The sequence below is a fragment of the Neorhizobium sp. P1_A6 genome, from assembly GCF_056406795.1.
The window spans coordinates 57,672-114,297 of the sequence record NZ_JBFTZM010000008.1 but is presented as its reverse complement, the minus strand read 5'-3'; the positions used below and the strand labels follow the sequence as shown (position 1 = coordinate 114,297).

The window sequence follows — 56,626 nt, the reverse complement described above, 5'->3', positions numbered from 1 at the left end:
CCAGAGACAGGCGCTGAGAAGCCGGGAACTCAAGCTCGCGCAAAAGCAGGAGCGCCTCCAGAGGCGCGCGTCGCAATTGCAGCCGGCCTGACACGGATTGTTCCGACGAAGTTATTCGTTCGGATCATCCCCTCGCACATCTCCTCGACCACAAGGACACCAGCATGGCCGCCTTCAACTACAATGCCGGCGCGGGCCTCTACCCGTGCAAGAACTGGAAGAGAACGAGCAGGCTTGGCTACAAGAGGTTCGAAACCGTGGCCGAGGCCTTGCGTTTTGCAATCGAGGTCATGCCTGCATCCCTGTTGCGCGGGTCGATCCTCGAGGTCGAAGAAGCCCGGTTCGACAGCACGCAGATACAGAAACTCTACGACGCCGGTGAATATCCGCTGCAGCGTCGGGACCAGTGAGGTTACCCTCTCGGGGTTCCTATGCGGTGTTCGGGATTATCGTAATTTACCGGGTGCGGCTGGTTTTTCCTATCGCCTTGACATGGCGGCTGTTATAGCGGTGATCAAGCAGGGTTCGATGAAAGCCCCCGCGCCAGCGCGTGCCGACCTTACTGCTCTTGGGGTGAATTGGATGACGATATTTTCCGTCCGGCATGTCACCTCCTATCGGTATACGAGGCCGGTGGAGTTCGGCGAACACAGGCTGATGTTCAGGCCGCGGGATAGTTTCGACCAGACTTTACTGAGTTCCCAGCTCAACGTTTATCCAAAACCGGACTATGTCCGGTGGATCCATGATGTCTTCGGCAATTGCGTCGCGCTGGTCGGAATATCGAAGGCGTCTTCCGAACTACGGTTCGAAACCAATATCCGCCTCGACCACACGCCGCAGGTGGCGATGGATTTCCAGATCGACGAAGAGGCACTCACCTATCCGTTCGTCTACGATCCGGAAGAAGCCTTCGATCTGGAGAGGACGATCCAGCGCCACTATCCCGATCCAGAGGACCGGGTTGGCAAATGGGCACGGCAATTCGTCAGGGTCGGCCATGCCACCGAAACGGGGCATCTGCTGATGACCATGTGCTTCGCGCTCCACGAGGGCTTCATCTACGCCAGGCGCTCCGAACACGGGACGCAACCGCCGCTCGAAACCCTGCAACTGCGCCGCGGCACCTGCCGCGATTTCGCACTGCTGATGATGGAAGCGGCGCGGTCGCTCGGCTTGGCGGCGCGTTTCGTGACCGGCTATATCTACGTGCCCGACCGCGACGGCTCGATAACGCTCGGCGGCGGATCGACCCACGCCTGGTGCCAAGTCTATCTTCCCGGCGCCGGGTGGGTGGAATTCGATCCCACCAACGGTATCGTCGGCAATCGCGACCTGATACGCGTGGGTGTCGCTCGCGATCCGCGACAGGCGATCCCGCTATCGGGAAGTTACGATGGCGACGATACCGATTTCGACAGCATGTCCGTGCAGGTTAACGTGACGACCGATGACCAAAGCGTGAAACTCCACGGGTAACCGGAACACCCGGATTATTCGAGCGTTGCCGCTGAACTGCCATTTCGGCCAGAGTTTCTCCATAGGGATACGATCATGAAGATACGCGCAGGGTTTCGCATAGGGTATGAATGCCAGCACGATACGGCGATGCTACTGGTTCTGAATATCCATCCCTCGCGTCGCGCGGACCTTTTGAGCGACCAAGTGCTGAGCTTCGATCGCCCGATCGAGGCCTGGAGCTATCTCGACAGTTTCGGAAACGCCTGCAGCCGGATCGTGGCACCGCCGGGGCTGACGACGATCTCGACCGAATTCGAGATCTACGACGACGGCATGCCTGACCCGGTGCCGCAAAATGCCTTCCAGCACGACATCAAGGATCTGCCGGACGACGTGCTGGTCTTCCTGCTCGGCAGCCGCTACTGCGACACCGACCGCCTGGCGGATTTCGCCTGGAAGACATTTTCCGCGACGCCTCTCGGCTGGCCGCGGGTGCAGGCGATCCTCGACTTTGCCCACAACCACATCACCTTCAACTACCAGAACGCGGATCCGCTGCGGACAGCTTTTGGAGGCTTTACCGATCGCACGGGCGTCTGCCGCGATTTCGCGCATCTCGCCATCACGCTTTGCCGCTGCATGAACATTCCGGCGCGTTACTGCACCGGCTATCTCGGCGATATCGGTGTGCCGGTGGATATCAACCCGATGGATTTCAGCGCCTGGTTCCAAGTCTATCTCGGCGGGCGCTGGAATACCGTCGATGCCCGCCATAACAAACCCCGCATCGGGCGCATCCTGATGGCGACCGGGCGGGATGCGACGGACGTGGCGCTTTCGACCGCCTTCGGCCCGGCGATCCTGGCTTCTTTCCAGGTGACGACCGAAGAAATACCGGCCTCCGCCTGAATCTTCAAACTGCCGGCCCTTTGGCGCTCAAGCCCGAAAGGGGGTACCGTTGATATTCTCCCGCCATCAACAGAAACCACTCACGGTTGCGCGTCTCATGATTTTCAAAACAAAAAGTTGACACTTCGGTCATGATGCATTAGGTAGGGGTCATCGATACTTTGTTTGCCGATATTTGTTTTTGCTGCGCATCGCGCTTCTTGACGAACTTTCCCTCTCAAAAGTCGAAACACCCGCCGTGCGTCGCCCGGCGGATTATCAATGTTGCTATGAAAGGGTTCGTTATGGCCACTGGCACAGTTAAATGGTTCAATGCCACCAAGGGCTTCGGCTTCATTCAGCCTGACGACGGCAGCGCCGACGTCTTCGTTCACATCTCGGCCGTCGAACGCGCTGGCATGAGCTCGATCGTTGAAGGTCAGAAGCTCGGCTTTGAACTTGAGCGTGACCGCAAGTCGGGCAAGATGTCCGCAGGCCAGCTTCAGGCTGCCTAAAACTTTAGCCTCCCATGACCACGGATGTACCGGCATGGCGGCAAAAGATATGTGAAGGCCAGGCATATGTCTGGCCTTTTTCCGTTGAGGCATTTGGCTGACGCGAACATCCGCATAACTTCCCGTTAAGCGCGATATTCGTTTTCAACCGCCACATTCAAGATCTGACAAGGAAGATACATTGAGACACCCGAGCGACAACAGCTTTGCCGAGCGCCGCAAGACAGCGGCGGATGCCAAGCGAGAGCTTTTGGCGAAGTTTGCGTCCGCCCCCAAACCGACCGATCCCGCTGTGCAGGAACGACGCGCCGAACGCGAGGCCCTTGCCGCCGCGAGAGAAGCCCGCCGTGCCGAGCGCGAAGCGCTGAAGGCGGCGGAGAACGAACGCCAGCTGCAGGAAGCTGCCGCATTGGCCGCAGCCGCGGAAGCCCATGAAAAGGCCGCAGCCGAGGCCCAGCAAGCGGAAACCAACGCCCGGGTTGCTCGGGTCGTTGCCGATGAAGCCGCCCGCAAGGCGGAGCGCGATCGTCGTTACGCCGCACGCAAGGCCCGTCAGGGCTGATATTCGAGGCATGTGCCTGAAACCATGCAGGCACATCCCGCTTCGGGCCCGCCGCATGCCGAGGCAAAAAAGGTGGATCGATTTCCATGAACGCCAGAGCCTATGCGCCAGCGCCCGATACCGAAGACGATATCGGCGCGTGGCTGAAGATTCTTTCTAAATATCGGCAGCCGCGTTTCGGACGCAGCAGCTTCGAACTGCTTGTCACGGTGCTGCCGTTCGCCGTCCTCTGGGCCGGCGCCTATATTTCCGTATTCCTAGGTTTCCCGATCGGGCTGATCCTCGTCCTTCCCGCCGCCGCTTTTCTGCTGCGGCTGTTCATGATCCAGCACGATTGCGGGCACGGCTCGTTCTTCGCACGTCGGCGCCTGGACAATTGGACCGGACGCGTGCTGGGAGTCCTGACCCTGACGCCTTATGACTACTGGCGCCGGGCACATGCCGCCCACCACGCCTCGGCCGGCAACCTCGACGAACGCGGCGTCGGCGATATCACCACGCTGACGATCGCCGAATATCAGGCTCTTCCCTGGTCGCGCCGGCTCGCTTATCGCCTTTACCGCCATCCGCTGGTAATGTTCGGCATCGGACCCGCCTGGCTTTTCCTCTTCAAGCAGCGCCTGCCCTTTGGAATGATGGGGTCCGGCGCCCTGCCATGGATTTCCACGATGGCGACCAATTTCGCGATCGCCGTTCTTGCGGCCTTGATGATATGGGCGATCGGGCTGGTACCCTTTCTGCTGGTCCACCTGCCGATCGTGCTGATCGCGGGGGCCGCCGGCGTCTGGCTTTTCTACGTTCAGCACCAGTTCGAGGAGACCCATTGGTCGAAGACCGAGGACTGGCAGTTTCCGGAGGCCGCCCTTCACGGCGCCTCCCATTACGACCTGCCGCTGGTGCTTCGCTGGCTGACCGGCAATATCGGCATTCACCACGTCCATCACCTGTCGAGCAGGATACCCTACTACCGGCTGCCCGAGGTGTTGCGCGATCACCCCGAACTGGCCGGCATCGGCCGCATAACGCTTTGGCAGAGCATCCAATGCGTCAAACTCGTGCTCTGGGACGAAAAGAGCCGAAAGCTCCTGTCGTTTCGCGATGCCGCCAAGGCGGCGAAGACTTCTTAACCGCTGCAATCGGCGAGGCTGAAACCACTGCCTGAGCACCGATGCACAAAGACTACCTCCCTACCGATCAAGGACTGTACATTGAACACGACCGAGAACACCAAAACGACCACCGCCCCGACGCCGGCGGCGCATGCGCTGACTGTCGAGCTGACGCCGACCCAGGTCAGGGGCCTCAAGCTGGCGAAGGATGGTGACCTGTTCCCGCAGGAAGCCAAGAAGTGGACGCATCTGAACGCGGTCGTGACTTACGCGCGGAACGACCGGTTCAAGGAACGGCCGCAGAAGATCAAGTTCCTGACGACGACGACGCTGAACGAACTGCGGGAACACGGCCTTCTGCGTGTCCTCAACGAGGACGTCTCGGTGGAAGAATCGGCGCATGGAATCACCATGGCCGGCAAGATATGGCTTCTGAAGAACAAATAACCGATATGCGGTTATACCGTGCGATATGCAGCAGCCGGATCATGTGAAATACGGCTGCAGGAGATCTCTCTTCTCTTGAGGAGCAGAGAGAAATACCCTTGTATTTGTCCGTTTTCGACCCATATTAGCCGCAGGTAGCAGATTCAGAACGGGCGCTGCGATCAAGGGCGCGAGCCCTGGCCCCAAGGAGGAGGACGGCATGTCTTCCATCAGGCGAATCCAACCTTCTTCCCAGACAGGCCCGCAATTACACCGGGCGGGCTATGCACACCTGTTCCGCATCGCGGTGCCGGCTGTTTGCATGGCATTCATTCTCTTCATCCTGCTTCGCGACCTATTCTGACCTGGCAATGCGCATCATCAGAAACCCGGAACGCCGCCCCCAGAGAACGCGTTCCATCTCGAATTGAAACCGTCATGACCCTGATATTTCCGAACAGAAGCCGCAGTTTCGACGAAGCGCGCAAGGTCGTTCGCTTTCTGGGCTATGACGGCATGTTCGAGGTCAGGTTTTTCGTGGAAGCCGAAGCACTCGCCAGCAGAACGGCGACAGGCATGTCGGAGAACGATTACCTCCAGGCCTTTGATGCGGCCAGATCCAGCATCCAGGATGCTGCAATGAGGGCATATCGCCCCAATCGCGGCACGACCTATACGCTGACGGCGGCCGATCTCGGCTAATTCGGATGGAAATCTGATCGCCTACCGAGAGGCGGCCCGCTGCCTTCGAGGCTCCGGGCGCTCAACGCGGTCAATGAACGGTGGCCCGGTCAGTGCCCATATCATAGACCAATCCATCGTCCCAAGGTCCCGCGTCCCTGAGTGTATCGAGGCTGCCCCAGTCTCTCGATGCGGAGGACCAGAAATGGACCTTCTCACACCCGTCCAGTTTTGCCCTTAGCTTGGCGAACTCGAAAAGATGTCTTGCAACGCGCTGGTCATCGAGAAGGCTGACGGATGCAAAGAGAGGGATCTCGAGCTGGCGCCCGTAGACCGGGTGCTCGCGGGCGAAGACGTGGCAAAGGCCGCGAACATACCCTTGCGCATCCGTCACCGCCAGCCAATCACGGCGCAATGAGGCCGAAGCGGTCAGCCGCTTCCATCGCTGCAGATCCAGCCCTGACATGACCAGTTGGACGACCGCGTAAGCGCGATAGACATCCGCAGCGTTGAGGACACCCACGTCGTAATCCATCTCCATATCCTCGCTCCAGGAAGGCCCATGCAGATCCGGGCCGGCTCTCCAAACTCTATTTCTGAGTGCTATCGGCGCCATGAACATTGACGCGCATCAACGGGCGCAGGGCTGAACCGTCGGCCCCGCGCTTGCGCTGGGTCAATGAAGCGGCCCGCGTCAGAGATAATCGTTGCGGCATTCATGCTTCCCACAACAAGGAGACGAACATGACGCGAACGATGAAAGCCGCTGTCGTGCACCAATTCGGCAAGCCACTTGCGATCGAATGCGTCCCGGTGCCCCTGCCGGGTCCAGGCGAAATCCTCGTCAAGGTCATGGCCTGCGGCGTCTGCCATACCGACCTTCACGCCGCCGATGGCGACTGGCCCGTCAAGCCCAGCCCGCCGTTCATTCCCGGACATGAGGCGGCCGGCATCGTCGTCGAGCTCGGCCCGGGTGTCACAGGATTGAAAGAAGGCGACGCCGTCGGCGTTGCCTGGCTGCACGACGCATGCCTTGCCTGTGAATATTGCGAGACCGGCTGGGAGACGCTTTGCGAGCACCAGCACAATACCGGCTATAGCTGCAATGGCGGATTTGCCGAATATGTCATCGCATCCGCCGCCTTCGCCGCAAGACTGCCGCAGAATGTTGACTTTGCGGCAATTTCGCCGATCCTCTGTGCCGGCGTGACCACCTACAAAGGCCTCAAGGAAACCGAAGCGAGGCCCGGCGAATGGGTGGCGATTTCCGGCATCGGCGGGCTCGGCCACGTCGCAATTCAATATGCCAAGGCGATGGGCTTCCATGTGGTGGCACTCGATGTCAGCCCGGAAAAGCTGGAGCTTGCCCGCAACCTCGGCGCCGATCTCGCCGTCGACGCTCGCTCGCTAACCGCCGTCGAGGACACGCTGAAGGCGACCGGCGGCGGCGCGCATGGCGTTCTGGTCACCGCCGTCTCGCCGCCGGCTTTCTCCCAGGCGATCCGGATGGTGAGACGCAAGGGAACTGTCAGCCTGGTCGGCCTACCGCCCGGCGAGTTCCCGACGCCGATCTTCGATGTCGTGCTGAAACGCATCACCGTTCGCGGCTCGATCGTCGGGACACGACGCGATCTCGACGAGGCGATCGCCTTTGCCACGGAAGGCAAGGTCAAGGCGGAGATCCACAAGGCGCCGCTCGAAGAGATCAACGACATCTTCGCGCGCCTGAAGGACGGCAAGATTGACGGGCGTATGGTGCTGGATTTTTCGTGAACACCCTTGTGATCATTCAGCGTCGGGCGACATACGCCCGGCGCTGAAATCATTCGTGCAGGATCGCGGCGGCAATGGCATCGGGCTCTTTCGACGCATCGAGATTCCGCCAGGTTATATCCGCGGGCTTGCGGGCCAATTGCCCGGACAGCACGTCCGCGGTGGCATCCGAGGGGCCTCCTGCCCGTTCTCGGACCCGCTGCCAGAGAAGTTCCGGATTTGCCTCGAGCCAGATACCCTGGAAGCTGGCATCGGTCTTTGCAGCCGCAGCCTCCATGAGGTGCCGATTGTCCGGATCGTCGAAGACTGCGTCGGCGACGACCGATCCTCCCTGAGCCAGGATCAGTTCCGCATGCCTCGCCATCTCGTGATAGACCTTCCTCGATACGTCGGGTTGATAGGCGGAGATGGGAAGTCTTGTCTCGGCCGAGACGCCATGCAGGGCTTTCCGGATACGATCGCTTTCGACGATCCTCGCTCCCGGCGGCGCGCCGACCTTGGCGGCCAAGCAATCCGCGACCGTCGTCTTGCCGGAACCGCTGAGGCCGCCGATCGCGATCAGGCGCGGCGACGTTTCCCTCAGAAGACCATGGGCGAGATCGAAATAGGACTTCGCTTCCTGTCCCAGTCTGGCGGCATCCTGGCCTGGCTCTTCGGCCTGGGTCGCCGTCACATGCGCGCGGACCGCGGCCCTGATCGCCATCAGGAACGGCAGGAGGCAGAACCCGTCCTCGTCGTCCGTTTCATCGAGATAGCGGTTCATCACCAGATTGGCGAGATCGGGGAAACCGCGGTGCCAGAGATCCATCAGCAGAAAGGCAAGGTCATAGAGGACATCGACGGTGGCGATCCCGAGATTGAATTCGATGCAGTCGAACAGGCAAGGCTTGCCGCCCAGCAGGCAGATGTTGCGCAAGTGAAGATCACCATGGCAACGGCGGACCTTGCCTGCCAGCGCCCGCTGGTCGAGAAGTTCGTTGTGTTGCACGAGCCGGGACCTGAAGATCTCGCTGAGTTTCGCCACCTCTCCCGCACCGAAGACATGGCTGGTCGCAAACCCGGCATCGTTGATGTCGAGGACAGCTTCGATATTGGCCGCCCCGCCTCCTTTCGAAACAGCCGGTGCACGGCGATGATAGAACGCTATCATCCGGGCGGTCTGCGTCATCAGCTCCTGCGTCAGATGGCCAGCGATCGCCATCCGGTCGAAGAGCTGGCCCTGTTCGAACCGGGTCATTTCGACGACGGCATCGACGAGCGGCCCGTCGCCGTCGAACTCCAAAGTGCCGGCGTCCGAGCGGGTGATCCGCCGCGCGCCGATATAGAGGCCGGGAGCAGTCTCGCTGTTCAGCGCGACTTCCTTGCGGCAGGCATCCTCACGGATCGCGGCAGTCGAGAAATCGAGATAGGGAAGTTTGAGCGCCTTCTTCAGCTTGTAGACCCGGTCGCCGACGAGGAAAATCAACGAGATATGCGTCTCCATCCGCTCGATGGGACCGGCGAACCCATAGGATGCCGGGTTGGCCAGAAAGGCTGCCGTCTTGCTCTGATCTTCTGTCATCATAGCTGCACCTTATGCTGAACGGCACCGGCTCGACAGTCCACGGATCGCGGCGTCGGCACATTGAGCTGTGTCAAGGAAATCGGCTCCGTTCCGGGCGACACAGGTCACTGTGGGCGCCCCTCATGCGCTCTCAGCGAGAGGAACAGGTCGATTCCCGTGGACATCATGCTCAGACATCACGGCCGTTACGAGGCCATCATCCGCCAAGCGATTTCGCTGCCGGCGATGCGGACGGCGGTTGTCCATCCATGTTCGACCGAGACCCTGCGCTCTGCCGTGGAACTCAAGGAACAGGGCCTTCTCGATCCGATCCTGGTCGGCCCGGAGCACAAGATCAGGGCGATAGCGGACGCCGCCGAACTTTCGCTTGCCGGCATCGACATCGAGCCTGTCGAGCATAGCCATGCGGCGGCCGACCGCAGCGTAGAACTTGCCTCGACGGCCAAGGTCGCTGCCCTGATGAAAGGCAGCCTCCACAGCGACGAACTGCTTTCGGCAGCGGTCGCTCCGGCCTCGAAACTAAAGACCGGGCGGCGCATGAGCCATGTCTACGTCATGGACATTCCGGCCTATGACAAGCTGCTGATCGTCACCGACGCGGCAATCAACATCCAGCCGGACCTCGATCAGAAGCGCGACATCTGCCAGAATGCTGTCGATCTCATGCACCTTCTCGGCGTCGCAAAGCCGCTTGTGGCGGTGCTGGCCGCCGTCGAGACCGTTAACAGCAAGATGCCCTCGACGCTTGATGCGGCGGCTTTGACCGTCATGGCGGCGCGCGGGCAGATCGAAGGGGCGGTCGTCGACGGCCCGCTCGCCTTCGACAATGCGATCAGCGTCGAGGCCGCTCAGGCGAAATGCATCGCCTCTCCGGTCGCCGGCCAGGCGGATATCCTGCTGGTTCCCGATCTCGAAGCCGGCAATATGCTCGCCAAACAGCTCATTTATTTCGCCGGTGCAGACGCCGCAGGACTGGTCCTCGGCGCCCGGGTTCCTATCATACTGACAAGCCGCGCAGACCCGGCCAAGGTTCGAACCGCGTCGGCCGCTCTTGCCAGGCTCACCGCTGCGAAACGACTTGAAGCGAGGATGCCTCTATGACGGACAACCTTCTCCTGACGTTCAACGCCGGCTCTTCGACGGCGAAGATCGGCATCTTCAAGGTGGACGGCGACAGGCCGGAACGGATCGGCAAGGCGGTCGTCGATTTCGGAACCTACCCGCTGACGCTGCATCTGAAGGAAGGCCCGGAGCAGTTCGATCTGCCGCTGGAGGGCGAAGCCGCCGACGATCTGGCCGAGTTGATGGACGAGGTGTTCCGGGAACTCGACAAGCATTTCGACCTCGACGCCGTCACGTCCGCCGGCCACCGGATCGTCCATGGCGGCGACGTCTTCGACGGCCCGGTGGAACTGACAGCCGAGACGATTGCCAGGGTCCAGTCGTTGACGGAACTGGCGCCGCTTCACCAGCCGCAGGCGCTACGGATGATCAGGGCCATCAGGCACCTGCGGCCCGCGCTTTTCCAGACCGGCTCCTTCGACACCACCTTCCATGCGACGCAGGCAGACCTCGTGCGGCGTCTCGCCATCCCCCGCGCCTATCACGACCAAGGCATCAAACGGTACGGCTTCCACGGACTTTCCTACCGGTATGTGGCTGGTGCACTCGTCCGGGAGGCCCCGGACATCGCGAACGGCAAAGTCGTCATCGCCCATCTCGGCAGCGGCGCCAGCCTCTGCGCCATCGAGAACGGAGAGAGCCGCGATTCCAGCATGGGATTTTCGACGCTCGACGGCATTCCGATGGCGACGAGGCCGGGCTGGCTCGATCCCGGCGTGGTGCTGCATTTCCTGGGTCCGCTCGGGAAATCGGTCGAGGAGGTGGAGGACATGCTCTACCACAAGTCCGGCCTCCTCGGCGTTTCTGGTCTCAGCGGCGATACCCGCGAACTGATCGCGGACGGCGGCAGCCAGGCCCGGGAGGCAATCGATCTCTTCGCGCTCAGGATCGCCGGCGAGGTCGGAAGGCTTACCTCGACGCTCGGCGGTCTCGATGCGCTGGTCTTTACCGCCGGCATCGGGGAGAACCAGCCGGAGGTCCGGAAGCGCATCGCCGAACGCCTGCTCTGGCTCGGCGTCGAACTGGATACGGCGGCAAACCGCAGCAACGCCCGGAAGATCAGCACGCTCGCGGCCCGCGTCGCGGTTTATGTCATCCCGACCGACGAGGAACGGATGATCGCCGAGGAATGCCTCGCCATCCTCAATTCGCAGCCTTGATCCATGTCATGAGCCCGGGTGGAAACCCGCGGTAGATGTCGTCGACCTATCGAAGGAGAATGAGATGCAACTCAAGACCATCGAGCCGGAAAATCATGAGACGACGGCGGAGGAACTGGCGCTCATCGACCGCTACTGGCGGGCGGCGAACTATCTCTCCGTCGGGCAGATCTATCTGCTTGACAACCCGCTCTTGAAGGAGCCGCTGAAGCCGGAGCATATCAAGCCGCGGTTGCTCGGCCACTGGGGCACCACGCCCGGCCTCAACTTCATCTATGCGCATCTCAACCGGATCATCCGCAACCGAAATCTCAGCATGATCTATGTCTGCGGTCCCGGCCATGGCGGGCCGGGCATGGTCGCCAGCACCTATCTCGAAGGCACCTATAGCGAGATCTATCCCGAGATCGGCGAGGATGCGGCCGGTATGCGAAAGCTGTTCCGGCAGTTCTCCTTCCCCGGCGGCATTCCGAGCCACGCGGCACCGGAAACGCCAGGCTCCATCCATGAAGGCGGCGAACTCGGCTACGCGCTGGTGCACGCCTTCGGCGCGGCCTTCGACAATCCGGACCTGGTGGTCGCCTGCGTCGTCGGCGACGGCGAGGCGGAGACAGGGCCGCTTGCCGCGAGCTGGCATTCGAACAAGTTCCTGAACCCTGCCCGCGACGGTGCCGTGCTGCCGATCCTGCATCTCAACGGCTACAAGATCGCCAACCCGACGCTGCTCGGCCGCATGGCTGACGAGGATATCGACCATCTTTTCCGCGGCTACGGCTACGAACCGTTCTTCGTGGAGGGCCACGAGCCGGAGAAGATGCACCGGCAGATGGCCGCCACCCTGGACAAGGTCTTCGACCGTATACGCGCAATCCAGAGCCAAGCCCGCGCCGGCAAGGCATCCGAAGCCTGCCCACGCTGGCCGATGATCGTGCTGCGCAGCCCGAAAGGCTGGACCGGCCCGAAGGAAGTCGACGGCAAGATGGTCGAAGGTTTCTGGCGCGCCCATCAGGTGCCGGTCTCGGGCTGCCGCGAGGATGACGGTCACCGCAAGATCCTCGAGGACTGGATGCGGAGCTACGACCCGGAAGACCTTTTCGACGGCAATGGGCGCCTGAAGGAGGAATTGCGCGCTCTCTCGCCCCGGGGAGAACGCCGCATGGGGGCTAACCCGCGTGCCAATGGCGGCCTCATTCGCAAGGAACTCGTCGTGCCCGACATCCGCGCCTATGCGGTACCTGTGAAGACGCGAGGTGCCGAGATGGTCCAGACGACGGAAATCCTCGGCAAATATCTGCGCGACGTGATGAAGCTCAACGACATTAATTCCAACTTCCGGATCTTCGGCCCTGACGAAACGGAATCGAACCGGCTCGGCAATGTCTTCGAGGCCACCTCCCGCGTCTGGATGGAACGGATCGAACCCTACGACGTGCACCTGTCGCGCGACGGCCGGGTGATGGAGGTGCTTTCCGAGCATCTCTGCCAGGGCTGGCTGGAAGGTTATCTGCTGACCGGCCGGCACGGTTTCTTCTCATGCTACGAGGCCTTCATCCACATCGTCGACTCGATGTTCAACCAGCATGCCAAGTGGCTGAAAGTGTCGCGCGAACTGCCGTGGCGGAAGCCCGTTTCCTCCCTCAACTATCTGCTGACCTCGCATGTCTGGCGGCAGGACCATAATGGCTTTTCCCACCAGGACCCCGGCTTCGTCGACCTCGTCGCCAACAAGAAGGCGGATATCGTGCGTATCTACCTGCCGCCGGATGCCAATACGCTTCTATGGATCGGCGACCACTGCCTGAAGACCTGGGACCGCGTCAACGTCATCGTCGCCGGCAAGCAGCCCGAGCCGCAATGGCTGACGATGGACGAGGCGATCCGGCATTGCGAAGCCGGCATCGGCATCTGGGACTGGGCAGGCAACGAGAGCGGCGCGGTCGAGCCCGACGTGGTGATGGCCTGCGCCGGCGACGTGCCGACGCTCGAGACGCTTGCGGCAGTCTCCCTGTTGCGCGAAGCGATCCCCGACTTGAGGATCCGCGTCGTCAACGTCGTCGACCTGCTCGCCCTGCAGTCTCAGGACCAGCATCCGCACGGACTGCCGGACGAGGAATTCGACCGGCTGTTCACCACCGACCGGCCGGTGATCTTCGCCTATCACGGCTATCCCTACCTCATCCACCGGCTGACCTACAAACGCACCAACCACCAGAACATCCATGTGCGCGGCTTCATCGAGGAAGGCACGACGACGACGCCCTTCGACATGACGGTGCTGAACGAACTCGACCGATTCCACCTCGCTATCGAGGCAATCGCGCGCGTTCCCGGACTGAAGGAAAAGGCGGCTGATGTGGTCGACATGCTGAAGAGCAAGCTTGGCGAGCACACGCGTTATGTCCGCGAACATGGTGAAGACATGCCGGAAATCCAGAACTGGAAATGGTCGGCGCGCTGATGCCGTATCCACGAAGGTCCTGGCTTTCGGTCGGGGCCTTCGCCCGGATCGGGAAACTCGACGTGAGATCACGTTTCGGTGTTTCCCGGCGATGTGTGTAACCAACCGAACGCCTCTTCCGTAATCATGCAGGAAAGCAGATTATGGACCGGGAGGTTCCGCCATGATGAACAGACGCATATTCCTGGCCGGCAGCGCGCTGACGCTGGCCGCAGTTCCTCTCGCCGCGAGCATCCGCTCGACGTTTGCGGCGGCCGGAAACAGTTTCCCCGTGACCCATACGGCGGACGAGTGGCGCAAGCTTTTGACGCCGGAGCAGTACAATATCCTGCGCGAGGAAGGCACCGAATATCCCGGCAGCAGCGCGCTCCTCAATGAGCATCGCAAGGGCACGTTCGCCTGCGTCGGCTGCGACCAGGCGCTTTTCTCGTCGGAGACGAAATTCGAAAGCGGCACCGGCTGGCCGAGCTTCTGGGCGCCTCTCAAGGACGCCGTCGGCACGGTGAGCGACACGACGCTCGGCATGGTCCGCGTCGCCGTTCATTGCGCCCGTTGCGGCGGCCATCTCGGCCACGTCTTCGACGACGGACCGAAGCCGACCGGCCTGCGCTACTGCATGAATGGCGCAGTCATGAAATTCCGTGCCGTATCGGCCTGATCCGCCGCCCTATCCTTCATTCACTTCGGTTGAGGAGACCGCCATGAAAAACAGAACGAAAACACCCTATACCCTCACCGCCTTTGCCGGCACTGCGCTGGTTTTGGCAGGCCTGACGTTTGGCGCGACCAGCAGCGCTACGGCCGAGGAAGGAATTGCCATCCCCGCTCCCGCGATCGACCAGGCGGCGAGCACGGCTGCGACCGAAACCGCCATCTTCGCCGGCGGCTGTTTCTGGGGTGTCCAGGGCGTGTTCCAGCATGTCGAAGGCGTCAAGAACGCCGTCTCCGGATATGCCGGCGGCGCCAAGGATACCGCCGCCTACGAGACGGTCGGTTACGGCAAGACGGGCCATGCGGAATCGGTCCGGGTCACCTTCGACCCGAAAAAGGTCACCTACGGGCACCTGCTGCAGATCTATTTCTCGGTCGCGCATGATCCGACCCAGCTCAACCGCCAGGGGCCGGATACCGGTACGCAGTATCGCTCGACGGTCTTCCCGACCAGCGAGGATCAGGCCCGCGTCGCCAAGGCCTATATCGACCAGCTCAACAAGGCGAAAATCTTCCATGCGGCGATTGCCACGACCATCGAACCGGGCAAGGCCTTCTATCCGGCGGAAGCCTACCATCAGGACTTCCTGACCCAGAACCCGACCTACCCCTATATCGTCTATAACGACCTGCCGAAGATCGAGAACCTGAAGAAGCTGTTCCCAAGCGACTACCGCGACAAACCGGTCCTGGTCGCGCAGGCCGGCATAGGGAACTGAGCCCGTAACATACGGCTCCCGTACTGCTTTTGGCCAAACGATATCGCCGCCCGTCCGGCGATATCGGCCGTCTCGAAGGCCTCAGCCTTCCTGCACCGCCTCGGTGCGCCGTGCAACACCCGGAACGCAGAGGCAGGCGACGATGATGAGCGCAGTGATCAGGAACATCGCGATGAAGGTCATGTGCAGCGCGTGCTGGAGCGCAGACCTGATGGGCGAACCGGCCGCAAGTCCGCCGCCGACGCCCTGCAGCAGATCGCGCAACTGATCGGACGTGATCGGCCCCGTAATGGAATTGGCAAGCCCGTAGGTCAGGACGGCGCCGAGAAGCGCTGCGCCGAGCGTGCTGCCGAGATTGCGGGAAAAGACGTTGGAGGCGGTCGCGCTGCCGCGTTCGGACCAGCCGACATTGTCCTGGATGATCACCAGGCCGGAGATATTGAGCAGGCCCATGCCGAAGCCCATCAGCAGCGAGCCGGCGCCTGCCTGGACGGGTGAACTTTCCGGCGTCAGCAACACCAGGAGAAACGCCCCGACCGGAACGAAGAGGCTGCCGGCGATCATCAGCGGCCGCAGTCCGAAGCGCGGGAACATCCGCGAGGCGAAGGTCCCGCCGCTCGGCCAGCCGACCAGCAGCATGGTCAGCGTGAACCCGGCCACCAGCGGCGAGCGGTTGAGCACCGTCTGCACGTACATTGGCAGGAAGGTCGTCAGCCCCATGATCGCCATGCTGGAGAGAAAGACCGCCGTATTGGCAAAAGCGATCGGCCGCTTCAGCCAGAGTTCCAACGAAACCATCGGAGCCGAGGCGCGCCGCTCCTGCCAGATGAACAGCAGGAAGCTGACGAGGAAGATCGCCAGCGAAACGAACAGATAGCCGGTGGCACCTTCGGTTTCGGTGAGCGCGATCATCAGCGCGGAGATGGCCACGGCGAAGAGGCCTGCCCCCAGAAAGTCAATTGATGCCGTCCGGGTCTGCTTTTCTTCGTGCAGGTACACGATGAAGCCAATCGCCGACATGATACCGATCGGCACGTTGATCCAGAACACCCAGGCCCAAGGCAGGCTGTGGACGATGATGCTGCCGAGCAGCGGCCCGACGACCGCAGAAAGCGCCCAGACGCTGGCCAGATATCCCTGGACCTTGCCACGTTCCGCCCCCGGATAAAGATCACCGACGACCGTCATGATGACCGGCTGGATCGCACCGGCACCGATGCCCTGCAACAGCCTAAAGGCGATCATCGACGGCATTGACCAGGCGAAACCTGCCAGAACCGAAGCGATCAGGAAAACCGCCGTACCGAACAGGATGATCGGCTTGCGACCGTAGATGTCGGAAAGCTTGCCGAACACCACGGTCATAGCGGTCTGTGCCAGCAGGAAGGAGGAGAAGACCCAGCTATAGAGGTTCAATTGACCGAGCTGGGCGGCGATCTGCGGCATGGCCGTCGAGACGATCGTCGCCTCGATTGCGATCATCGCCATACTTGCCATGACGGCCGCAATGACGAGCGCCCGGTTCGAGCTTGGATTGGTCATGGGTTCACCTGGGAACGCCGCGGGGCGAACACGATAGGGATGGATGTTCGGCGGTCAAACGGCCGTCGGTGGGGGATGTTTCTTAGTATTCCCCTCCGGGCCGACGTCAAGCGCGAAATCTGGCATTTATCAAGGATATAACGGGCCAATGAGCGTGGCAGGCGGTCAGACGGACTTGATTTCCGGCCGAACGGTGGTCCTGGCCACCTCATCCCCGCCGGCCGCGACCTGATTGCGACCGCTGTTTTTCGCCCGGTAGAGCGCATGGTCGGCGCGCTCGAACAGTTCCGCGGTCGTCAGCTTGACGCCTCCTGCGGGATAGAAGGTCGCGGTGCCTATGCTGATCGTCACGTGCCCCCAGGGAAGGTTCTTCTCGTGTGGCAATTGAAGGCCGGCGACGCGCTGGCGGATGTTTTCCGCTACCTTCAACGCACCGGCGCCATTCGTATCCGGCAACAGGACCGCAAGTTCCTCGCCGCCATAACGGGCGGCAAGATCCTTCGACCGACGGATCGAACCGCGCACGACAGTGGCAATCGCTCGCAGACAGTCGTCGCCGGAGGCGTGGCCATAGGTATCGTTGAACAGCTTGAAGTGGTCCGCGTCGATCATCAGAAGAGAGAGCGGCGCGTATTGCTGTGCCGCCTGCAACACCATGTCCTCGAAATGGATATTGAAGGAGCGGCGATTGGCGAGTTGGGTAAGTTCGTCGGTATTGGCGAGCGCATCCAGCTCTTCCTGGAGGCTCTTCTGACGCGTGACGTCGCGTGTGACGGCAACAATGCGAATATCGGTACCGCCGGTGCCGCCCGGCAGCCTGTTCAAAGTGGTCTCGAGCCAGATCTGCTTGCCGTCGGCCCGTTTGCGCCGGACGATCATATTTTCCCTGGTCGACCCTTCCCGCAGCCGGGCCATGACCTCGGTGACGGCACCGTGATCGTCCTCATGCAGGTTCTCGAGAATATGAGTGCCAAGCATCGCCTCGGCGTCGACACCGAGTATCTCCCTGACCGATGGCGAGAGATATTCCCTGATCCCATGGCCGTTGAAGCGTTGAATCAGGTCCCCTGAACCTTCCGCAAGCAGCCGGAATTCCGCTTCGCGCGCCACCAGCAGTGCTTCGCTCGCCCGCCGCAACATCACCTGGCGCCGCCAGCGCCAAACCAGGAAGCCGGTGATCGCCACTAGGATAAGGCACGCGACCCATCGTATCCGCGCGCCCTTCATCCAGGTCGCCAGCGCTTCGGACTGGGATACCGCAGCAAGTCCGACCAGGCCGCTGCGCTCGCTCTGATAAAAGCCGCCTATGCGTTGCAGGCCATCAATCGGGGAGACGTAGTGATAGGAGCCGGAATGCCGTTGGCGGAGATGGTCCGTGAACAGATCGTAGGACGAGATGCTCGATCCAAGCAGCGTCTGGAGGAATGGCGCACGCGCCAGCACGACGCCGTCGCGGCGAACCAAGAGGAACGAGCCCTCGCTGCCCAGGCTGAAGCCCTGAAAGAAGTTGGTCAATTCGGTGAGGATGAATGCCGCCAGCGCAACGCCGCCGAAACTTCCGTCCGGATTGCTGATCCTCTGCGTGACCGGCAATATCCACTGACCGTTCAACTTGTTCTTCAACGGCCTGCCCAATACGGGCTCGCGCGTGTCTGAGGATTGATGGAATACAAAATACTCCCTGTCCGAAAAATTCATGCCGCTGGCGTCGATCGAAGACGATGTCGCGACCATTCTGCCATCGGCCTCGAAGACGGCGAGGGCGTCGAGCCAAGGGGTGGTCTCGACCTGGCGTTTCATCACCTGGGTGATCTTTGCCGGCATGTCCACCACGTCGCGTTCCTGCTCGATGCGGGTGATCAGGGCCGCCAGCGGAAACCTCGCCATGTCGACCGTGTCGTCGGCATGCTGCACCAGCGCCTTGGCCGTCTGGGCCAAGCCCGCCTCGATGCCGGCGACCTGGGACCTCCAGCTGGAATATTCTCCCCAGGCGATCAGGCCGACGAAGCCGGAGACAGCAAATGCAACGGCAGCAAACGTCCTGGCGGGCAGGAATTTGATTGCACCTATCATCTCTCTCTCCCAAACCGACGCAACAGGGCGCCCCAGGAGTTGCGATCCGCCGGTCAAGGACATTAGGAAGAAGTCGTTTACGTTCGCCTAATCCAACTTACCCGCATTTTAATCATAGATTTGCTGGGCAAAGACGCGAATGAACGTCCTGGACGCCGGTAGCTCGCCGAATGGCTGCAGCCACCTCCTCCTCACGCACGCGCCGCGCGATGCAGGACAGAATATTCAAGTGGTCCGAACGGTTCTGCGGATTGAGAAGCAGGAATACGAGATCGACCGGCTCGTCGTCCACCGCCTCGAAATCGACCGGCTTCGCCAGCCGCGCGAAAAGGCAGAAATGCCGATCGAGGCCCTGCACGTTTGCATGCGGAATGGCAATGCCGGCACCGATCCCTGTCGAACCCAGGGCTTCGCGGTTGGTCAGCACCCGGACGATCTCGCCGGCATCGAGCGCCAGCCTTTCGGCGGCCAGCGCGGCGAGTTGCCGGATCAGGATCGCCTTCGACGGCGGAGCCAGATCCAGCACGATATTCTCCGGCGGGAGATAATCCCGAAGTTTCATGGGGGTCATGTCCATTGATGAAAATAGCAGCGCCTATTGGCCTTCCTGCAGCCGATAACCGACGCCGGTTTCGGTCAGGATATATTGCGGCTGATCGGGCGCTTTCTCGATCTTCTGGCGAAGCTGGCGCACATAGACGCGCAGGTATTGCACGTCGGTCAGGCCGTCCCAGACATGTTCGAGGAGGAACCGGTGGGTCAGGACCTTGCCCGCATGCTGCACCAGGATACGCAGGATGTCGTACTCCTTCGGCGACAGCTTGATCTCCTTGTCGGCAACCTTGACGATGCGCTTGACGAGGTCGACCGAAAGCTCACCGGTCTGGAAGACGGGTTTTTCGCCCTGTGTCTGCAGCCGATGGCGCAGTGCCACCCGGATGCGGGCGACGAGTTCGTTCATGCCGAAGGGTTTCGCCACATAGTCGTCGGCGCCGAGTTCGAGCGCCTTGACGATGCCGGCCTCGTCGGTGCGACTGGAGAGGATGACGATCGGCAAATCCAGCCCCTCGCCCCGCCATCTGGCCAGCAGATCGTGACCCGGCATATCCGGCAGGCCGAGATCGAGGATGATCAGGTCCGGCTTTTCTGATCTTACGAGATCGATCGCGACCGTGGCATTCATCGCCTCGCTGACGGCATAACCCTGGGTGGAGAGGCCCACGCGCAAGAGCTTGCGGATCGGCGGCTCGTCATCGACGATCAGGACGCGCACCGCGGTATTGGTCATTCCTGTTCTCCCATAATGGGCATTTCAGTCGGCACCGGCATCCGGATCGTGAAGATCGCACCCGGGCGATCGGACCGGTTGGACGCCCGGATTGTACCGCCCATGGCCTCGATGAAGCCGCGGCAGATGGAAAGGCCGAGCCCCGTGCCTGCCCGCACATGGTCACCCTTCCGCACCCTGTAGAAACTGTCGAAGATCCGCTCCAGATCGTCGGGCGGGATGCCAGGTCCCTCGTCCATCACCGAGATAAGGATTGAACCGCCATCCTGCCAGCCACGGATATCGATGACTGTGTCTTCCGGCGCGTACTTGGCGGCATTGTCGATGAGGTTGAACAGGACCTGCTCGAACAGGACCGGATCGACCTTCAGCATCGGCATGTCGGCGGGAATGCGGACATTGAGCTTGTGGGCGGAGACAATCTTCGCGGTCCGGCTCAAGGCCGTGCCAACGATATCGCCGGCGAAATGAAAGGCGTAGTTCGGCTCCATGGCACCGGAGCCGATGCGGGTCATATCGAGCAGGTTGGAGATGAAACGGTTCAGTCGCTCGGACTCGTCGACGACGCTGGTCAGCAGTTCGGCACGCGCCTCTTCCGGAATGTCGGCGCCAAAATCCTTGAGCGTGCCCGCCGACCCCATGATCGCGGCAAGCGGCGTCTTCAGGTCATGCGAGATCGAGGTGAGCAGCGCGGTGCGCAGGCGGTCGGTCTCGGCGGCGAGCTTGGCCTTGTCGACATCGGAGACAAGCTGGATGCGCTCGATCGCCAGCGCTGCCTGATCTGTCAGCGCATCGAACAGCCGCTGCTGTTCAGGGGTGAGCAATGGTCCCTGCTTATCGTTGTCGAGACCGATGACGCCGACCGCTTCGCGGCCGGTGCGCATCGGCAGGTAAAGACGTTTGGCCCCCGGCAACGTGTCGGCGGCGCGGCCGGCCGGGCGATTATGCTCCCAGGCCCATTTGGCGGCGGCGATATCCGCATCCACCAGCGTGTCGTCCGGCGGGTAACCGGCCTTGACGGCGATCGAGCCATTCTCCGGCAGCAGGATGACGACGCGGACTTTCAGCATCGAGGCTATCTGGAAGGCGGTCGCCCAGAGCACATCGTCCAGCGTGCCGGTACCGGCGAGTTTCTTCGAGAAGAGATAGAGGTCTTCGGTGGTGCGCGCCCGCTGGCGGGCCGCCGCCGCCTGGCGCTGCACGGCCGCCGTCAGGTTTGAAGCAACGACCGCGACGCCAAGATAGAAGAACAGCGCCACCAGGCTTTCCGGATCCCGGACCGTAAACGTGTAGCGCGGTTCGAGAAAAAAGAAGTTGAAGGAGAGCGCCCCGGCCACCGAAGCGAACAAGCCCGGCCCCAGCCCGCCGCGCACCGCGGCCGCCAACACCGCCATGAGGAAAACGAGGGCAAGGTTGCGGACGTCGAGCGTCTGGTCGAGCGCAGCACCGGCGATGATCGCGAGAGCCACGAAAATCGTACTTTTGACATAGGGCTTGAAGCGGAAGGCCTTGGGCAGCTGCGCCGCCTTCAGGCCTCGTTTCGGTTCGCCTTCCTTGGTGTCGCCGGAGATGACATGGACGCTGATATCGCCCGCGTAGCGGATCAGGTCATAGGTAACCGACCCCTGCAAGATCTGCCGCCAGCGCGGTCTGGCCGGGCGTCCGACGACGATATGGGTGAAGTTGTTGGCATTCGCATAAGCAATGATCTCGCGCGACGGCTGCAGCGCCGGTAGCGTCACGGTCTCGCCGCCGAGCTGTTCGGCCAGCCGCATGTTGGCCGCCAGCCGGTCCTTGTCCTGTTCGGGCAGATTGACCGACTGCGGCGTTTCCAGATGCAGCGCCGCCCAGGGCGCGCGCAGGCGATCGGCCTGGCGGCGGGCGTACCGCACCAGGCTCGCGCCGTTCCTGCCGTGGTCGAGGCAGACGAGCACCCGATCGCCGGCCGCCCAGGGGCCGGAAATCGCATGCGCCTGCATATGGTTCAAAAGCTGCTCGTCAACCCGTTGGGCGGTGCGGCGGAGCGCCAGTTCGCGCAGCGCCGTCAGGTTTCCAGGTGAAAAGTAGTTCTCGATCGCGCGCCGCGCCGTCTGCGGCACATAGACCTTGCCGTCGTTCAGCCGCTTGATGAGGTCGTCGGGGGTAATATCGATGATCTCGACGTCGTCGGCCCGGTCGATGATGCTGTCCGGCACCGTCTCACGCACCCGGACACGGGTGATCTGTGCCACCACGTCGTTCAGGCTCTCGACATGCTGGATGTTGAGCGTCGAATAGACGTCGATACCTTGGCTGAGGATTTCCTGCACATCCATGTAGCGCTTCGGATGGCGGCTGCCGGCGGCGTTGGTATGAGCAAGTTCGTCGACCAGAACGAGCGCCGGACGGCGCGCGAGAATAGCGTCGAGGTCCATTTCATCGAGCTGCTGGCCGCGATAATCGATCGCCTTGCGGGGCACGATCTCGAAGCCCTCGACCAGCGCCTCGGTCTCCTGGCGGCCATGGGTTTCGACCACGCCGATCACCACGTCGAGACCGTCCGCCCTGCGGGCGCGGCCGGACATCAGCATCTCGTAGGTCTTGCCGACGCCGGGCGCAGCGCCCAGGAAAATCTTCAACCGCCCGCGCGCCTCACGCTCGGCATGCTCCAGAAGCGCATCCGGCGAAGGCCTGTTCTCACTCTCGCGACTGTCGTCGGGCATGCGGTTTGGTCTTTCGTGTCGGTGGGTGACACCCCCTCACCCGGCCTCCGCTACGCTCGGCCACCCTCTCCCCGAGGGGAGAGGACGACCGGAAACGCCGCGGCATAACTTTCTTCTCCCCGGCGGGGAGAAGGTGGCCCGAAGGGTCGGATGAGGGGGCGACGCAACTTGCTACTTCATCGAGTCATAGGAGCATCAATCGCCATATTCAACGCAAGCACATTGACCACAGGTTCGCCTAGAAAACCGAGTTCGCGGCTTTCGACATGAGCTTCGACGAGCGCGCGGACGGCTGCCTCATCCATGTTGCGGGCCTTGGCGACGCGCGGCACCTGGAAGAGCGCGGCTTCCGGCGAGATATGTGGGTCGAGGCCGCTGCCAGAGGCCGTGACGAGGTCGATCGGCACCTCCGCGTTCGGGTTGGTCGCCCTGGCGGCTTCGTAGTCCGTCTTCACCCGGTCGATCAGCTTGGCGCTGGTCGGGCCGAGGTTGGAACCGGAGGACGAGGCGGCGTTGTAACCGTCGCCGGCAGCAGACGGACGACCGTGGAAGTACTGGTCGCCGGTGAATGCCTGGCCGATCAGCGCCGAGCCGACAACGGTTCCGTCCTTCTCGACCAGGCTGCCGTTTGCCTGGACCGGGAAAACGGCCTGGGCGATGCCAGTCATGGCGAAGGGGTAGATCAGGCCTGTAATGGCCGTGGTAGCGACGATCATGACGATCGCAGGGCGAAGTTGCTTGAACATTGTCATTTCTCCGAAAAGCGTTTTCAAGCGAAGTGGATGCCGGTTCGCGTGAAGAAACCGCGTAAAATTTAAGCGAGACCGATCGCGGTGATGATCATGTCGATCGCTTTGATGCCGATGAAGGGAACGAGGATGCCGCCGAGACCATAGACGAGCAGATTGCGAGAAAGCAGCGCGCCGGCGCCGATAGCCCGGTATTTGACGCCCTTCAGCGACAGCGGGATCAACGCGATGATGATCAGTGCGTTGAAGATGATCGCCGACAGGATGGCGCTTTGCGGCGTGGCCAGCCCCATGATGTTCAGCACGCCGAGCTGCGGGTAGAAGGTCAGGAACATCGCCGGGATGATGGCGAAATACTTGGCGATATCGTTGGCGATCGAAAAAGTGGTCAGCGCGCCACGGGTCATCAGGAGCTGCTTGCCGATCTCGACGATCTCGATGAGTTTCGTCGGGTCCGAGTCGAGGTCGACCATGTTGCCGGCCTCGCGGGCGGCCACCGTGCCGGTGTTCATGGCGACGCCGACATCGGCCTGGGCGAGTGCAGGCGCATCGTTGGTACCGTCGCCGCACATGGCGACGAGCTTACCCTTGGCCTGTTCCTCGCGGATCAGCGTCAGCTTGTTCTCAGGTGTCGCCTGGGCAAGGAAGTCGTCGACGCCGGCTTCGGCGGCAATCGCCGCCGCGGTCATCGGGTTGTCGCCAGTGATCATCACGGTGCGGATGCCCATGCGGCGCAGTTCCGCAAAACGTTCGCGGATACCGCCCTTGACGATGTCCTTCAACTGGACGACGCCGAGCAGCTTGCCGTCACGGGCAACGGCAAGCGGGGTGCCGCCGGCCTTGGCGATTTCGTCGGCGATCGCCTGCAGCTCGCGCACGATATCGGATTGCGGGCTGGCGGCGATCGCCGCATTGCCGGAGACCGGAAGCGAACCGGCACGGACATAGGCGAGTACCGCATCGACCGCACCCTTGCGGATTTGCGAACCGTCGAGATCGACGCCGCTCATGCGGGTCTGGGCGGTAAAGGGGACGAAACTCGCCTTCAGGTTCGCCATGTCGCGGCCGCGGATAGCGTACTTTTCCTTGGCAAGCACGACGATCGAGCGGCCTTCCGGCGTTTCGTCGGCAAGCGAGGCGAGCTGGGCGGCATCGGCGAGATCCTGTTCGGAGACGCCTCGGACCGGGCGGAACGAGGTGGCCTGGCGGTTGCCGAGCGTGATCGTGCCGGTCTTGTCGAGGAGCAGCGTATCGACGTCGCCGGCGGCTTCCACCGCGCGGCCGGACATGGCGAGCACGTTGAAGCGGACGAGGCGGTCCATGCCAGCGATGCCGATCGCCGAGAGCAGTGCGCCGATCGTGGTCGGGATCAGCGTCACGAACAGCGCGACGAGGATGATGATCGGGATCGAGCCGCCGGCATAGATCGCGAAGCTCGGGATCGTTGCGGTCGCGAGCACGAAGATCAGCGTCATGCCGGCGAGCAGGATGTTGAGCGCGATCTCGTTCGGCGTCTTCTGGCGCTCGGCGCCCTCGACGAGCGAGATCATCCGGTCAAGGAAGGTCGAGCCGGCAGCGGCCGTGATACGGACGCGGATCCAGTCCGACAGGACTTGCGTCCCGCCTGTCACGGCCGAGCGGTCGCCGCCGGATTCGCGGATGACGGGCGCGGATTCACCGGTGATCGCCGCTTCGTTCACAGAGGCGACACCCTCGATGACTTCGCCATCCGACGGAATGATGTCGCCCGGTTCGACGAGCACGACGTCACCGACCTTAAGGCTCGTACCGGCGACCATCTTGTAGTGGGTGCGGTCGCTGCCCGAGAGCAGCTTGGCCTGGGTTTCGGTGCGGGCCTTGCGCAGCGAATCCGCCTGCGCCTTGCCGCGGCCTTCGGCGACCGCTTCGGCGAAATTGGCGAACAGCACGGTGAACCAGAGCCAGATGTTGATCTGGAAGGAGAAACCGAGATTGCCGTTGCCGGCCGCGAGGTCGCGGAGGAAAAGCACGGTGGTGAGGACCGAGACCGTGGCCACGACGAACATGACGGGGTTCCGGGCAAGGGTCCGCGGGTTGAGCTTCTTGAAAGCATCACCTGCGGCCGGAATGAGGATGCGAGTATCGATGATGCTCGCGGATTTTGCCTGGCTCATAAGAGACTCCAGCTTTGAAAATGAGTTGGCTTGTCAATCGAGGCGACGAAGGGTCGATCAGCCGCGCAAGACTTCGATCACGAGGACAACGGCAAGAATGACCGCCGTCATGATAAAAATTGCATAGGATCCGTAGGGGCTCTGTCCACTCTTGCCTCGCTTTTGCGAGGCAAGAGTGGACTGTCCGCGGAGAGCTTTGCGGATGCTCATGGCATTGCTCCCCTTGGTCCCTCAGAAGGTCTGGCCGGCGATCATGACCAGGTGTTCGACGACCGGGCCGAGCGCCAGGGCGGGCATGAAGGTGAGGCCGCCGACGATCAGGATCGTGCCGACCAGCAGGCCGACGAAGAGCGGGCCGTCCGTCGGGAAGGTGCCCGCGGACGCCGGAACCGTCTTCTTGGCGACCAGCGAGCCTGCGATGGCGAGCGCCGGAATGATGACTAGGAAGCGGCCCATCAGCATGCCGAGCCCAAGCGTCACGTTGTACCATGGCGTGTTGCCCGTCAGTCCGCCGAAAGCCGAGCCGTTATTGGCCGCAGCCGAGGTATAGGCGTAGAGGATTTCGGAGAAGCCGTGCGGGCCGGCGGTGCCGATCGAGGCGACGGCGGACGGCAACACCGTGGCGATCGCCGTAAAGACCAGCATGGCGAGTGGCAGGCAGAGAATGGCGAGCACGGCCATCTTCATCTCCTTCGCCTCGATCTTTTTGCCGAGATATTCCGGCGTGCGGCCGACCATAAGCCCGGCCACGAAGACTGCGACGATGATGAAGAGGATGATGCCGTAGAAACCCGCGCCGACGCCGCCGACGATGACTTCGCCGAGCTGCATGTTGATGAGCGGGATCAGGCCGCCGAGTGCCGTGAACGAGCCGTGCATGGCATTGACCGCGCCGCAGGAGGCCGCCGTGGTGATGACCGCAAACAGCGACGACAGGGTGACGCCGAAGCGGACTTCCTTGCCTTCCATGTTGCCACCGGCAAGGCCGAACTGGTGCATCAGCGGATTGCCGGCCGCTTCCGCCCAGTAGGTGATGCCGACGCCGACGATGAACAGGATGCCCATCGATGCAAGGATCGCCCAGCCCTGGCGCTGGTTGCCGACCATACGGCCGAAAACGTTGGTCAGGGCGGCACCGATCGCAAAGATCGACACCATCTGGATGAGATTGGATATCGCATCCGGATTTTCGAACGGATGTGCCGAGTTGGCGTTGAAGAAACCGCCGCCATTGGTGCCGAGCATCTTGATGGCAAGCTGCGAGGCGACCGGGCCGAGCGCGATGGTCTGCTTGGCGCCTTCCAGCGTCGTCGCTTCGACATAAGGTCCGAGCGTCTGCGGCACGCCGAGCCAGACATAGACCAGCGTCAGCACGATGCAGATCGGCAGCAGGATATAGAGCGTGGCGCGGGTCATATCGACCCAGAAATTGCCGATCGCCTTGCCGGAAGCGCGCGAAAAGGCGCGAATCAGGCCGACGGCGATTGCCATGCCGGTCGCGGCGGAGGCGAAATTCTGCACGTTGAGACCCATCATCTGGGTCAGATAGGACATGGCGCTTTCGCCGCCGTAGTTCTGCCAGTTGGTGTTGCTGACGAAACTGACGGCGGTGTTGAAGGAAAGCTCGGGCGGCACCGCAGCCATGCCGGCCGGATTATAGGGCAGGCCGGCCTGCAGCCGCATCATCGCATAGAGCACGACGACGCCGAACAGGTTGAACATCAGCAGCGAGAAGGCATAGGAGGTCCAATGCTGGTCTTCGCGTTCGCTGGTGCCGGCCACGGCATAAAGTCCCCGTTCGATCGGAACGAGGACAGGTGACAGAAGAGTGCGCTCGCCTGAGAAGACACGCGTCATGTAACCGCCGAGCGGTTTGACGAGCGCGATGATGATCCCGCAATAAAGCAGGATCTGGAGCCATCCGTTGAGGGTCATTTGGGCTTAACTTTCAATACCCGGCAGCTGACGAACGGCGCCGGTTCTCTTTAAAAGCGTTCTTTTCAGAAGCGTTCTGGGCGAATGAGAGCGTAGGTGAGGTAGACGGTGAGGAACACGGTCACGCCGCCGCTCAAGACATAATCGAGGATCATCGGAGCTTCTCCCTTCAAAGCCTGTCGCAAGCGCGGGTATAGGCAAGGCAGAGACCGAAGAAGACGACTGCGGTGCCGAGTAGAATGACGTCAAACATCGATCTGGACTCCTGTTGTTAAGGCGAGGCCGGACAAGGCAAGGGATGCCGTCCCCGAAAGACGGCACTTTGATGCTTTGCGGCTTTGGAGATGATCTTTAGCGATCTCTCGGACCCTAATATGCGGCGCGACCGCATAGGGGTTCGAGACGGGGCTCAGGGGAAAGAAATAAAAATCCTATAGGAATTTCGTTCTTTCCGGCGGCGGCTGCCCTCAGGAAGCGGCCGTAAAGGTTATGGCATAGGCGAAAACGAGCGCCATCAGCATCACCGCGAGCATGCCGAGAATGATGCTCGATGCACGCAGATGGTCCGGATTCCCGAAATTACGGGAGCGCGGATATACGTGTTGGCGCATGTGGTGAACGGCCCTGGACATCAGCATTCTCCTCATCCCCGTCCGACGATCTTCATGCGGGAATCGATCGCCTCGGGGGCCTTCACCGGGGTCTCGAAAATCGGCCCCAAGCTCAAGGTGACGCCTTCCGGGAGGCAGCAGACGGCACCCGGCGTGCGATCACTTTCGAACATGGCGAAATGCACCGCCGACGCCCGATTGGTGAACAATCCGCCGACGAGCCCATCGCGGTCGGAGACGACCCAACGGCCGCCGACATCGCGGCCCACCATGAAACGCACGCCTCGCGAGGGAGGCTCGACTTTCGGCATTGCCTTACCCATGACGATCCCCTCACGCAGCCATCATGGAAACAAGGCCCGCGGCGCAAAGGCCGAGGCCGATGACGCCGAGGAGCCTCAGGAAAACGCCGAGGTTCGCGTCGACCGGGCGATTTGGCTTCGACAGCCGGCGCTGCCGGGCTTTGGCTTCAGCAAGATGCAGGAAGTAGACGCTCCCCAAACGACCAAACATTTCAGTCACTCCTTGTTGGGATCGGCCCGCGGCATTGTTCGCGCGGAGCCCGCATCGAAACCGATGCACGACGATCCGAAAGGTAGCGACGGCCGCATAGGCTTTCGATTGGATGCGGCAGACGAAGAAATAGGGAATCCATATAAGCAACCGTGATTTTTCGTTTGCGCCGCAGCATTCCGGGCGGCATGTTGAAATCCTCGAACGATAAAAGACTTGGGAAATGGAATTCAGATCATGACAGCAGATGCGATCGTGCTGGGAGCCGGCATTGTCGGCGTTTCGACGGCATTGCAGCTCGCCCGGCGCGGCAAATCGGTGGTGCTCGTCGACCGGAAAGAACCCGGCATGGAGACATCCTACGGCAATGCCGGCCTGATCCAGCGCGAGGGTGTTGTGCCCTACGGCTTTCCCCAGCAGTTCGGCCTGATCCTGCGTTATGCGCTCAACAACCGGATCGATGCGCATTACCACTGGAAGGCCATTCCCTCGGTCACCTCGTTCCTAGCGAAATACTGGTGGCATTCGAACCTGACCCGCCACCAGCTGATCGCCCGCGCTTATGCGCCGCTGATCGAGCATTCGATCGCAACCCATAACGAGTTGATCGAGGAGGCCGGAGCCCAGAATCTGATCGCCAAGAACGGCTGGACGGAGGTGTTCCGCACCCGCGGCAAGCATGACGGCGAGATCGGCGAGGCCGAGCGGCTTCGCAAGGAGTATGGCGTCGCCTTCAAGGAACTTTCGCCGGCCGATATCGCCGAGCAGGAACCCAATCTTTCCAACGATTTCGTCGGCGGTCTGCGCTGGGAAGACCCATGGTCGGTCAAGGATCCGCTGGCGCTGACGCGCGCCTATGTAAAACTGTTCGAAAGCCTCGGCGGCCGGGTGCTGAAGGGCGATGCCAAGAGCCTGTCGCAGACCAAGACCGGCTGGCGGATCGTCGCCGGCGAAGGCACGGTGGAAGCCAAGGACGTGGTGGTGGCGCTCGGGCCCTGGTCCGATACCGTTACGAAACCGCTCGGCTACAATTTCCTGGTCGGCGTCAAGCGCGGCTACCACATGCACTATTCGGCCAAGGGCAATGCCAAGCTCAACGGCTGGACCATGGATGCGGAGCGCGGTTATTTCCTGGCCCCGATGAACCAGGGCATCCGCCTGACGACGGGCGCGGAATTTGCCCGCCGCGACGCGCCGAAGACACCTGTTCAGCTGGAACGCGCCGAAGCCGTGGCGCGCAGCATCTTCCCGCTCGCGGAGCGGCTCGACCAAGAGCCGTGGATGGGCGCCCGCCCCTGCACGCCGGACATGATGCCCGTCATCGGCAAGGCGCCCCGGCACGACGGCCTGTGGTTCGCCTTCGGTCATGCGCATCACGGCCTGACGCTGGGTCCGGTGACCGGTCAGGCGATTGCCGAGGCGATCACGGGGCAGAAGACATTGATCGACATCTCGGCTTATAGGCCAGAGCGCTTCAACGCCTAGCTCTGTTCGATTGGTCTTGAAGGGGCACGGACTGTCGGAGCCTGCCCTGTGCGGGATCGATGTCGAATGCGGCGCCTATATTCGGACGGTGTAACATGGCCTTTAGACCCGCAGACAATCCCCGCCACACGAATTCCTGGTACGCGGCTTCGGCAAAGGACAAGCGTGTCCGCCCTGCCCTTGACGGAGAGATAGAGACGGATGTCTGCGTCGTCGGCGCGGGCTTCACGGGTATTTCCGCGGCGCTGGAACTTGCAGAGCGCGGATATTCCGTCGTGGTGCTGGAGGCAGAGCGCATCGGCTTCGGCGCGTCCGGCCGCAATGGCGGCCAGATCGTCAACGGCTACAGCCGCGACCTCGATACCATCGCCGGACGGTATGGCCGCGACAAGGCGGTGCAGCTCGGGGCGATGTCGCTCGAAGGCGGCGAGATCATCCGCAGCCGCGTCGCGAAATACGGGATCGATTGTGACCTGGTGGATGGCGGCTTCTTCGCGGCCTTCACGGACAAGCAGATCCGCGAGATGGCGCATCACAAAGCCGATTGGGAAAGATACGGCCATGGCGGGCTGGAAATGGTTTCGAAAGCCGAGGTCGGACGGTATGTAAAGACCGACAGGTATGCCGGCGGCATGATCGACAGGCTCGGCGGCCACATCCATCCGCTCAATCTCGTGATCGGCGAGGCGGCAGCGTTCGAAAGCCTTGGTGGACGCGTCTTCGAAGGTTCGCGCGTGACCGGCTTAGATGCTGGCGAAAAACCGGTGACGCGAACCGCGAGGGGGTCGGTAAAGGCCTCGTATGTGCTTGTCTGCGGCAATGCCTATCTCTCCCCGCAGTTTCCAGAGATCAGCGGCCGGATGATGCCGGTTTCCAGTCAGGTGATGGCGACGGAACCGCTCGACGCGAGCCTGATCGAAAGCCTGCTGCCGGCGAATTACTGCGTCGAAGACGCCAATTACATTCTCGACTATTACCGGCGGACTGCCGACAACCGGCTGCTCTATGGCGGCGGCATTGGTTACGGCGGAAACGACCCGAGCGATCTCACGGGCGTCATCCGCCCCAATATGCTGAAGACGTTTCCGCAGTTGAAGGGCGTCAAGATCGACTATGCCTGGAGCGGCAATTTTGCGCTTACCCTGACGCGTATCCCGCATATGGGAAAACTGTCGGACAAGGTCTATTTCTCGCACGGCGACAGCGGCCACGGGGTGACCACCACGCATCTGCTCGGCAAGATCCTCGGCGAGGCGGTCGCCGGCCATGCGGAACGCTTCGACATCTGGTCGTCGCTGCCCAACCTTCCCTTTCCGGGCGGGCAGACGTTCCGGGTGCCGCTCACGGTGCTCGGTGCCTGGTGGTATGGGTTGCGCGACCGATTGGGCCTCTGATCAAGGGATCAGAGAGAAACCGGGAAACTGCCGGTGAAATAATAGGTCGCCTGGGCGCGAATGATCGACTTGAACTGCGCCACGGTCGCAGCGGCTTCGTCTTCCGGAACCATGAGGGCAAGCCGCATGGTAGCGCCCGACAGGTGAAACATCACCAGAAGCGCCTGAGCATAGTTTTCGCGAAGCGGTTCTTCCACGAAGGGCTCGGTGGCCTTGTAGAATACATCAGCCTGAAAGCGGGTCTCGGCAATATCCAGATCAGCAAGCGCTTTGTCCGCCTGGATGGCATTCAGGAGATCCTGGAGCGATGGCCTTTCCCGCATGTTATAGTAGTATAAATCGAAAAGTGCGGCCGGGGCCTGCAAAGCATCTTCGGCCGTGGCGATCTTTCCGATCTGCTCTGCGACAAAAGAGCGAACCTCTTCGACGTAACGCTCGTAGAGCGTTGCGATGATGGCGGACTTGTTCGGGAAATACTGATAGACCGATGCGATAGGCCCCCCGGAAAGGGCAGCTATCTCCTTCATGGTCACTGCGTCTATGCCCTTCTGGCCGATCAGCTGCATCGACACTTTCAGGATCTCATCGATACGCTCGCGGCTCCGCTCCTGTTTCGGCACCCGGCGAAGGGAACCCCGCCCGGATCCTTTCGTCGAATCTGGCATCCGCAAACCGTCTCCTCAAACACCTGTCAACTGCTCCCTGCCGTCGCCGGGAAAATTCCCGGCAAGTCAGGCGGAATTGCTTGAACGCAAAACTGTTACTTATACGGCGCCCGAAGAGCATCGGATCACAATGACTGGTAATTTTTAGAATACTTTCCACGGCGATGCACAAGACAGAACATCGGAGAAAACGAGAGGCTAAATCCTATTATCTATCCTCAAATGAACCTGGTAATACCATCGAAAGCCTTGCTGACGATGGTATCGACACTTGCGTCGACGTCGACCGTTATCACCCCGGCCTCATGCTCGGGGCTTTCAAGGGTTGCGAGCTGGCTCTGAAGCAATGATGTCGGCATGAAATGGCCGGTACGCGCGCCCATCCGTTGTTCAAGAACCTTGGGGTCGCCCGTGAGAAAGACGAAATAGAGCGTGCCGCCGGCCTCCCGCCGCAAACGATCTCGATAGGTTTGTTTGAGCGCCGAACACGAGACGACCACGCTTTCGCCGCGTCCCCTTGCCGTCGCCAGTTCGTTGCCGACAAGATCGAGCCAGGGCCAGCGGTCGTCGTCGGTCAGCGGAATGCCCTTCGCCATCTTGGCGACATTCGCCTCCGGATGCAGGCGATCACCTTCCACGAATGCGCAGCCGAGACGCGCGGCGAGATGTTCGCCCACCGATGTCTTCCCCGATCCGCTGACACCCATGACGACGATTGCGAGAGGAAACGAGGGTTCGATCGAGGGCATGATTAACTTCCATTGGGACCATGTTCAGGGGCGGGAAAACCGAAATACAGGAGCCGAGGTTAACTTCAGGTTTTCCAATTCTCTTACGGGAACCTTAGAGGGGCTGCGATAAAAGGGCTGACCTTGAAGCGCATTCTGCACTCACCGAGCTCAACCGGGAACCCACGATCATGCGGCGACTCATCGACAATATTGCGTTACGCCTTTATCATATCCTACGCGATACAGGCGGCAATTTTGCGATAGCCACTGCCCTGGCGATGCCGCTCCTCGTCACGACCGCCGGTGGCGCGATCGATTTTGCCCAGGCCTCGTTCGAACGCGGCCGCCTGCAGGGTGCCCTCGATGCGGCCTTGCTCAGCGCCGTTGCCAAACCCGATATTGCAAGTCAGCGCCGGGAAGCGCTGCGCTTTCTGACCGATACGGTACCGGAAGACACCGACCTCGACACCGCGCTCATCGTTGCCGGAAATGCGGATGGCAGCCTGACGGGTACCTATGCCCAAGGCGTGCCGACGAATTTCCTCGGTCTGCTCGGCATCCACACCATCGACGTCAAAGTCCAATCCACCGCGATCGCGAACAGGAACCCGAAGCCTTCAGGCGCATGCATCTACGTGCTCGGCAACACGGCGCAGGCCGTCCTGATCAATTCGGGCGCCAACGTGCATTCGGAGAAATGCGGCGTGGAGGTCAGTTCTACCCAGAACCCGGCCTTCATCATGAACAGCGGTGCGACGATCGATACGCCCAGCTTCTGCGTTGCCGGCACCCAGTATATCAAGAACGGCGGGACGCTCAGCAACCTGAAGCCCGGCTGTAAGGTGTCTGGCGATCCCTATGCCGTCGGCATCGCCGAGCCGACCGTCTCCTCGACCTGCACCACCAGCGGCACAAGGGACGGAGCAGTGCAGGACATGGCCCCAGGCGTCCATTGCGGCACCACCTTCAACGGGTCACCGAAGATCACGTTCAAACCCGGCCTCCATATCATCAAGGGCCGGATGATCATCAACTCCGGTTCGACGGTCGTCGCGGACGGGGTGACCTTCTATTTCCCCGATACCGACAGCGAAATCCGCGCCAATGGCGCCCTGAGCTTCACCGCATCGGCGCCGACCAGCGGCACCTACAAGGGCATCCTGATGTTCGAAAAGACCAGCGATGTCGCCAACAACGGCCGCAAGCAACAGTACATCTTCAACGGCTCCAATGGCGAGACGCTTAAGGGGGTCATCCATCTTCCGAACCGTGACGTCGTCTACAACTCGACCACCAATCAGTCGAACCTGATTACGCTGGTGGTCAATACGATGATCATGAACTCCGCCAACTGGCAGATCGAACCTTATACGGGGGCTGACAGCGGGACAGGCTCTGAAATTACATCGGTGCGCCTCGTCAACTGACGCTCAACGCTGCCGGGCTTCCTTGCCGAGCACGACGGGCATCAGCACCGACAGGAACATCAGCCGAAGCACGTGATGAGCGCCGACATAGGTGGGGTCGGCATGCAGCATCACCGCCATCGCCGACATGGTTTCGAGCCCGCCCGGCGCAAAGGCGATCAGCGCCGCATCGAGCGGTACGCCGGTCAGGCAGGAAACGCCGCCGGCAATCGCCGCTGCCAGCACGATGACGACCACGGTCACCACGCCGCCGGCCACGAAGGCGGTGCGCAATTCGCGGATCGATACGCCGCAGAAGCGCGTGCCGATGACCGAACCGAGGATGACATAGGTCGGAACCAGCAGCCAGTTCGGAACTCCACCGTTGATGAACCCGGTCACATGCGTGGCGATCGATACCACGACGCCGCCAAGCAGCAGCGCTGCCGGAAAATTCCAGCGCATGAACAGTAAGCCGAACAGCGCCGAGACGATAAGCATGGCGATGAGAACAGGCGCGCTCATCACCAAAGGCACCAGGACCGGGTCGGTGCCGACGAGATCGAAGATTTCCACGATCAGCGGGACCGTAATCGTCAGCGCCAGCACGCGCACGCTCTGGCCGACGCTGACGGCGCGCAGGTCGCAGCGGGTTTCGGCGGCGAGGCTCAGCACATAGCTCAGGTGCCCGGGGGAGGAGGCGAGCAGCGCGGTGATCCGGTCATAGTGGAAGAACCGCTGCAGCACCCACGAACTCACATAGAGCAGGATGACGACCGCCACGAGCACCATGACGAAACTCAGAGGCCAGGTGCGCGCCGCGACGATCACCTCCGGCGTAACAGTCGCCCCCATCKACACGCCGACGACGATGAAACAGACGTTGCGGACCTGCGCCGGCACCGCCAGGTTCAGCCCGGCAAGCCCGGCAATGGTGATCGCGATTGCCGGACCGATGAGGTAAGGAGCTGGAAAAGCAATGAGAATTGCGACCAGCGCACCGGCAGTGCCGATCAGCGCAGTCAGCGCGAATACGCGCAATTCCGAAAGGGGCATGGCTTGATCCTGAAGGCGCCACAGGAAGGAAAACTGACAAAAGCCAGCAAAACGCCTCGTCCCCTTCTATTGCAAATGCGCGCGAGGTCAACCTCTTCTGCAGCATACGGGGGATAGCAAAAGGCGCCAACCTCAACGGCGGCGCCTTCAAGAAACGTCAACGGGCAAGATCAGGCGGCCGGCGCGACGACCTTCGGGATGGCCTTCGGCAGATGCAGCATATCGATGCCCAGCAGGAAATTGATCTGCGGGCGCGCCTTGACGAGGTCGTCGATCGTGTATTCGGCGAGCACATCGAAGAAAGCGTTGAGCGCCTTGCGAAGCGCAGCGTTCAGGCCGCAGCTGTCAACAAGCGGGCATTCCGCAACTCCCTCTTCGAAGCATTCCGCCATGGCGAAACTATCTTCTGTCACCTTGATGACGTCGAACAGGGTGATGCGCTCAGCAGCACGGCCAAGCCTGACGCCGCCATTGCGACCACGCACGGTCTCCACCAGACCGGCCTTCGTGAGCGGCTGGAGGATCTTGAAGAGGAACAGTTCGGAAACGCCGTATGCCCTTGCAATCTCGGGGATGCGGCTGAGATGGCCTTCGTTGGCGGCACAATACATCAGCATCCGTACTGCGTAATTCGTCTGTTTGGTCAAGCGCATGCTGGTCTCCCGAGACTGGTACCCGCCTTATATAATGGCTTCCCTAGTTTTGAACAATTCCAAAATAAGAAAATCGTCATCAAGTTTCCGACGTAAGACGGCGTGCCTCCGTCGGAGCGGAATTCAAGCGATGAATTGCTCGTCCACACAGACGACGACCAGGAAGGCTGGGGCAAGCCGGAGCGGCGGCCCGGGCAGACCGGCGCGGGCTCTCCTAGGCAGAACCTTTGGCGCGCTGCCGGAGGACGACGTCTGGCCGCACCGAACAGGCCGCGCAGGGATTGCCAACGATATCCCGCGACCTGCATGAAGTTTTGACGGTCCTGCGCGAAGCCGGTTCAGGACCGGTTGCGGCTCGTCGGAAGAGTTCCGGCCGGCGTCAACCGGTCATCGAGATCGCCACCCAGGTGGGGACAGCGACCACCACCATTGCTGCCAGCAGGCTAAGGCCGATCCTCGCCAGATACGCGCGGCGGGCACGCTTCGCATCCCACTCGTACACCATGGACATACTTCCCCACTCCTACTCCGCAAGCTAAATTAGGATAGTCTGCGGATACGTCAATGGTGGCTATGGATCACGGCTACCTTGCCTGAGGCCGACCTTCCAGCTCGGCGGCATAATTGCGGATCTCCTGCTGACGTTGCGGGGTGCCCGGATGGCTCGACAGAATGCTCGCGTCGCCATGGTCTCCGAGCTTTTCTTCGAGGACCACGAAGAAGCGGGCGAGTGCGGCGGGATCGTAACCGGCAGCCCGCATCAGCTCGACCGAACGGCGATCCGCCTCCGCTTCCGCGGCCCGGGAATAGGACAATGCCAGCAGCGCGCCGCCCTGGGTGAGGATATCCTCGACGCCCGAGCCGACATCGCCGGCAATCAGCATGACCAGCGCGGCAACGCCGGCTGCGCGATAGAGCTGCCGCAGGCTGTGCTTGCCCTCGACATGGGCAATCTCGTGGCCGAGCACGCCGAGGATCATTTCCCGGTCGCTGTTGGCGAGCTTCACCAGATCGTCGGTGAGGATCAGGCTGCCGTCGGGGAGTGCGAAGGCATTCGGGCCAATCACGCCGCCATCCCGGAAATAAAGCCGATAGGCCTTCTGCCCGCCCTTCGAATGTTCGGCGAGTTTCGAGAAGCCTTCGGAGATCGCCTGCCGTTCGCCTTCCGGCAATTCGGAGGGTTTCAGGACGGTCCGATCGAGCGAGGCGAGCGTGCCGGAGCCGATCAGTTCCGGCACGAACGGCGGCGTTACCAGGACGGCAACTTCCACCAGCACGGGTACCGCATACCGATAGATCGATGCCGCAAGCAGGATGACTGCGATCGTCATGACGATCAGCCGCGGATGGAACCGCTCCAGCCGATGGATCAGGCCGCTGCGAGCGCCTCTCTTGGCGCGGAGATAGGTGTCGATGCCCTCGTTGTCGCGGGTTTCGAACACGGAACCGTCCGGGAAACTCACCCGCCGCGGGATCGAGCCGACCCGCGGACTGATCTCGGTCCGCTCCGGTACTGCAGAGGCGAGAACCCGCCCCTCTTCCGCTGCGACGAGGAGAGTGCCGTCCTCGCGCAGGACGGCCCCGATTGCGAGGCTGGAATTGGCCGGATGCCATTCGCCTTTAGCGATGACCGCTCCGTCAGAAGCCAAAGTCGAACCCTTCCATATCCATGTATTCGGCACTGATTGCAGCACCGGTCGCCTCGATCGAGGAGAGGATTTCGCCCGGATCGCCGTTGATGCGGATGCCGGAATGCTCGTTCACATACCGCGCCATCCGGACCGCCGCCCAGGGGCGCATCAGTCCGAGCGTCAGCACGGTGACGATCACGTTGCTGATTGCGATCCAGGCATAACGCAGCCGGGAGATATCGCTGACCAGCTGATGGCGACCGTCAAGTTCCGCCGCCGACCACGCGACGTTGCGCACACCCGCCCGATAGAAGAGACCAGCAACACCATAAAGGATGAAATAGATGAAGACCCCGGCATAGAGACCGGCGATGCTCAGCACGGTCATCTGCGTGCTCGTCAATTCGGCGCTCTCGCGCATGACGGTCGCAGCACCGATGATCACGACGAAGGCAATGAAACCGAAGACGATGCTGCCCAGGAACACGATCAATGCCGGCAGGATCCAGACGCCATAAAGCCGGCCGAGCCGCGGATCGCTCGAAAACGGCCGGTCCCCGTAACGCAGGTTGTTGAAGATGTATCGCCAGGTCCAGCGGCTCGCGAGTGGCGCCAGGATGCCGAAGGAAATGAAGGCGACAAAACTGCCGAGCAGAATCGCAACGAAAGCGCCGCCCGCGGTGCCGACGAAATCGAAACGCACGTTGCGGTAGCTCGTCACCCGGGCGTTGAAGCGCAGGCTGCGCTTGATGAGCCACGGCAGAGCGACCAGGATCACGATCGGAGTAAGGATGCCGATCGGCGGAAAGATCGCCGTGCCGATGTTGATGACGATCAGGAACGCAATGACGATCAGCCGGCCGATGAAGATCTGCTTGCCGGTCGCGTGATATTCGAAGGCGCGGTCGAGAATGACCGTGTTGCCGTAGAAGTATCGCATGCGCCGCACCTTGGCCCAGGCCGAATAGATGCCGAGGGTGACGATCGTCAGCAGAACGTTGACGATCCAGATACCGAAATATTCGCTGGCGCTGCCGGTGAAGGATGCGCGCTCAAAATACTGCCCCGCCGCCGCCCGAGGCGTCGTCTCTGCCATTGCCATGATGTCATATCCCCTTGCCGAATACCGTCGAGACGGCTGCCTGCCCGATTCCCCGCATGATTGTAGGGCCTGGATATGTCATTTCAATTGTTCGCGCGACACGTAATCAGATTCTGGGTCGTCAAAACAAAAACGGGCCTCCTGCGAGACCCGTTTTGTTCATTTCTCGATTGGGCCCTCAGGCGTGTGCCGGCGTCCCGGCAGGGAGATCGGCGCCGAGCGCTTGGGCCGCAGCAGCGTTGTTCTCCGGCGTGTCGGCGAACCGATAACCTTTTTCGATCAGCCGGTGCGTATACTGCTTGTTGTAGAGAAAGGAGAAAATGAGCTGCGAGATGCCCGCGGTGAACACCGAGATCACCAGATGCAGGGCACCGATGGAGATTTCACCGCGTACAACCGGAACCAGCCAGCCGAAGAAAAGGTAGGTCCACGAAAAACCGTAGAACCCTTTCTTGGTCAGACCGATGCTGTCGTTCTTCATCATTACCTTTTTGGCCATGCCCGTCCCCTTTTTGTTACTTCACCGTCACTCGTATAAACGAGAACCACTGACGATTTGGTCAGTATTCACGGATAAAGCGGGATTAAATTGCTTGGTAAACCGGATATGACGCCAACAAAAAACGGGCCCCCGAAGAGGCCCGCCTGATAATTTCGACCGAGTTCCCGCTTACTTCATCGTCGGCATGACGAATTCGGCACCATCCTTGATGCCGGACGGCCAGCGGGCGGTGATCGTCTTGGTCTTGGTCCAGAACTTGATCGAATCCGTGCCGTGCTGGTTGAGATCGCCGAAGCTCGAAGCCTTCCAGCCGCCGAAGGAATGATAGGCAAGCGGAACCGGGATCGGTACGTTGATGCCGATCATGCCGATATTGATGCGGCTGGCAAAATCGCGGGCGGCATCGCCGTCGCGGGTGTAGATCGCAACGCCGTTGCCGTATTCGTGCTTCATCGGCAGATCGAGCGCTTCCTCATAGTTGTGGGCGCGGACGACCGAGAGGACCGGACCGAAGATTTCCTGCTTGTAGATGTCCATCTCGGGCGTGACGTGGTCGAACAGCGTGCCACCGACGAAATAGCCGTTCTCGTAACCCTGCAGCTTGAAGCCGCGACCGTCGACGAGAAGCTTGGCGCCTTCCTCGACGCCGCGGTTGATCAACCCGTTGATGCGGGCGTGTGCTTCCTTGGTGACGACCGGGCCCATGTCGGCCTTGTCGTCCGTATAGGGACCGATACGCAGGGACTCGATCTTCGGGATCAGCTTTTCGACGAGGCGGTTGGCGGTTTCCTCGCCGACCGGGACCGCGACCGAAACCGCCATGCAGCGCTCGCCGGCGGAACCGTAGCCGGCCCCCATCAGCGCGTTGACGGCCTGGTCGAGATCCGCGTCCGGCATGATGATCATGTGGTTCTTGGCGCCGCCGAAGCACTGCGCCCGCTTGCCGTTCATGGCGGCCGTACCATAGACGTAACGGGCGATCGGGGTCGAGCCGACGAAGGAGATGGCGCCGATATCCGGATCGGTGAGGATCGCATCGACGGCCGCCTTGTCGCCGTTGACGACGTTCAGGATGCCGGCAGGCAGGCCCGCTTCGATCATCAGCTCGGCGAGGCGGATCGGCAGGGACGGGTCACGCTCCGACGGCTTCAGGATAAAGGCATTGCCGCAAGCAATCGCGGGGGCGAACATCCACATCGGGATCATGCCCGGGAAATTGAACGGGGTGATGCCGGCGCCGATGCCGACCGGCTGGCGCATCGAATACATGTCGATCTGCGGGCCGGCGCCTTCGGTAAACTCGCCCTTCGACAGATGCGGGATACCGATCACGAATTCGCAGACTTCCAGGCCGCGAATGACGTCGCCCTTGGAATCCTCGACCGTCTTGCCGTGTTCCTTCGACAGCATCTCGGCGAGTTCATCCATGTTCTGGTTGAGCAGGTCGACGAACTTCATGAAGACACGGGCGCGGCGCTGTGGATTGGTGGCAGCCCATTTCGGCTGGGCCTGCTTGGCGCTTTCGACGGCAGCGCGGATTTCTGAAACGCTGGCAAGCGAAACCTTCGCCTGGACTTCGCCAGTTGCCGGATTGAAGACGTCAGCCGTGCGGCCGCTGGTGCCGGCGACATGCTTGCCGCCGATGAAATGCCCGATCTCACGCATGGTATGCTCCTCCATTTTTGGTACGTGGTGGGAGTCTACACTTCGATTTGCACAAAGCAATGGAGTGGAATAAGCATCCGTTGTGCAGAAATCGAAACAAGACCGAGGCTATGATGTCGGGCAAGATCGTCAGGATTGCGGAACTGGAAATCGATCCCGCACAAATCGACCCCTATCGAGCCCTCCTTGCCGAGGAAATCGAGGCATCGGTGAACAATGAGCCGGGCGTGCTGATGTTGCATGCCGTCGCTGAAAAGGAACGGCCTGAGCAAATCCGCATCCTGGAGGTCTATGCGGACCAGAGCGCTTACGAGGCGCATCTCCGGACGCCGCATTTCCTGAAGTATAAAGAACATACGGCGGACATGGTGAAGTCTCTCAGGCTGATCGACGTCGATCCGGTGATGATGCGGGCAAAATAAGCAGCAGGCATTGAAAGACAACCAACGATGAACTGGGACGATGTCCGCATGTTTCTGGCGGTAGCCCGCGCCGGCCAGATCCTGGCTGCTTCGCGGCGGCTCGGCGTCAACCATGCGACGCTCGGGCGGAGGGTGACGGCGCTGGAAGAGGATTTGCGTACTCGCCTCCTCATCCGCCGGACCAATGGCTGCGAACTGACCGCCGAGGGCGAGGTGTTCTTTCGGGCGGCCGAGCGGATGGAAACGGAGATGCTGGCGGCGCAGGCGAGCACCGGGCGGATCGACGCGGCGATCGCCGGTACGGTCAGGATCGGGGCGCCCGACGGTTTTGGCGTTTCCTTTCTTGCCTCACGGCTCGGGCGGCTGACGCGCCGCCATCCGGAACTCAAGCTGCAGCTGGTGCCCGTGCCGCGATCCTTCTCGCTGTCCCAGCGGGAGGCGGATATCGCCATCACCATCGAACGCCCGGAACAGGGCCGACTGGTCTCTTCGAAACTGACCGATTATACGCTCGGCCTCTACGCCTCGAAGACCTATCTCGATCAGGCAGGAACGCCGCAGACGGTGGAGGCGCTGAAGAGCCATCCGCGCATCGGTTATGTGGAGGACCTGATTTTTTCGCCGTCCTTGAATTTCACCGGCGAGGTGATGCGGGACTGGGATGCCAGCTTCGAGATTTCAAGCGCGATCGGCCAGACCGAGGCGGTCCGTTCCGGCGCCGGCATCGGCATCCTTCACGACTATGTCGCGCGACAATATCCGGAACTGGTGCGGGTGCTGCCCGGGACCGTTATTCGGCGGTCCTACTGGACCACCTACCACGAAACGACCCGCGACCTGATGCGGCTGAGGACGGTGGTGGAGTTTCTGAAGGAACTGGTCGATGGGGAAAGCCACATTTTTGTGTGACGGATAGGACGGTCTTCATGGGGAAAAGAAGAAGACCCAAACAGGGTCCGGCCGCCGAAGCGGCCGGAAAACCTTGTATCAAGAAGGCAGGAAGGTCGTAACCGGAACCTTGAGTGCCGCGGCAATGCGCTTCAGCTTGGCCGGGTCGGCATCGGTGCCGTTTTCAATGCGAACGATCTCATCGTTGACGAGGCCGGTCGTGATGGCAAGCTCTTCAATGCTGTAGCCGACAGAACGACGCGTTTCGGCGACGGCTGAGGCAATGTGCTGCGGAGAAAGCTTCGCTCCATTGGCGGATGCGAAATTATTGATCGAAATTGTCATTGTATGCTCCTTCTAGAATGGCCTGCCGAAAACCGGTCAGGTGAAGGGGGACGAATGCCCGAGACGCAGGAGTCTAAAAAATTAGGCACCGGCTGCCGCAAACATAGGCATGCTGACGACCGAGACAAGGGCGATTACTGCAGTGCACAAAAATGTGTTCGCTTTCGGGTCGAAAGAAGGCGGCATGCGTTTATCCCACTCGCTTAAAATGGTCGGAATCGGGCATTTTTTGCCTTAAATCGAGCTGAAAAAGCAGAAATGGCACCGCGTTTGCGGTGCCACATTAAATTTTCTTAACCTTTGGAAAATGCTATCAGGCCGACTGAATCGACTTGATCCTGTCGATGCCGCCGACGATCGCGGCGAAATCCTGCCAGACGCCTTGTGCACCTTTCTGCCACTCCTCGAAGGCTTCCGGCTTCAGCAATTTGCCGCCGTTCTTCAGCGACACGGCAACGGATGCCGCCTCGTCATCGACGATCAGCTGATTGAAATAGGCAGCCGCTTGCCTCGAGGCGTCCTGGAAGACTGTCTTTTGCTCGGGGTTCAACTGGTTCCAGAAGCTGGCGGAATAATAGATGACGCCGGACGCCCAGATATGGCCTGTTTCGGTCATGTAGGGCACGACTTCATAGAGCTTGAAGCCGGCATAAGCGGATTTGGTGAGGTCCATGGCGTCGGCAACGCCGGTCGCCAGCGCATTGTAGGTCTCGGTGATCGGAATGCCGACCGGGGCGGTGCCGAAGGCGGCCCACAGCTTGGTGTGCAGCGGGCTCTGGATCACACGGATCTTCTTGCCCTTCAGCTGTTCCGGACGGGTGACCGGCTCCTTCGTGAGCAGATGGCGGGCGCCGTAATTGATGAAATCGCCGATCACGAAATTCTGGGTAGCGAGCTTCTGCTTGAGGTCGGCGCCGACGCTGCCGTCAACCGTCTTACGGACATGTGCTGCGTCACGGAAGAGGAACGGCAAATCGAGGACCTGCAGTTCCGGCACCCAGCCGGACAGTGACGAGACGGTCGAAAGGCTTGCCTGCACGGAACCGAGGCGGGCGCCTTCTGCCACTTCCTTCTCGCCACCGAGTGCGCCGTTCTTGACGACGTTGAACTTGAACTGGCCCGGCAGCTTGGCTTCCACCAGCTCGCCGATCTTCACCCAGATCTTCGATTCCGGCTTGTCGTCGCCCAGCAGCGAGGCGGTGGTGATCGTCGTGGTGCGGGCGGCGGCGCTGCGCACGAAGACGGGCGCGGCAAGCGCCACGCCGGTTGCTGCGGCAGTCTTCAGAAGGGTTCGGCGGTTGATATTGTCCATGTCTCAAGGTCCCTAGAGATGTGAAGCGGTTAAAAGATGATCGCCCAGGCGCAAAGGATCGCCAGGGAAACCAGAAGTGCAAGCAGATACGGCACGACCGCCTTGAACAGTGCGGCCGCGGGAATGCGGGTGACGCCGCTGACGACGAAGATCAGCATGCCGAGCGGCGGGGTCAGGCCGTGGATCATCAGGTTGACGACGATGATGACGCCGAAATGGATCGGATCGATGCCCGCGGCGACGGCGGCCGGCAGCAGGATCGGGCCGAACAGCAGGATCGCCGCGCCGATATCGAGCACCAGTCCGACGACCAGAAGGATGACGTTGGAGAGGACGATGACCGCCAGCGCGCTGCCGCCAAGCATCGTCACGAACTCCGAGACGAGGCCGGAGACATTGTCGACCGCAAGCAGGAAGGCGAAGGGTCCGGCCGTGCCGATCAAGAGGCCGATCGCCGCGGATTCCGTCGCCGCCTGTCGGAACGAGGCGAGCAGCGAACCGGCTCCGACCTTGCCCCAGACGGCGAGGATAATCGTATAGAGTGCCGCAAGAGCCGCCGCCTCGGTGGTGGTGACGATACCGATGCGGATGCCGACCACGACGATGATGCCAAGGCCGAAGGCGGGGATGGCGGAGATCGCCGCCCGCCGGCGTTCGCGACCCGAGGCCCGCGGCAGGGCGACCTGCTCGCGGACGGACAGATGGATTGCCACCGCGAGGCAGATCGCCATCAGGCCGCCGGCGAAGAAACCGCCGACCAGCAGCGAACCGACCGACAGATTGGTGGCAGTCGCCAGGATCAGGAAGGCGATCGACGGCGGAATGACGTTGTCGAGTACCGATGTCGCGGCAATGATCGCACCCGCCTGGGCCGGCGGATAACCGTGCTTCACCAGCTCCGGCTGGAAGGTCGAAGCCCCGAAGGCGGCATTGGCAACGGAAGAGCCTGATGCTCCGGAAAACAACACGCTTGTCAGCAGCGTCGTCTGCGCCAGCCCCGCCCGGCGATGGCCGACCATCGAGGCGGCGAATCGGACAAGCTGATTGGCGACACCCGAAGAAGTCAGCAGCCCGCCGGCGAGCAGGAAGAAGGGAATGGCGAGCAGCAGAAATTTCGACATGCCGGTCACCGTCGACGAGACGATCGCCGGTTCCGGCAGGCTGCTGCCGAAGGCAATCGCCACATAGGCGGCGGTCAGGAACGCATGCGCCAGCGGTGCCGCCAGCACCAAGCCAAGTGCTGCGACCAATGCAAGGAAAAGGCTCGGCGGAAGGTCGCTGTCGATGAAGATTTCTGGGATGCCGAAATAGAGCGCTGCGCCGAGGCTAAGCGATATCAGTACCGGCAGCGCCCTGCCCTCGGCAAGTCTTTGCAGGAGGAGCACAACGAGGATCAGCACGCCGCCCGCGCCGAGAAAACCGAAGCGGATCCACTCCGGAACGCCAAGCGTCGGAGAAATACCGCCGAGCATGGCCATGATTTCGGAACCGCCAAACAGCAGGATCAGCGCCGCAAGCACCGTGAACACGTCCGCCAGCACCTGGGTTACCGGCAGCAGCCGGGCGGGAGCCAAACGCACGAAAACGTCGAGCCGCATCGCCAGCGCGCTGTTGAGGCTGAGCGGCGCGCCGATCGAGATCAGCGCCACATGCAGCCAGATGCCGAGATCCTCGGCGCCGATGAAACCAGTGTTGAAGAAATAGCGCAGGCAGACGCTGACAAGCACCACCGTCAGCAAAACGGCGAGGATCAGTGCCGCGACAGCGCCGAGGACAGTCTCGACGCCCTTCAGCACCCTCGCCGCGATACCGTCGCCGGGGATTGCCGTCTGCTCGAGAAAATCGGATGGGCTGGCTGCCACGGGTTCTTACCTTCGCAGGAGGATCAGGCGGTCTTGACCGTGGAGAGATCACGATCGAAGAGCGTCGATCCGGTGAAATGACGCGATGCCGAGACCTCGCGGGCAACATCGAGACGCGGCAATACCTTTTCGCCGAAGCGACAGGCTTCCTCAAGCAGCCGCATGGCAGAAAGGATAAAAGTTTCGATGCCGGCCTTTCGCCCAGCCGCAGGTCAAGCGAAGCTTGAGAGATCCCGCCTTTTACGGCGACCATTCCCACCCCGCAACGGGCCTCGATCCGCAGTTGAGACCAAAATCTCGCCCCACGCTCATTTTTTGCGAGACATGCTAGGTTTTTGGATGAATTAATGGATTCGCGGAAATGCAAGGGTCCTGCTCTTGCGCGACAATCGGGGGATGTGTCCGTGGGCGATATCGAACAAGAAACGCAATCTCAGGATCTCTTCGAATTTCACCCGGAGCCCGCCGCCGGGACGGCGGCCTCGCCCGACCAATTCGAGGCGGAGATGCGTGATTTCACCATCTTGAGCGTCGATGACGACGCGATGTTCCAGAACTCCCTCAAGCTCTCGCTTTCGGGCTACACCTATCGCGGCGTCGCCCCGCGTATACTGACTGCCAGTTCTGCCAACGAGGCGGCCAAGCTTCTGCTCGAAACGCCTTCGATCGCGGTCCTGCTGCTCGATGTGGTGATGGAGACGGACGATGCGGGGCTCCGACTGGTCCGCACGATTCGCGAAGTTCTCGGCAACTCGCAGCTGCGTATCGTGCTTCTCACGGGACAGCCGGGTATCGCGCCGATGCAATCGTCGCTCGAGACCTACGATATCGCCGATTATTGGCTGAAGACCGACCTGACCAACGAGCGGCTTCACAGCATTCTTACCGCGAACCTCAGGACCTTCGAGCAGATCGATGTGCTGAACCGTGCCCGCCGAGGCCTTCAGAGCATTGTCGAGGCGAGCAACAGCCTGGCGAAATCCTCGGGATTTGAGGATTTCTCCCGCCGGATGATCCACGAACTGGCAGCACTTCTCGGCGTCAGCGAGGACGGCATCGTCTGCGTCCGCGGGAGTGACCACGAACATCCGCCGAGGATCATCGGCTCGGCGGGGCGGTTCGCTTCGGCCATCAACCAGACCCTCGACACCATCAACGACCAATCGATTCGGGAATTGATCCAACGCTCGCTGGACGAACAGGCGAACATCGAGACGGAGAAGGCGCAGGTTCTGTTTTTTCCGGGCCAGGCGGTCGCGCCTGCTGCGGCAGCCTACATAGCGACAAACAGGCGAATCGACGATACCGAGCGGGAATTGCTGCGGGTCTTCGCGACCAATATCGGCACCGGCCTGATCAATGTCGCGCTGACGAGCCAGCTCGACCGCACCGCCTACGAAGACAGCCTGCTCGAGATCGCGAACGGCAACGCGCTGAGGCGTGGCATTCAGGCGGCACTCGAGATACCTCCACCCCGCAGGCGGAAGGTCCTGTTCATCGAACTCAACCAATATGCGAGAAGCTGCGTCTCCCTCGGCGTCGAACAGGGCGATCATCTGCTGCGCGCCTTCGTGAAGCGCCTGGCGGCGGCCTTTCCGCCGCCCTGCATGATCGCCCGTTTGCATGAAGACGTATTTGCCGTGCTCGGCCCGGAATATCTGGTGCGAATCGACTATGTAAACCGCCTCGAAGCGGGAGCCCAAACCCCGGAAGCGCTGTTTTTCGGCGCGGAGGCGGCGTCTCTGGATCTCAATCACTTCACGTCGGCTCAAACCGTCATCGCGACAGGACTTCTGCTCTTGAAGAAGGCCGGACTGAAGGGGACGAGCGGCCAACTCATCGAATACGATCCGAATGTCGAAGAGGAAACGCGCCGCCGGTTCGCTCTTTCGCAGCAGCTTTACAAGGCTGTGCTAAACCGGGAAATCACTGTCGTTTTCCAGCCGCAGATCGACCTGACCGACAAGCGGATTGTTGGCGCGGAGATCCTGGCGCGCTGGACGCGCCCGGATGGATCGACGATCTTTCCGGCGGATTTCATTCCGCTCGCGGAGGCGAACGGGCTGATCGTGCCCCTGGGTCAGCAGATCCTGGAACAGGCCTGCAGCGCGCTCCGCTCCATCGACGAAGCGGGATTTCCAGGGATCACCCTTGGCGTCAATGTCTCGCCGGTGCAGCTTGGACGAAAGGAGTTCATCGACGAACTGATCGCGACCATCCGCCGCCATGGCTTGTCGCCGGATCGGCTGGAATTGGAGATTACCGAGACCGTCGCAATGGAAGAGCAGCAACATGCTGACGACGTCCTTTCCATTCTCAGATGCAAAGGATTTGCCATCGCCATCGATGATTTCGGCACGGGCTATTCTTCCTTGGCAAAGCTCCGCTCCCTGGAGGCTGCCACACTCAAGATCGACCGGTCCTTCATTGCCGGTCTCGGCGGTGCCGGCCAGAACGAGACGATCGTTGAGATGATCATTCGGCTTGGCGAGCGCATGAACATGCGTGTCCTCGCCGAGGGTGTCGAAACAGAGCAGCAGGCGGAATGGCTGCAGTCGAGGCGATGCATCCTGGCGCAGGGCTTTCTCTACGCCCGTCCTGAGCCGTTCGAGCAGTTCCTGGCCAGGCTGCGGAATTCGCCCGTCAAGACTGTGTAAATGCCTATGATCCGCTCGTCCGCAACTCGCATATTTCCGTCGCTCCGGGCCGTTTATCGCCATCGCAGGCGGCTCGCTATCTTCGTGGTACCCTGGGTCGTGGGACTTGGTATCGGCGTTCCGTTGCTCTGGCATCAGATCGGCGCGAACGCGAGGGAACCTCAGACCCGCAACAGGGAGGAGACCCTGTCGCAAGGCTATGACATTCTCGGTCGGGCCCTGGACCGGCTGGGCCGCGACGCTTTGTTTCTGGCCGACCTGCAATCGCGCTTCGGCGAAACGACCACTCGGCTTGCTCCGCTAAGCGCTGAAATCTTCCAGAGTTTCGCCGCCAGCTCGCCGGATTACGATCAGGTACGGTGGCTGGATAATGACGGCAATGAGCGGCTGCGAGTCAACCGCCGCAGCGGCGCGGAACCGGTCGTCGTGAGCAGCGAGCAGCTGCAGAACAAGGCGGACCGGCCCTATTTCCGCGATACGATTCAGTTGCCGCTGAACGGCCTCTATTTCTCTGCCCTCGATCTGAATATCGAAAACGGCGTGGTCGAGGTCCCCCATCTGCCGACATTGCGCGTTGCAAGTCCTGTCTTCCGCAACGGGATCAAGCAGGGCATCATCGTCATCAACTACCGCGCCACGCGGTTGCTCGAACGCCTGAAGCGCCTCGACAGGAGCGTCGAGCTCTATCTGATGAACCAGGCCGGATACTGGCTCCAAGGTCCAAATGCAGATGCGAACTGGGGCTGGCAGCTTGGGGCCTCAACGCCCGGCCCGGCTGAGGCGGAGATGTTGCGGGCGATCGGCAACGGGGACAGAGGGCTTTTCGGCAGCAGGGGCGGCGTTTGGAACTACCGTCGCTTCCAGCCCGTTGCGAGCTTGCTGGCAACAGGCGAAGTCGCGGAAAGACGTGCCGCGGGTGCCGACCTCTATCTGCTCGCCCGTGACTCGGCGGCCGCGATCAACGACCAGGAAACGAGGGGGAAACTCATTCTCGGCGCGGTCGCGGCAATCCTCGCCATGGTGGCGCTTGCGGTAACCGGCCGCCTGGCCAACGGCATGGAGGCCGAGGCGGAATGGGCGCGGCAAATGGAGGACACGAACAAGACGCTGCGCGACACCAATGAAAAACTGAACGTGACCCAGCGGGAACTTGCGCGAGCCGAACGGCTGTCGTCGCTGGGCCTGATGGTTGCCGGCGTCGCCCACGAAATGAACACGCCGCTTGGAAGTGCGGCACTCGTGCTCAGCAAGGCCGCCAAGGATCTCAGGCTTTTCAAGGAACGGATTGCAGCGGGGCTGCGCCGCTCGGATCTCGACCTCTATGTCGCAGACAGCGATACCAGCCTCGATCTGGTCCGCGACGCCATCCACCGCTGCACAGCGCTGGTTCAACGTTTCAAACAGGTTGCAGTCGACCGGGCGACGCTGGAGCGACGGGATATCGATCTCGCCGCATTCATTCCCGATGCCGATCCGCGCCTGCGCAAATGGGACGCCAGCGCCGGCATCAGCCTGACGGTGAACGTGCCTGATGATCTGGCGATCACCACCTATCCGGGACCGTTGGCCCAGGTCCTGTCGAACCTCCTCAACAACTCGCTGCTGCATGCCTTCGACGCGGGCAAACCCGGCATGATCATCATCGATGTTCGGAGAATGGGGGAGCAGGTCCTCATCGAGTTTACTGACAACGGCCGCGGGATCAACGAGACGGACATCCAGAAGATATTCGAACCGTTCTTTTCCACGGCCCGTCACAGCGGCGGCACGGGCCTCGGGCTGCATATCGTCCACCAGATCGTCACCGAAGTACTCGGCGGATCGATCACCGTCGAGAGCCCGCCGACCGGCGGGGCCCGCGGCACCCGGTTCATCATCCGGCTTCCGAGGGTTGCTCCGGCACGGGCGGAAACCTGAGCACCTCCTCAGATCCCGGCATACCATTCGTAACCGCGATCCTCCCAGAAACCGCCGCTGCCGCCATAAAGACGGCCGAGATCGGCAACCGCTTCGATGCGTGTCAGATATTTCGCCTGTTTATAGCCAAGCTGGCGCTCGACACGCAGCCGCAGCGGCGCGCCATGGGCAACTTCAAGGTCGCGGCCGTTCATCGTGTGGGCAAGGATGGTCTGCGGATGGAAGGCATCCACCAGATCGATGCTCTCGTAATACCAGCCGGTGCCATCGAGCGTCTTTTCGTATTCGTCGGCACAATGGAAGACGATGTAGCGAGCTTCCGGCTTCAGGCCGACCGTCTTGAGCAGCGCACCCAGCGGCACGCCGGTCCATTTGCCGATCGCGCTCCAGCCTTCGACACAGTCGTGCCGGGTGATCTGGGTGCGGGCCGGCAGGGCCTTGAGTTCAGCCAGCGACAGTTGCATCGGTTTGTCGACCAGACCGCCAACATCCAGCCTCCAGGTCGAGAACTGCCGGTTCATCCAGTCGAGATATTGCGGATTGTCCGGCATGCTGGTGCCGTTGGCGCGAAACACCGGCGAGAGATCCGCCTCAGTGAACTCGCGCGCCAGCGCATCGTCGCCGAGCAGGAAACGCTGGGTCTTCATCGAAAAACCCTCGGCGATCTTGAGGACGGATTTCGTCCGGTCGCTTTCGACAATCGCGTCGCAACCGCTCAGGCCGAGCGCCGAAGCCGTCATGGTCGCGCCGATCAGGAAGCGGCGGCGGGTGATGATGCGGCTCATAGCTTGTCTCCCTTTATGTCCCCATGGTCGATGGCGTAATAGCCGGTGATCATCGAAAGCAGATTGTTGAAGACGCCCGACAGGATCACCATCGCGACGTGGACGACCACGAAGGCGGTGAGGGAAAAGGCCGTCAGGAAGTGGATCGTGCGGGCTGACTGCCTGCCGCCGAATATATCGAGCAGCCAGGGTGCCACAGCGTTGAAGCCGGGCGACATGGTGAGCCCCGTGAGGATCATCAACGGCAGGAGCAGGAAGATAACCGCAACATAGGTTAGCTTCTGCAGCGTGTTGTAATGCCGCGCCTCCGGCCCTTTCGGAAACCGCAGCCGGGCGTGATTGACGATTTCATGGCCGATGTGGGCGGGCGTCAGTTCATTTCCCGCGGGTAAGAGATCGCGGCGGAAATGCCGGCTCAGCAGCCCGTAGGCAAGATAGATGAAACCGTTGATCACGAACAGCCACGCAAAGAAGAAATGCCAGCGCCGGCCGGTCGCGAGGTCCTGATAGCTCGGGATCGTCAGCCATTCGGGGAAACCGCGCGCGGTCGCCTCGCCGTCGACCTGCGAGAGGCCGAGAACCCCCGTCGTGTTGAAGGTCAGTGAACCGACGCGCGTCACGCCCATGGCTTTGTCGCCATCCTCGACCGCTTCCATGGAAATGAAGGACGGATCGTTGTCGGCACCGTACTGGCCCCAATAGAGCGCCGGATGCGCATTGAATATCTGCAGGCCGCTGAACAGCAGCACGGTCATGCAGAGCACATTCACCCAGTGCGAGAGGCGCACTAGCAGGCTGTGGCGGTAAATGATCGTCCGCCCGGTCGCAACGCCGGCATCGATCGTGGCCATGGTATTTCCTCCGAATGCGGGAAGTGGGCTCCAGCAGATAGACGCGGCCGCCGGACAAAAAGTTTCAGCGGCCGCGGTCAGATCATTTCACGGCATTATTTCATTGCGTCGCAGGCCTTCATCATCTCGGACTTCTTCATCGTGTTCTTTTCCATGCCGGCCTTGTGCATGCAGTCGGTCTTGGTGCCGGTCGCCATGGAATCCTTCTTCATCGAATTCTGCTTCATGGTGTCGGTTTTCATGGTGTCCTTCTTCATCGTGTCGGTGCTCGTGCTGCTCTGGGCGTTCGCCGCGCCGGCAAGCGAAAGGCCGACGACGAAGGTGCAGGCTGCAAGGCTGGAAAGAAGCTTGGTCATGGGATGTCCTCCTGGATCAATCGATGTGTCCGCCGGCTGCCTGCCGAGGGCTCACAACCATCAATTCGACCCACGCAGAAAGTCGTTACAGCTTCACGGTTATGTGATAGGCCGAAAGCATTCGAAATATTTTCCATTCCACCTGTAACCGTTTACGTGCTTTTCCGAATGATCATTGAAACAGCATGACGAGCGCCCATTCGGAAGAAGCCCTGAAGGCTATGATGCTTCTGTCCCTCGATGGGGACGAGGCAGCCTATCGGCGTTTGCTCAACGCGGTGCGTGTCCTGCTAGTCGGATATTACAGCCGCCGGATGGCTGCTGCAACGAAAGCGGACATGGAAGATCTTGTCCAGGAGACATTGCTGGCATTGCATTCGCGCCGGGAGACCTACGATCGCGAGCGACCGTTCACGGCATGGTTCTTCTCGATCGCCCGCTACAAGCTGATCGACCACCATCGCGGCCGCGGCGGCCGGATGATGGCGGAAACGGAGCTCGGCGAGGATTTCGAGAGCGACGACCATGAGGAAGCGATCTCCGCGCGGATGGATGTCGAGCGGCTTCTGGAAAGCCTGCCGGCGAAACAGCGGGAATTGATCCGTCAGGTGAAGCTCGAAGGCCAGTCGGTGGCCGACACGGCGAGCCGGACCGGTCAGTCGGAATCGGCGGTCAAGGTCGGCATTCACCGAGGGCTCAAGGCACTGGCGGAGAAATTGCGAGGCGGAAAGTGAGAAAGACGGACGACATCATCGACAGCCTAGTAGGCGACCTGAAGCCGGTGCCGCGGCATGCGCTGGCACGCCGCTTCGTGCTCGGCGTCCTGCCGGCGCTCGTCGTGTCGCTGGTACTGATGCTGGCGATCCTCGGCCTGCGCATCGACATGGCGGAAGCGCTGATGCTGCCGGTGTTCTGGATCAAATCCGCCTACAATGCGCTGCTGGCGATCGCCGCTTTCCTCGCCGCCTATCATCTGGCACGGCCTGACGGTTCCAGGGGACGGTTCTTCCAGACCGCGGCGGCGATCGTTGCGATCATGGCTGTGGTCGCCGTAATCCAGCTGGTGATGTCGCCGGCCGAAAACTATTCCAAAATGATCATCGGATCGTCGGCGCTGCATTGCCCGCTGCTGATCTTCCTGTTCGCGCTTCCGGTATTTGCCGGCAACGTCTGGGTGCTACGCCATGGCGCACCAACTGATCTGAAGCTGACCGGCTTCATCGCCGGCATCGCGGCGGGTGCTGCCGGCGCCTGGGTCTATTCCTGGTTCTGCACCGAGAACGGCATGCCCTTCGTGCTCATCTGGTACTCGCTGGGTATCCTGCTGACCGGCATTGCCGGCTCGCTTCTGGGACCGCGCCTGCTGCGCTGGTGAGCGGGCGGGAACGCCTCACATCCGATATTTTCATCGGCCCGCCGTTTTGTTCCGCCACAATTCAAATACGGGAATCCAGCCGCAAATCTGCTCGGCTGGATATCAAAAAAAATTGGGATTTTGGAAAAATGGTACGGTTGGGGGGTCTCGAACCTCCGACCTCAGGTGCCACAAACCTGCGCTCTAACCAACTGAGCTACAACCGCACAAGCGCCCTTGGGCGCCGTTGGGGGGTCACATACGGCGATCGGACTTTTTTTGCAAGTCCTATCCCGCAAATAGAAAGTCCTTTCCCGCAAATAGAAGAGGCCGGAGCATGCTCCGGCCTTCTCCTTCAAATCAGGCTCTAAAAATTAGGCAGCCTTGAAGGTCGTCATGACCTTTTCAGCGGCTTCCTTGCCGGGCTTCGTCACGTCTTCGACGATCTTGCGGGCGGTGTCCTGCATGGACTTGGCCTGCTCAACCGTGATTTCTGCCTGCTTGCGGATGAAACCAGTCTGCAGTTCGATCAGTTCGGCAAAGGACTTCACGCCGAGCAAGGATTCCATATGGGTCAGCGAGTTTTCAGCATTGGTACGCAGCGCGTCGATCGCCTTGAGGCCGAGTTCGACAGAGCCAGCCTGTGCCGACTGCATTGTGGATTCCACCGTCTTGGTGGCTTCCTCGGCAGCGGATTTCATCTTAGCATAAGCTTCGCGAGACTGGGTGGCACCCTTTTCAGCGAAGTCGCGGAAGCCTTCGGTCATCTTGGACGGATCGAAAGCGGAGAAGGAAAAGATATCGTCGGTCTTGTATGCCATCGTTTCAGGTCCTCGTTGGCGATTTCTTCGGCAGAACCGAAGATGTCATGCCTCTTATATAGACCATCTCGTTGTGCATTGCAATATCATTGTGCGGTGCACAATAAAATGAATCCCGGAATTAACCCTGTCGGAGGTTTGGATGGCGCCGCTCTCGACCCGAAGGCAGGGGAAGGTTATTAACAATCCGTTAAACTACGTAGAAATCCGGTCACAAACGTCCTGTAGGTTTTGCCTATGTCCGCAGTCCAATACCCGTTCATCGATATTGCCGTGCACGAGCGCGTCCGCGATCGTTTTGCGGCGGGCGAAGCGATCGTGCTGTTTTCTCCGGACATGCAAAGCCCCCTCTGGGCGAACGGGCGCGGCGCCGATCTTTTCGGCTTCGGCTCCATCTACGATTTTCTCGACCAGGGTCCGAACCGCGTCGATATAGCCTTCCGCCAGATCGAAGCGGCTGCGCGCCAGCTCGGCGAAGTCGGCGACATCCGCAACCTGACGATCCGCGTCGCTTCCGGTTTCCAGCGCATTCCCGTGCAGGCGGTCTGCGAACTTGTTCAGGTTCAGGGCGAAGCGGCGGTACTGTTCAGCGCGCCGGTGGAACGAGGCAGGCTCTCACCCTCGGCCTCTGCGGCCCGGATGATCGAAGGCTTCGACGATCCCGATACGCATATGGCGGTGATCGACGAAAACGGCGAGGTGCTCGCCGCCTCGGCCGAGTTCGCGGGGCTCGGCGTTTCCACCCACACCGCCAAGATGATGACGACCATGGCGGGCGCCGATCCGAGCCGCCTCGTCAAGCGCCCCATCCCCACCTCCAAGGGCTACCTGCCGGCTGCGATCGGCAAGCTTTCCAACGAACCGGCCCTGCATCTCCTATTCACGGTCGAGACCGAACAGGGCCGGGCCACCGCCGCGAACGGCTACGAGCCGCGCGATGATGCGCCGGCGAATGCCGAAGCCGTCGAAGAAGCCGTGGCCGAACTTGCCGCAAGTGATGACACCGCAGACTTCGCGGCCGAGCCCGCGCCTGCCGACGGTTTTGCCGATGTGATTGCCGCCGTGTCGGAGATCGTCGACACGGAAGAGCCGGAAGAAGAAATTTTGCTGGAGCCCAGCGAAAATTTTGCTCCCGTCCACGCTGTTGCTTTCGAGGAACCGATTGAACAGGTCGCGCCTGAAGAGGCCGCGCCGAACGCGGAAATCGATGCCCTTTCCTCGGCAGCAACGATCGGGGCGGCGGAAGAGGTCGTTTCCGAAACCGCCAGCGAGGAAACCGTGGCTGGCGAGGCTGAGATGGTGGAGGCAGCGCCTGCAGCCGAACCCGCAGCCACCGAAATTGCCGCGCCGGAACCGGACGGTTTCGTTTTCCGCCGCGACGGGCGCGCGACCCGTTTCGTCTGGAAGATCGATGCCGAGGGCCGGTTCAGGGAAGTTTCGAGCGAATTTGCCGACGCTGTCGGCCCGCATGCCGCCGATATCAACGGCATGGCCTTTACCGATCTGGCCGCCCTCTTCTATCTTGACCCCGAGGGCAAGATCACCGAACTGCTCAACAAGCGCGATACCTGGTCCGGCAAGACGATCTGGTGGCCGGTCGAGGGCACGTCTTTGATGGTGCCGGTCGATCTCGCCGCGCTGCCGACCTATACCCGCACCCGCGAGTTCGACGGTTTTCGCGGGTTCGGCATCGTGCGCATCGGCGATGCAGCCGAGGATCCGAACGCCGTTGGCCTGACGCTGACCCGCACCGTGCCGGAGGATGTGGCAGAACCGGAAGCTGAGGCTGTTTCCGAAGCCTATGAGATGCCCGCCGATGCAGCGGACTTGACGGCAGAAGACGGTCTGGCCGTTGGGCAGGACGAAGCCATCGATGCGCCAGCTGGGATAGGCTCGGCCGAAGACGCAAACGCTGAAAGCTCCGCGAGCGAAGAACCGGCTGCAGAGACTTCCGCGGCCGAGGAACACGCCGCGTTCGAAGAGCCGGAACTCGCGGAAGATGCCGAGCAGCCTGCGGTCGCCGAAGACATATCAGCCGATGCGACACCATC

The 56,626-nt window shown here is 61.4% G+C and carries 56 protein-coding genes, 1 tRNA gene and 1 pseudogene (2 of these 58 only partly in view); 27 read left to right on the top strand and 31 right to left on the bottom strand.

What is annotated here, in order from left to right; translation table 11 throughout:
• From AC1D3C_RS17515 to AC1D3C_RS17470, 10 genes are all read left to right on the top strand, one after another.
• Nucleotides 1-91, top strand: the 3' end of a protein-coding gene (locus tag AC1D3C_RS17515) for a hypothetical protein (protein WP_038540037.1). It extends 92 nt beyond the left edge of the window; only the last 91 of its 183 coding nucleotides appear in the window; its start codon lies beyond the left edge, outside the window; it ends in the stop codon at nt 89-91.
• 73 nt (nt 92-164) lie between these two features.
• A complete protein-coding gene (locus tag AC1D3C_RS17510; RefSeq protein WP_038540034.1) occupies nt 165-410 on the top strand; it encodes a hypothetical protein in 246 nt (81 codons plus the stop codon).
• A gap of 172 nt (nt 411-582) precedes the next feature.
• Nucleotides 583-1,479 carry a transglutaminase family protein gene (locus tag AC1D3C_RS17505; RefSeq protein WP_038540031.1) on the top strand — a complete coding sequence of 299 codons (897 nt, stop codon included), beginning with the start codon at nt 583-585 and terminating at the stop codon, nt 1,477-1,479.
• 75 nt (nt 1,480-1,554) lie between these two features.
• A complete protein-coding gene (locus AC1D3C_RS17500; RefSeq protein ID WP_038540029.1) occupies nt 1,555-2,370 on the top strand; it encodes a transglutaminase-like domain-containing protein in 816 nt (271 codons plus the stop codon).
• A gap of 284 nt (nt 2,371-2,654) precedes the next feature.
• Complete coding sequence (locus AC1D3C_RS17495) at nt 2,655-2,864, top strand: cold-shock protein (protein WP_037085395.1); 210 nt, start codon at nt 2,655-2,657, stop codon at nt 2,862-2,864.
• Between the two features lie 181 nt (nt 2,865-3,045).
• Nucleotides 3,046-3,426, top strand: a complete 381-nt coding sequence (locus AC1D3C_RS17490) for a DUF6481 family protein (protein WP_038540025.1) — start codon at nt 3,046-3,048, stop codon at nt 3,424-3,426.
• An 86-nt stretch (nt 3,427-3,512) separates the two neighbouring features.
• Nucleotides 3,513-4,553: a fatty acid desaturase gene (locus tag AC1D3C_RS17485; protein WP_477483771.1), complete on the top strand. Its 1,041-nt coding sequence runs from the start codon at nt 3,513-3,515 to the stop codon at nt 4,551-4,553.
• A 138-nt stretch (nt 4,554-4,691) separates the two neighbouring features.
• Entirely contained in the window at nt 4,692-4,982 is a 291-nt protein-coding gene (locus AC1D3C_RS17480) for a hypothetical protein (protein WP_038548735.1), read from the top strand.
• Between the two features lie 199 nt (nt 4,983-5,181).
• Complete coding sequence (locus AC1D3C_RS17475; RefSeq protein ID WP_157885070.1) at nt 5,182-5,325, top strand: hypothetical protein; 144 nt, start codon at nt 5,182-5,184, stop codon at nt 5,323-5,325.
• Between the two features lie 74 nt (nt 5,326-5,399).
• Nucleotides 5,400-5,663 carry a DUF1488 family protein gene (locus AC1D3C_RS17470; RefSeq protein ID WP_038540019.1) on the top strand — a complete coding sequence of 88 codons (264 nt, stop codon included), beginning with the start codon at nt 5,400-5,402 and terminating at the stop codon, nt 5,661-5,663.
• Nucleotides 5,664-5,733: 70 nt separating this feature from the next.
• Here AC1D3C_RS17470 and AC1D3C_RS17465 read toward each other — a convergent pair whose 3' ends face one another.
• Nucleotides 5,734-6,177, bottom strand: a complete 444-nt coding sequence (locus tag AC1D3C_RS17465; protein ID WP_477483770.1) for a hypothetical protein — start codon at nt 6,175-6,177, stop codon at nt 5,734-5,736.
• Nucleotides 6,178-6,386: 209 nt separating this feature from the next.
• On the opposite strand from AC1D3C_RS17465, the gene adhP reads away from it, so the two are divergent.
• Nucleotides 6,387-7,415, top strand: a complete 1,029-nt coding sequence (gene adhP, locus AC1D3C_RS17460) for an alcohol dehydrogenase AdhP (protein WP_477483769.1) — start codon at nt 6,387-6,389, stop codon at nt 7,413-7,415.
• A gap of 49 nt (nt 7,416-7,464) precedes the next feature.
• On the opposite strand, the gene AC1D3C_RS17455 is transcribed toward adhP, so the two are convergent.
• On the bottom strand, nt 7,465-8,979 hold the full coding sequence (locus AC1D3C_RS17455) for a bifunctional aminoglycoside phosphotransferase/ATP-binding protein (RefSeq protein ID WP_477483768.1): 1,515 nt from the start codon (nt 8,977-8,979) through the stop codon (nt 7,465-7,467).
• A gap of 60 nt (nt 8,980-9,039) precedes the next feature.
• Between AC1D3C_RS17455 and AC1D3C_RS17450 the strand changes: the two genes are divergently transcribed.
• The 5 genes from AC1D3C_RS17450 (at nt 9,040) to msrA (ending at nt 15,149) form a co-directional block, all read left to right on the top strand.
• The gene (locus tag AC1D3C_RS17450) at nt 9,040-10,080 is read left to right on the top strand and encodes a bifunctional enoyl-CoA hydratase/phosphate acetyltransferase (RefSeq protein ID WP_477483767.1); all 1,041 of its coding nucleotides are present in this window, start codon (nt 9,040-9,042) and stop codon (nt 10,078-10,080) included.
• Nucleotides 10,077-11,261: an acetate/propionate family kinase gene (locus AC1D3C_RS17445; protein ID WP_477483766.1), complete on the top strand. Its 1,185-nt coding sequence runs from the start codon at nt 10,077-10,079 to the stop codon at nt 11,259-11,261. Before AC1D3C_RS17450 ends, AC1D3C_RS17445 begins: the two co-directional genes overlap by 4 nt.
• Nucleotides 11,262-11,325: 64 nt before the next feature.
• Nucleotides 11,326-13,719, top strand: coding sequence for a phosphoketolase family protein (locus AC1D3C_RS17440; RefSeq protein ID WP_477483765.1), 2,394 nt, complete (start codon nt 11,326-11,328; stop codon nt 13,717-13,719).
• A gap of 163 nt (nt 13,720-13,882) precedes the next feature.
• The gene (msrB, locus tag AC1D3C_RS17435) at nt 13,883-14,377 is read left to right on the top strand and encodes a peptide-methionine (R)-S-oxide reductase MsrB (RefSeq protein WP_247136232.1); all 495 of its coding nucleotides are present in this window, start codon (nt 13,883-13,885) and stop codon (nt 14,375-14,377) included.
• A 43-nt stretch (nt 14,378-14,420) separates the two neighbouring features.
• Entirely contained in the window at nt 14,421-15,149 is a 729-nt protein-coding gene (msrA, locus tag AC1D3C_RS17430; protein ID WP_477483764.1) for a peptide-methionine (S)-S-oxide reductase MsrA, read from the top strand.
• Nucleotides 15,150-15,230: 81 nt separating this feature from the next.
• Here msrA and AC1D3C_RS17425 read toward each other — a convergent pair whose 3' ends face one another.
• The 11 genes from AC1D3C_RS17425 to AC1D3C_RS17375 all read right to left on the bottom strand — a co-directional run bounded on the left by AC1D3C_RS17425 (nt 15,231) and on the right by AC1D3C_RS17375 (nt 28,525).
• Nucleotides 15,231-16,691, bottom strand: coding sequence for an MFS transporter (locus tag AC1D3C_RS17425; protein WP_477483763.1), 1,461 nt, complete (start codon nt 16,689-16,691; stop codon nt 15,231-15,233).
• A 165-nt stretch (nt 16,692-16,856) separates the two neighbouring features.
• Complete coding sequence (locus AC1D3C_RS17420) at nt 16,857-18,764, bottom strand: sensor domain-containing diguanylate cyclase (RefSeq protein WP_477483762.1); 1,908 nt, start codon at nt 18,762-18,764, stop codon at nt 16,857-16,859.
• A gap of 112 nt (nt 18,765-18,876) precedes the next feature.
• Nucleotides 18,877-19,326 (bottom strand): PTS sugar transporter subunit IIA, encoded by a 450-nt coding sequence (locus tag AC1D3C_RS17415; RefSeq protein WP_038548726.1) that lies wholly within the window; start codon nt 19,324-19,326, stop codon nt 18,877-18,879.
• Between the two features lie 33 nt (nt 19,327-19,359).
• On the bottom strand, nt 19,360-20,052 hold the full coding sequence (locus AC1D3C_RS17410; RefSeq protein ID WP_477483761.1) for a response regulator transcription factor: 693 nt from the start codon (nt 20,050-20,052) through the stop codon (nt 19,360-19,362).
• Complete coding sequence (locus AC1D3C_RS17405) at nt 20,049-22,754, bottom strand: DUF4118 domain-containing protein (RefSeq protein WP_477483760.1); 2,706 nt, start codon at nt 22,752-22,754, stop codon at nt 20,049-20,051. Before AC1D3C_RS17405 ends, AC1D3C_RS17410 begins: the two co-directional genes overlap by 4 nt.
• A gap of 176 nt (nt 22,755-22,930) precedes the next feature.
• Entirely contained in the window at nt 22,931-23,500 is a 570-nt protein-coding gene (gene kdpC / locus AC1D3C_RS17400; protein ID WP_247138348.1) for a potassium-transporting ATPase subunit KdpC, read from the bottom strand.
• 68 nt (nt 23,501-23,568) lie between these two features.
• Nucleotides 23,569-25,656 (bottom strand): potassium-transporting ATPase subunit KdpB, encoded by a 2,088-nt coding sequence (gene kdpB / locus AC1D3C_RS17395; protein ID WP_477483759.1) that lies wholly within the window; start codon nt 25,654-25,656, stop codon nt 23,569-23,571.
• A gap of 231 nt (nt 25,657-25,887) precedes the next feature.
• Nucleotides 25,888-27,591, bottom strand: a complete 1,704-nt coding sequence (kdpA, locus tag AC1D3C_RS17390; protein WP_477483758.1) for a potassium-transporting ATPase subunit KdpA — start codon at nt 27,589-27,591, stop codon at nt 25,888-25,890.
• 65 nt (nt 27,592-27,656) lie between these two features.
• A complete protein-coding gene (gene kdpF, locus AC1D3C_RS17385) occupies nt 27,657-27,746 on the bottom strand; it encodes a K(+)-transporting ATPase subunit F (protein ID WP_038539975.1) in 90 nt (29 codons plus the stop codon).
• A gap of 312 nt (nt 27,747-28,058) precedes the next feature.
• A complete protein-coding gene (locus tag AC1D3C_RS17380; RefSeq protein ID WP_247033515.1) occupies nt 28,059-28,223 on the bottom strand; it encodes a hypothetical protein in 165 nt (54 codons plus the stop codon).
• 11 nt (nt 28,224-28,234) lie between these two features.
• Complete coding sequence (locus tag AC1D3C_RS17375; protein ID WP_477483757.1) at nt 28,235-28,525, bottom strand: hypothetical protein; 291 nt, start codon at nt 28,523-28,525, stop codon at nt 28,235-28,237.
• Here AC1D3C_RS17375 and AC1D3C_RS17370 point away from each other — a divergent pair.
• From AC1D3C_RS17370 to AC1D3C_RS17360, 3 genes are all read left to right on the top strand, one after another.
• A complete protein-coding gene (locus AC1D3C_RS17370) occupies nt 28,524-28,871 on the top strand; it encodes a hypothetical protein (RefSeq protein ID WP_477483756.1) in 348 nt (115 codons plus the stop codon). The two genes, AC1D3C_RS17375 and AC1D3C_RS17370, sit on opposite strands and share 2 nt — an antisense overlap.
• Before the next feature lie 81 nt (nt 28,872-28,952).
• A complete protein-coding gene (locus AC1D3C_RS17365; protein ID WP_477483755.1) occupies nt 28,953-30,200 on the top strand; it encodes an NAD(P)/FAD-dependent oxidoreductase in 1,248 nt (415 codons plus the stop codon).
• Between the two features lie 95 nt (nt 30,201-30,295).
• A complete protein-coding gene (locus AC1D3C_RS17360) occupies nt 30,296-31,594 on the top strand; it encodes an NAD(P)/FAD-dependent oxidoreductase (RefSeq protein WP_477483754.1) in 1,299 nt (432 codons plus the stop codon).
• A gap of 8 nt (nt 31,595-31,602) precedes the next feature.
• Here the strand turns inward: AC1D3C_RS17360 and AC1D3C_RS17355 are convergent, their stop codons facing one another.
• Complete coding sequence (locus tag AC1D3C_RS17355) at nt 31,603-32,259, bottom strand: TetR/AcrR family transcriptional regulator (protein ID WP_477483753.1); 657 nt, start codon at nt 32,257-32,259, stop codon at nt 31,603-31,605.
• A 218-nt stretch (nt 32,260-32,477) separates the two neighbouring features.
• On the bottom strand, nt 32,478-33,008 hold the full coding sequence (locus AC1D3C_RS17350; protein ID WP_477483752.1) for a gluconokinase: 531 nt from the start codon (nt 33,006-33,008) through the stop codon (nt 32,478-32,480).
• A gap of 170 nt (nt 33,009-33,178) precedes the next feature.
• Here AC1D3C_RS17350 and AC1D3C_RS17345 point away from each other — a divergent pair, with 170 nt between their 5' ends.
• Nucleotides 33,179-34,417, top strand: coding sequence for a TadE/TadG family type IV pilus assembly protein (locus AC1D3C_RS17345; protein ID WP_477483751.1), 1,239 nt, complete (start codon nt 33,179-33,181; stop codon nt 34,415-34,417).
• A gap of 3 nt (nt 34,418-34,420) precedes the next feature.
• Here the strand turns inward: AC1D3C_RS17345 and AC1D3C_RS17340 are convergent, their stop codons facing one another.
• The 7 genes from AC1D3C_RS17340 to AC1D3C_RS17310 form a co-directional block, all read right to left on the bottom strand.
• A complete protein-coding gene (locus AC1D3C_RS17340) occupies nt 34,421-35,452 on the bottom strand; it encodes an AbrB family transcriptional regulator (protein WP_477483750.1) in 1,032 nt (343 codons plus the stop codon).
• A gap of 170 nt (nt 35,453-35,622) precedes the next feature.
• Nucleotides 35,623-36,105 (bottom strand): iron-responsive transcriptional regulator RirA, encoded by a 483-nt coding sequence (gene rirA / locus AC1D3C_RS17335; RefSeq protein ID WP_038539948.1) that lies wholly within the window; start codon nt 36,103-36,105, stop codon nt 35,623-35,625.
• A gap of 379 nt (nt 36,106-36,484) precedes the next feature.
• The gene (locus AC1D3C_RS17330) at nt 36,485-36,616 is read right to left on the bottom strand and encodes a hypothetical protein (RefSeq protein ID WP_255761379.1); all 132 of its coding nucleotides are present in this window, start codon (nt 36,614-36,616) and stop codon (nt 36,485-36,487) included.
• Between the two features lie 73 nt (nt 36,617-36,689).
• A complete protein-coding gene (locus AC1D3C_RS17325) occupies nt 36,690-37,754 on the bottom strand; it encodes a M48 family metallopeptidase (protein WP_477483749.1) in 1,065 nt (354 codons plus the stop codon).
• Entirely contained in the window at nt 37,744-38,838 is a 1,095-nt protein-coding gene (locus AC1D3C_RS17320; RefSeq protein ID WP_477483748.1) for a YjgN family protein, read from the bottom strand. The genes AC1D3C_RS17325 and AC1D3C_RS17320 overlap by 11 nt, the downstream gene beginning before the upstream one ends.
• A 178-nt stretch (nt 38,839-39,016) precedes the next feature.
• Nucleotides 39,017-39,337 (bottom strand): hypothetical protein, encoded by a 321-nt coding sequence (locus tag AC1D3C_RS17315; protein ID WP_477483747.1) that lies wholly within the window; start codon nt 39,335-39,337, stop codon nt 39,017-39,019.
• Between the two features lie 171 nt (nt 39,338-39,508).
• Nucleotides 39,509-41,005 carry a CoA-acylating methylmalonate-semialdehyde dehydrogenase gene (locus tag AC1D3C_RS17310; protein WP_477483746.1) on the bottom strand — a complete coding sequence of 499 codons (1,497 nt, stop codon included), beginning with the start codon at nt 41,003-41,005 and terminating at the stop codon, nt 39,509-39,511.
• A gap of 113 nt (nt 41,006-41,118) precedes the next feature.
• On the opposite strand from AC1D3C_RS17310, the gene AC1D3C_RS17305 reads away from it, so the two are divergent.
• Complete coding sequence (locus AC1D3C_RS17305; RefSeq protein WP_247033504.1) at nt 41,119-41,427, top strand: putative quinol monooxygenase; 309 nt, start codon at nt 41,119-41,121, stop codon at nt 41,425-41,427.
• A 27-nt stretch (nt 41,428-41,454) separates the two neighbouring features.
• Nucleotides 41,455-42,336, top strand: a complete 882-nt coding sequence (locus AC1D3C_RS17300; RefSeq protein ID WP_477483745.1) for a LysR family transcriptional regulator — start codon at nt 41,455-41,457, stop codon at nt 42,334-42,336.
• 78 nt (nt 42,337-42,414) lie between these two features.
• On the opposite strand, the gene AC1D3C_RS17295 is transcribed toward AC1D3C_RS17300, so the two are convergent.
• The 4 genes and pseudogenes from AC1D3C_RS17295 to AC1D3C_RS17280 all read right to left on the bottom strand — a co-directional run.
• Nucleotides 42,415-42,660 carry a helix-turn-helix domain-containing protein gene (locus AC1D3C_RS17295; RefSeq protein WP_038539927.1) on the bottom strand — a complete coding sequence of 82 codons (246 nt, stop codon included), beginning with the start codon at nt 42,658-42,660 and terminating at the stop codon, nt 42,415-42,417.
• A gap of 313 nt (nt 42,661-42,973) precedes the next feature.
• Entirely contained in the window at nt 42,974-43,972 is a 999-nt protein-coding gene (locus AC1D3C_RS17290; protein ID WP_477483744.1) for a TRAP transporter substrate-binding protein, read from the bottom strand.
• Nucleotides 43,973-44,001: 29 nt separating this feature from the next.
• A complete protein-coding gene (locus tag AC1D3C_RS17285; protein WP_477483743.1) occupies nt 44,002-45,834 on the bottom strand; it encodes a TRAP transporter large permease in 1,833 nt (610 codons plus the stop codon).
• A 23-nt stretch (nt 45,835-45,857) separates the two neighbouring features.
• Nucleotides 45,858-46,040, bottom strand: a pseudogene (locus AC1D3C_RS17280) (alkanesulfonate monooxygenase); the annotation flags it as partial.
• Nucleotides 46,041-46,238: 198 nt separating this feature from the next.
• Between AC1D3C_RS17280 and AC1D3C_RS17275 the strand changes: the two are divergent.
• A complete protein-coding gene (locus tag AC1D3C_RS17275; RefSeq protein ID WP_477483742.1) occupies nt 46,239-48,491 on the top strand; it encodes a putative bifunctional diguanylate cyclase/phosphodiesterase in 2,253 nt (750 codons plus the stop codon).
• Nucleotides 48,492-48,575: 84 nt separating this feature from the next.
• Nucleotides 48,576-50,408: a sensor histidine kinase gene (locus AC1D3C_RS17270; protein ID WP_477483741.1), complete on the top strand. Its 1,833-nt coding sequence runs from the start codon at nt 48,576-48,578 to the stop codon at nt 50,406-50,408.
• A gap of 8 nt (nt 50,409-50,416) precedes the next feature.
• Here the strand turns inward: AC1D3C_RS17270 and AC1D3C_RS17265 are convergent, their stop codons facing one another.
• From AC1D3C_RS17265 to AC1D3C_RS17255, 3 genes are all read right to left on the bottom strand, one after another.
• Nucleotides 50,417-51,193, bottom strand: coding sequence for a molybdopterin-binding protein (locus tag AC1D3C_RS17265; protein ID WP_477483740.1), 777 nt, complete (start codon nt 51,191-51,193; stop codon nt 50,417-50,419).
• On the bottom strand, nt 51,190-52,044 hold the full coding sequence (locus tag AC1D3C_RS17260) for a cytochrome b/b6 domain-containing protein (RefSeq protein WP_477483739.1): 855 nt from the start codon (nt 52,042-52,044) through the stop codon (nt 51,190-51,192). Before AC1D3C_RS17260 ends, AC1D3C_RS17265 begins: the two co-directional genes overlap by 4 nt.
• A 95-nt stretch (nt 52,045-52,139) precedes the next feature.
• Nucleotides 52,140-52,400, bottom strand: a complete 261-nt coding sequence (locus AC1D3C_RS17255) for a pentapeptide MXKDX repeat protein (RefSeq protein ID WP_038539907.1) — start codon at nt 52,398-52,400, stop codon at nt 52,140-52,142.
• Between the two features lie 185 nt (nt 52,401-52,585).
• On the opposite strand from AC1D3C_RS17255, the gene AC1D3C_RS17250 reads away from it, so the two are divergent.
• Nucleotides 52,586-53,134 carry a sigma-70 family RNA polymerase sigma factor gene (locus tag AC1D3C_RS17250; protein WP_038539905.1) on the top strand — a complete coding sequence of 183 codons (549 nt, stop codon included), beginning with the start codon at nt 52,586-52,588 and terminating at the stop codon, nt 53,132-53,134.
• The gene (locus AC1D3C_RS17245; RefSeq protein WP_477483738.1) at nt 53,131-53,775 is read left to right on the top strand and encodes an NrsF family protein; all 645 of its coding nucleotides are present in this window, start codon (nt 53,131-53,133) and stop codon (nt 53,773-53,775) included. The genes AC1D3C_RS17250 and AC1D3C_RS17245 overlap by 4 nt, the downstream gene beginning before the upstream one ends.
• 129 nt (nt 53,776-53,904) lie before the next feature.
• On the opposite strand, the gene AC1D3C_RS17240 is transcribed toward AC1D3C_RS17245, so the two are convergent.
• Nucleotides 53,905-53,981 (bottom strand) — tRNA-His (locus tag AC1D3C_RS17240).
• A gap of 147 nt (nt 53,982-54,128) precedes the next feature.
• Entirely contained in the window at nt 54,129-54,575 is a 447-nt protein-coding gene (locus AC1D3C_RS17235; protein WP_038539897.1) for a phasin, read from the bottom strand.
• Nucleotides 54,576-54,812: 237 nt separating this feature from the next.
• On the opposite strand from AC1D3C_RS17235, the gene AC1D3C_RS17230 reads away from it, so the two are divergent.
• On the top strand, nt 54,813-56,626 hold the 5' end (the start) of the coding sequence (locus AC1D3C_RS17230) for an ATP-binding protein (protein WP_477483737.1). 2,095 nt of this gene lie beyond the right edge of the window; 1,814 of the gene's 3,909 nt are visible here — the first part of the coding sequence; the start codon lies at nt 54,813-54,815; the stop codon falls past the right edge of the window.

Bases quoted from the DNA above. Each gene is read 5' to 3' on its own strand.
- AC1D3C_RS17290 (WP_477483744.1), bottom strand. From the start codon at position 43,972: ATGGACAATATCAACCGCCGAACCCTTCTGAAGACTGCCGCAGCAACC.
- AC1D3C_RS17235 (WP_038539897.1), bottom strand. From the start codon at position 54,575: ATGGCATACAAGACCGACGATATCTTTTCCTTCTCCGCTTTCGATCCG.
- msrB (WP_247136232.1), top strand. From the start codon at position 13,883: ATGATGAACAGACGCATATTCCTGGCCGGCAGCGCGCTGACGCTGGCC.
- kdpC (WP_247138348.1), bottom strand. From the start codon at position 23,500: ATGTTCAAGCAACTTCGCCCTGCGATCGTCATGATCGTCGCTACCACG.
- AC1D3C_RS17455 (WP_477483768.1), bottom strand. From the start codon at position 8,979: ATGATGACAGAAGATCAGAGCAAGACGGCAGCCTTTCTGGCCAACCCG.
- msrA (WP_477483764.1), top strand. From the start codon at position 14,421: ATGAAAAACAGAACGAAAACACCCTATACCCTCACCGCCTTTGCCGGC.
- AC1D3C_RS17420 (WP_477483762.1), bottom strand. From the start codon at position 18,764: ATGATAGGTGCAATCAAATTCCTGCCCGCCAGGACGTTTGCTGCCGTT.
- AC1D3C_RS17410 (WP_477483761.1), bottom strand. From the start codon at position 20,052: ATGACCAATACCGCGGTGCGCGTCCTGATCGTCGATGACGAGCCGCCG.
- AC1D3C_RS17300 (WP_477483745.1), top strand. From the start codon at position 41,455: ATGAACTGGGACGATGTCCGCATGTTTCTGGCGGTAGCCCGCGCCGGC.
- AC1D3C_RS17330 (WP_255761379.1), bottom strand. From the start codon at position 36,616: ATGTCCATGGTGTACGAGTGGGATGCGAAGCGTGCCCGCCGCGCGTAT.
- AC1D3C_RS17415 (WP_038548726.1), bottom strand. From the start codon at position 19,326: ATGAAACTTCGGGATTATCTCCCGCCGGAGAATATCGTGCTGGATCTG.
- AC1D3C_RS17315 (WP_477483747.1), bottom strand. From the start codon at position 39,337: ATGGCCAAAAAGGTAATGATGAAGAACGACAGCATCGGTCTGACCAAG.
- AC1D3C_RS17320 (WP_477483748.1), bottom strand. From the start codon at position 38,838: ATGGCAATGGCAGAGACGACGCCTCGGGCGGCGGCGGGGCAGTATTTT.
- AC1D3C_RS17475 (WP_157885070.1), top strand. From the start codon at position 5,182: ATGTCTTCCATCAGGCGAATCCAACCTTCTTCCCAGACAGGCCCGCAA.
- AC1D3C_RS17310 (WP_477483746.1), bottom strand. From the start codon at position 41,005: ATGCGTGAGATCGGGCATTTCATCGGCGGCAAGCATGTCGCCGGCACC.
- AC1D3C_RS17405 (WP_477483760.1), bottom strand. From the start codon at position 22,754: ATGCCCGACGACAGTCGCGAGAGTGAGAACAGGCCTTCGCCGGATGCG.
- AC1D3C_RS17350 (WP_477483752.1), bottom strand. From the start codon at position 33,008: ATGCCCTCGATCGAACCCTCGTTTCCTCTCGCAATCGTCGTCATGGGT.
- AC1D3C_RS17305 (WP_247033504.1), top strand. From the start codon at position 41,119: ATGTCGGGCAAGATCGTCAGGATTGCGGAACTGGAAATCGATCCCGCA.
- kdpA (WP_477483758.1), bottom strand. From the start codon at position 27,591: ATGACCCTCAACGGATGGCTCCAGATCCTGCTTTATTGCGGGATCATC.
- AC1D3C_RS17445 (WP_477483766.1), top strand. From the start codon at position 10,077: ATGACGGACAACCTTCTCCTGACGTTCAACGCCGGCTCTTCGACGGCG.
- AC1D3C_RS17345 (WP_477483751.1), top strand. From the start codon at position 33,179: ATGCGGCGACTCATCGACAATATTGCGTTACGCCTTTATCATATCCTA.
- AC1D3C_RS17375 (WP_477483757.1), bottom strand. From the start codon at position 28,525: ATGGGTAAGGCAATGCCGAAAGTCGAGCCTCCCTCGCGAGGCGTGCGT.
- AC1D3C_RS17470 (WP_038540019.1), top strand. From the start codon at position 5,400: ATGACCCTGATATTTCCGAACAGAAGCCGCAGTTTCGACGAAGCGCGC.
- AC1D3C_RS17380 (WP_247033515.1), bottom strand. From the start codon at position 28,223: ATGTCCAGGGCCGTTCACCACATGCGCCAACACGTATATCCGCGCTCC.
- AC1D3C_RS17260 (WP_477483739.1), bottom strand. From the start codon at position 52,044: ATGGCCACGATCGATGCCGGCGTTGCGACCGGGCGGACGATCATTTAC.
- kdpB (WP_477483759.1), bottom strand. From the start codon at position 25,656: ATGAGCCAGGCAAAATCCGCGAGCATCATCGATACTCGCATCCTCATT.
- AC1D3C_RS17295 (WP_038539927.1), bottom strand. From the start codon at position 42,660: ATGACAATTTCGATCAATAATTTCGCATCCGCCAATGGAGCGAAGCTT.
- AC1D3C_RS17265 (WP_477483740.1), bottom strand. From the start codon at position 51,193: ATGAGCCGCATCATCACCCGCCGCCGCTTCCTGATCGGCGCGACCATG.
- AC1D3C_RS17500 (WP_038540029.1), top strand. From the start codon at position 1,555: ATGAAGATACGCGCAGGGTTTCGCATAGGGTATGAATGCCAGCACGAT.
- adhP (WP_477483769.1), top strand. From the start codon at position 6,387: ATGACGCGAACGATGAAAGCCGCTGTCGTGCACCAATTCGGCAAGCCA.
- AC1D3C_RS17440 (WP_477483765.1), top strand. From the start codon at position 11,326: ATGCAACTCAAGACCATCGAGCCGGAAAATCATGAGACGACGGCGGAG.
- AC1D3C_RS17255 (WP_038539907.1), bottom strand. From the start codon at position 52,400: ATGACCAAGCTTCTTTCCAGCCTTGCAGCCTGCACCTTCGTCGTCGGC.
- rirA (WP_038539948.1), bottom strand. From the start codon at position 36,105: ATGCGCTTGACCAAACAGACGAATTACGCAGTACGGATGCTGATGTAT.
- kdpF (WP_038539975.1), bottom strand. From the start codon at position 27,746: ATGATCCTCGATTATGTCTTGAGCGGCGGCGTGACCGTGTTCCTCACC.
- AC1D3C_RS17465 (WP_477483770.1), bottom strand. From the start codon at position 6,177: ATGGATTACGACGTGGGTGTCCTCAACGCTGCGGATGTCTATCGCGCT.
- AC1D3C_RS17365 (WP_477483755.1), top strand. From the start codon at position 28,953: ATGACAGCAGATGCGATCGTGCTGGGAGCCGGCATTGTCGGCGTTTCG.
- AC1D3C_RS17355 (WP_477483753.1), bottom strand. From the start codon at position 32,259: ATGCCAGATTCGACGAAAGGATCCGGGCGGGGTTCCCTTCGCCGGGTG.
- AC1D3C_RS17505 (WP_038540031.1), top strand. From the start codon at position 583: ATGACGATATTTTCCGTCCGGCATGTCACCTCCTATCGGTATACGAGG.
- AC1D3C_RS17485 (WP_477483771.1), top strand. From the start codon at position 3,513: ATGAACGCCAGAGCCTATGCGCCAGCGCCCGATACCGAAGACGATATC.
- AC1D3C_RS17425 (WP_477483763.1), bottom strand. From the start codon at position 16,691: ATGACCAATCCAAGCTCGAACCGGGCGCTCGTCATTGCGGCCGTCATG.
- AC1D3C_RS17250 (WP_038539905.1), top strand. From the start codon at position 52,586: ATGACGAGCGCCCATTCGGAAGAAGCCCTGAAGGCTATGATGCTTCTG.
- AC1D3C_RS17370 (WP_477483756.1), top strand. From the start codon at position 28,524: ATGACGATCCCCTCACGCAGCCATCATGGAAACAAGGCCCGCGGCGCA.
- AC1D3C_RS17495 (WP_037085395.1), top strand. From the start codon at position 2,655: ATGGCCACTGGCACAGTTAAATGGTTCAATGCCACCAAGGGCTTCGGC.
- AC1D3C_RS17510 (WP_038540034.1), top strand. From the start codon at position 165: ATGGCCGCCTTCAACTACAATGCCGGCGCGGGCCTCTACCCGTGCAAG.
- AC1D3C_RS17360 (WP_477483754.1), top strand. From the start codon at position 30,296: ATGGCCTTTAGACCCGCAGACAATCCCCGCCACACGAATTCCTGGTAC.